This window comes from Acinetobacter sp. F-1 (genome assembly GCF_022869025.1).
Classification (GTDB): Bacteria; Pseudomonadota; Gammaproteobacteria; order Pseudomonadales; family Moraxellaceae; genus Acinetobacter; species Acinetobacter pseudolwoffii.
In genome coordinates this window covers 115,343-162,139 of the sequence record NZ_JAJKFX010000007.1, presented here as the reverse complement: position 1 = coordinate 162,139, position 46,797 = coordinate 115,343, and the positions used below count along the sequence as shown (strand labels likewise).

The window sequence follows — 46,797 nt, the reverse complement described above, 5'->3', positions numbered from 1 at the left end:
CACCCGCACTGGTCTTTTTGTTGAGAAATATGGTTCCAATCGGAGTAATACTAGGAAAACCTTTGCAATTGACTGTTGCAATAGAGCAATGCATGGCAGCCCGTTGTGCATCAGCGACCACTTGGCGTATCTGATGCCATTCATTATCAGAAATCATGTCTTGATTCTCTTATTATTTTTTATAAATTTTATAACAACTTACTTAGCTTGGCATTGTCTGAAAAAATTGAAGATAGGGCAATTTAATCAATCTAAAATGCTATTTACATCATAAAAAAAGAGCCACATGAGCTCTTTAAAAAATAGAAAACTCGGCGATTAACCATCATATTCCACATAGTCCCACAGGTTTAAACGGGTTTTAATTTCCTGACGGATCTCTGGCAACATCGGCAATAACGTCCCATCAATCCATAAACTGAGCGCCTGTGCAGAGAGCAATTGCTGTTGTTCATCGACTAGTTGTGCGCCTTTTAAGATCACGCAGGTTTCTTCAAGCGCTTCAGTTTCGACACCTTTGAATAATACCTGTAAATCATGACCGCTATCGTGAATCAACCACTCTAACTCGAGCTGTATATTTTCACTGGATTTTAGAACAACTTGACCCTGAATAATATCGGATTCAGACAGACAATCATGTTCTACCCGAATTTTGGCCAAATACCATTCTTGCTGAGATAAATCATGGAGAGTTTTTACAGGCGTCAGAATATCACTGAATTTAAACTGACGGCTTAAATCAAAAAATTGCATGGGAGTAGAGGGCGAAAAAATCGCAAAATATTGGAAAAGTTGAATTTTAAAGCAAGGCTAATCGCCTGTAAAACCCTTTAAGCGATGATAGCGCCAGATGACTTGACGCTACCATGCCCGGAAAATAGATTCTGTACGTTGTGTAACACCAAAGTCATTACAATGTCATTACATTAGCCATTCCCCGGGGAATTTTGTCACCAGATTCATCATAAAACGCTGAAATTTTGTGGTTTCAGGGTCATGTACATGCTGAATAGTACGGCCATCTTTTTGATGCTCTAACCAGATTATTTCATCTTTTTCATTTAGTTTGAGCTGATAGGCCACGCGCGGTAAAAATTGATTCATCGCATTAGAGATTTCCTTTTGAAAATCTTCCGATTTAACCACCAAACCGACTTCGGTGTTCAGATAAGCTGAACGCGGATCAAAATTAAATGAACCCACAAACACCATACCATCCAGATCAAAAAATTTGGCATGTAGACTCGAACTGTTTTTATTTTTGGCCGGGATGATGTCACCAGTCATAATTTCATACCAAGTCCGTTCTGGCCGGACTATATACGGTTTAAACTCCCAGAGTTCGATGCCATTTTTCAAGAGCTGCTGACGATATTGCTGATAATAAGCATGTACCACAGCTACATCATTGGCCTGAAAAGAATTGGTCAGGATTCTAATTTTGACACCCTGTTGTGCACGCATACTTAAATAATCTGTGCCTTTTTGTGTGGGAATAAAATACGAGGAGACCAGTTCCAGATGATTTTTCGGCTCGCCCATCAGTTCAAGCATATGGGTGTAAATATAATCGCCATTTTTTGCATGAGGACGTGCTTTTGCGGGTGTATCCGCGACAAAATAAGCCTGTGCCCAGTAAATGGGTTGTTTCTTTAAGTGCTCTGCAACTTGTTTTTCGGCAATGCCTACTCGGCGTTTTAATTCAGTTTCATCCACTTCTTCGCGCGCAAAATCAGCTCTTAGCCTTTTTAACATTTCCGGATGACCTGAATCATTCAGAATCTGCCGAACATCATAACTCAGCTTATCATTCCAGAAATTGATGAAGGTCTGATTGGCATTTTCGACGGGTTGACCTGCAAAGAAAATATCGACATCGGTAAACTGGAAATTTTCGCTGGCATCAAAGTATTCACTGCTGATATTACGGCCACCAGTGACAGCTGCGGTACCGTCTGCAATGATCAGTTTATTGTGCATGCGATGATTAATCTGTTTCATTCTAAAGCCATAATCCAGCGCACGTAAATGACGGAATTTATAAGGATTAAAAATCCGCACTTCAAAGTTTGGGTGTTGGCTTAAGGCCAGCAGTTTATCATCAAGCTGGGTGCCATTTTGGTCATCAATCTGCACTCGCACCTTGACACCACGATCTGCGGCTTTTAACAGCTGGGCCAGCATTATGTTGCCGATAAAATCATCCTTCCAGATGTAATATTGCAGATCCAGATGATATTGGGCTTTATTGATCAGGTGCAAACGTGCGGCCATACTCATAAAACCATCATAGAGCGGTAAAAAAGCGGTTTTTCCTTCATTCATCTGCTGTTTTGAAATTTGATTATCAATCCAGTGCGCAGGTCGAACCGGCGTGATTTCTGCTTGTTCAGCAGTATTTGCAGCCAGTTCGCAGCCAGAAAGAATCATGCTCAAAGTTAAAATGTTCAAACAAACAAAAGGTGAAGGGTTAGTCATTGATGTTCCATTAATTATAGGATTTTTTATTCCTTATCTTCTGATGTTAATAGTTGAATCTCCGAATAGAAAGAGGTTACTGTTAGTCATCTGTAAATCAGCAAAAAAGGATAGTTTTACATGAAATCACGTGCAGCGGTTGCGTTTGGTCCAGGTCAGCCCTTAAAGATCGTGGAAGTAGATGTTGCTCCACCTAAAGCAGGTGAAGTATTGGTAAAAATTAGCCATACCGGAGTGTGTCATACCGATGCATTCACGTTGTCTGGTGAAGATCCTGAAGGCGTATTTCCGGCGATTTTAGGCCATGAAGGCGCAGGTGTGGTGGTCGAAGTTGGTGAAGGTGTCACCAGTCTGAAACCGGGCGATCACGTAATTCCGCTTTATACTGCTGAATGTGGCGAATGCTTGTTCTGTCAATCTGGCAAAACCAACTTGTGTGTGGCTGTGCGTGCAACTCAAGGTAAGGGTGTCATGCCGGATGGAACCACACGTTTTTCTTATAATGGTGAGCCGATTTATCATTATATGGGCTGCTCAACCTTTTCTGAATATACAGTGGTTGCTGAAGTTTCCCTGGCAAAAATCAATCCTGAAGCCAATCATGAGCATGTGTGTCTGCTCGGCTGTGGCGTAACCACTGGTATTGGTGCGGTGCATAACACGGCCAAAGTCCAAGAAGGCGACAGTGTTGCAGTATTCGGTTTAGGCGGTATCGGTCTGGCTGTGGTACAAGGTGCACGTCAGGCCAAAGCAGGTCGTATTATTGTGGTAGATACCAATCCGGATAAATTTGAACTGGCAAAACAGTTTGGTGCCACAGATTTCTTAAATCCAAAAGAATTTGATCAGCCAATCCAGCAGGTAATTGTAGAAATGACGGGTTGGGGCGTAGACCATTCATTTGAATGTATCGGTAATGTTGATGTAATGCGTTCAGCGCTTGAATGTGCGCACCGTGGCTGGGGTCAGTCGGTGATTATTGGAGTCGCTGGAGCAGGTAAAGAAATTTCCACCCGTCCATTCCAGTTAGTCACAGGCCGTAAATGGATGGGGACTGCATTTGGTGGAGTGAAGGGTCGTTCACAATTACCAGGCATGGTAGAACAATCTATGAAAGGTGAAATTCAACTTGAACCTTTTGTGACGCATACCATGCCGCTTGAACAGATCAATGATGCTTTTGACCTGATGCATGAAGGCAAATCAATTCGTACCGTTATTCATTTTGAATAAGTGAGCGTTTGATTTTGAAAAGACTGGTTTAATACCGGTCTTTTTTATGCGCGTTTCACTTAATTCAGGATACATTAGTGCATGAAAGCGTCACAGAGAATCACTTAAACAACACAAGCCTGCTAATGTCATTACATTCGAGATGCTTATATTAAATAGAGCGTATCAAAATACGTGATTAAACCATTTTAAAAAATAAGGATAAGCGCTATGTCGAATGATAATTTTGATCGTGATGTAATAAAAAACTCTCCTAAAGATGTGCGTGATGATTTAAATGCCGATCCAATTACCGGTGAACCGGGCGCACACCCTGTTGGTACAGGTGTAGGCGCTGCAGGTGGCGCAGCGGCAGGTGTAGCCATTGGTGCAGCAGGTGGCCCTGTAGGTGCAGCTGTGGGTGGGGTTGTTGGTGCAGTGGTCGGCGGTCTGGCAGGTAAGGGTGTCGGCGAAGCAATGAACCCAACAGAAGAACAAGCTTATTGGCGTGATAATTCCATTAATACACCATACTATTCAGAGGCTCGTACCACCTATAGCGATCTGGATTATGACCGTGATTATGATACGGCGTATCGGGTCGGTTATGAAAACCGCGGCAGCTATGATGCCAATACCCGTTTTGAAGATGTTGAACCTGAGCTTAGAGTAAAATGGGAACAGATGAAGGGCCAATCGCGTTTAAACTGGGAACAGGCGAAATATGCGGTACGTGATGCCTGGAATCGCGTTACACACTAATTTTTAATCTGTGTATTGAAACAAGTTTGATTGGCAAGACCTATATTAAATTTACAGGTTTTGCCAATTTTATCGATATTCAACACTATTCAGTAAATTGATAAATAAAAGTAGAAAAGTTAATAAATATTTTTTTATATTTAATGCTTGTCAAATGCGCAGAGACCGCGTATTTTAATTTTAGATTCACATTTTATGAAAGACATAACATGTTAAAGCAACCTATCATTTCAAACGCATATTTTTATTTCTGGCAGTTTAGATAATTGCCTGAATGCGTTTGGGCAATGAACAGGTTGCCCACCAGTTTATACCTGATCGGCAACCCTGATCAGGTTTTTTTATGCTTATCATTTTTACAAAACTTTGGAGACAGCCATGACAAACTTTAACTATTCATATTTTAACAACTTTTATTGGTCTTACTTTAGTCAGCTCATGACACTCTCGACCTCGTTAATTAGACCCATAACGCTCAAATAAAAGTTTGGACTGATTGCCAGTCCCAGGATTAAAGTCATGAATACCTTAAATACATCACAACAACATCACGCTGAATCCATTTTAACTTTACCTCAGCAACTGAAACAGCAATTGCCCCTGTCTGCGCAATTGGCTCATCAAGTCGCTGAACAACGTCAAACCATTCAAAATATATTAGAAGGCAAGGATCATCGATTAATGGTGGTTACAGGCCCGTGTTCCATTCATGACGAAGCCTCGGCTTTAGAATATGCAGAAAAATTAAAACAGCTACAAGCTCAGGTGTCTGATCAAATTTTTCTGGTCATGCGTGCTTATATCGAAAAACCACGCACGACCGTGGGCTGGAAAGGTTTTCTTTACGATCCGAACCTCGATGGTTCTTCCAATATGCAATTGGGCCTGGAAAAATCCCGTGCTTTATACCTTAAAATTATTGAAATGGGCTTGCCAATTGCATCTGAAATTTTAAGCCCGATGGCAACTGCTTATTTTGATGATCTACTGGCGTGGGGTGCCATTGGTGCACGCACCAGTGAATCGCAAATTCACCGTGAAATCTCAAGTCACATGCCCTACAGCATCGGTTTCAAAAACGGCACTGACGGTTCAATCCAGATTGCTCTGGATGCAATCCAGTCTGCCTCTCATCCGCATCAATTCCTGGGCATGAGTCAGTCCGGTTTACCCTGTATTTTAAACTCTCAGGGCAATCCTAAAGCACATTTGATTTTACGTGGCTCAAACAGTGGGCCGAATTACCAGTGCTCAGAAATCGAGAAAATCAAAGCGAAATACTCAGCAGAATTGCCAGCACTGGTGATTGACTGTAGTCATGGCAACAGTGCGAAAAATCCAATGCTGCAAGCTAAAGTGCTGGAGCAAATCGTCGCAGAACGCCTGCAGACCAATGTTCGCGGCGTGATGCTGGAAAGTCATCTGGTGGATGGCAACCAGAAAATTTCTGCAGAGATGGTGTATGGTCAGTCAGTTACTGATGGATGTCTGGGCTGGGCAAAAACTGAACAGTTGTTGCTTGGCATTGCTCAGCATTTATCGCTTCGCTGTCTAAAACGCAGTGCATAAAGCTTTAAAAGCACTTTCTCTGAACAGGTTTGGTGAAAGTGCTTTTTATTTTAGAAGCTTAAAGTGCTTCCCAGTAAATTGACTTAACATGAAATACATCACACAAATAAGGTGATAAATTTTATAAAATAAATAAAATCTGTTTGTGTCCTCTTATAAATCCCTACACAATTAAAAGATAATATATCCATTTGAATATATAACCTTTTTTTCAATAATTTAATGTCATGGCAGGTTGTTTGGGGATCTTGATGTTTGCAACAGAGCTCTTAGAAGAAGCACGAAAATTCATGCACCACATGCTGACCAAAGTGGTCGAATATGGTGGTTCAGATTTATTTATTACCGCCGACTTTCCACCGAGTATTAAACATCAGGGTTTAATGAAGCCTTTTGGACAGCAAGAACTGACGGCTGAAAAAACCAAGCTGTTTGCCTATAGCCTGATGAATCAAAAGCAGCGCAAGGAATTTGAAACAGAACTGGAGTGCAACTTTGCTATCACTGTGCCGGGTGTTTCGCGTTTTCGGGTTAACGTGTTCCAGCAACAACTGAATGTTGGTATGGTGATTCGTACTATTACCGCAGAAATTCCAAATTTCCAGAAGCTCAAACTTCCTGATTCACTTAAACATGTGATTATGGAGAAACGTGGTCTGGTGCTGGTGGTCGGGGGAACCGGCTCAGGAAAGTCAACCTCGCTCGCGGCGATGATTGACTACCGCAATGAAAATTCAGCCGGGCATATTATTACCGTGGAAGATCCGGTGGAGTATGTACATAAACATAAAAAATCCATGATTACGCATCGTGAAGTCGGTGTGGACTGTCATTCCTGGCACAATGCGCTGAAAAATACCTTGCGTCAGGCACCCGATGTGATTCTGATCGGGGAAATTCGTGATACTGAAACCATGGAACATGCGATTGCTTTTGCCGAAACCGGGCATCTTTGTCTGGGAACTTTGCACTCCAACAATGCCAATCAGACTTTAGACCGGATTATTAACTTCTTCCCGGAAGAACGCCGCAATCAGTTATTGATGGATTTATCCTCGAATATGAAGGCGATTATTTCCCAGCGTCTGATTCGGACGCAGGATGGTAAAGGCCGTCGTGCAGCGATTGAAATCATGTTAAATACACCATTGATTTCCGACCTGATTTTGAAAGGTGAGTTTCATGAGCTGAAAGCGATTATGGCAAAATCCCGTGAATTGGGGATGCAAACCTTTGACCAGGCCTTATTTGAATTGTATAACCAGGGCGAAATTTCTTATGAGGAAGCGTTACGCAATGCCGACTCCACCAATGAATTACGCTTACAGATCAAGCTGAAAAGTAATCGTCAGGATAATGCAGCAGTCGGAGAAAGTACGCAGTTTTCTATGCTACAAGAACCAAAACCTGAAGAAAAATCAGCAGAAAATCAAAATGTAGCTGAATAAAGAGTGTCTTGAAGCACAATCAAAACAGGTAGATTTGAATTCTGCCTGTTTTGGGTTAGCTATTTTTGACTGCTTTAGCCTGAACCACCAGATGAAAATATCCCATACTACTTAGGGTCAAGACAGCACAAATCACAAAAGCAGTTTGATAACTATAAGCGGCAATGATAGCACCGATCAGGACTGAGCCAATGGCAATACCCAGATCATAGCAGGTATAAAAAGTCGAAGTTGCGTAGCCAATCCGGTGTTTTGGTGCACGTTGAATGGCTAAGGTTTGAATGCACGGTTGCACACTACCAAAACCGACTCCGACCAGAACCGCAGCCAGCATAAATCCCCATAAAGTCTGAATCTGGCTCAGTAAAAACAGACCTAGACTAAAAGCCAGCAGTGCCGGATAAATCACGTATTGTGGACCTTTGCGGTCATAAATTTTTCCAGTGATCGGACGCAGGCTCATCATGGAAATTGCAAATACCACAAAGAATAAACCGGCATAGGCCATTAAATCCTTACTGGCTGCAAATGGCGCGATAAAAGACATGATGCTGGCATAAGAAAAGGAAATCAGCATGGCAAGTCCTGCCACAGGCAGTGCTTTCTTTTCGACAAAATCAGTCAGCCCTAGTGATGTTTTCTTGTCGGTGTGGTCGATCATTTTTTCAGGCTCTTTGACCGGAATCAGTAAACAGAAGATAAAGCCGATAAAAACCAAAGCGATCAACAAGGTGCTGACCTGAAAATAAGACCAGTATTCAATTAAACTCAGACCAATTAAAGGCCCCAGGACAATTCCCAGATTGACAGACATGACAAAATAACCCATGCCTTCGCCTTTACGCTGTTCTGGAATAAACTGGTTGACCACCGGCACACAGGCTGTGGTCAGAATACTAAACCAGATGCCATGCAAGAAACGGATGATAAACAGAATCGTGAGCTGATCAGCGAGCAGGTAAGCTAAGGAAAAAAGACTGAAAAATATTTCTGAGACAATTAAAGTTTTGCGTATGCCAAATTTTTCGATAATTAAGCCACTAAAAGGACGTACTGCAATGGCAGAGACCATAAATAAGGTCATGGCCAGACCAGCTTGGGTCAGATTACCACCTAATTCTTTTAAGATATAAATCGGCAAAATTGTGGTTTGCGCAAAATAGAAAATAAATAAAAACAGGTTGTTGGCCAGACACAGTACAAATGACTTGGTCCATAACGGCGCTACAATGGCATTCATGATTATCCTAAAATGATGGGTGATGAGACGCTGGTCTTAGAATGGAAAATTATTGTTATAAATAAGTGTGGCATATTCAGGAGTGCAGCGCGCCCTGTTCAGTACTTTAGGAAATATACGTGAAAAATACAATAATATTTTAATATGAATATATGTAATTGAAGCCGATTGGGAAAGCTGAACAATATCTATGGCGTAAAAAAAATCAGCCCGCAGGCTGATTTTCTAAATATAAGCGGGTTTATAGGCCAGCTTCATATGCTGTATTGGAAAGCAGGTGTTCAACATCTGACATATTGTCTGGTTTGATTTTATAGATCCACCCTTTGCCATAGGGATCGTCATTAATAAAATCAGGATCATCTTCAAGATCAGGATTGATTTCAACGACAATACCAGAAACAGGTGCATGAATATCAGACGCAGTTTTGACCGATTCAACTACACCGGCTTGCTGACCCGCAGTGATGTGTGAATCAAGATCTGGTGCTTCTACATAGACCAAATCACCTAATGCATCCTGTGCATGGTCGGAAATACCGGTCACAACAAGATCACCCTCAATGCGTACCCATTCATGCGTACTTGCGTACTTTAATTCTGAAGGATGATTCATTGATAACTCCTTAAAAATCTTTAGATCATTTTTGACATGTTTTATACATTCTTTTTGGCCAAAACAAAAGGCTTATGACCCTTTATAAATAAGGATCTTTGCGCCAGTTGCTCGGGCTGCGACCACTCCAGCGTTTAAATGCCCGGCTAAAATTGGCGACATCACTATAACCAAGTTCATCAGCAATCTGTTCCAAGCTAAAGTCGGTCCGGGACAATAACGACGTCGCATGCCGGTAGCGTACTTCATCGACCAGCGTAGAAAAAGAGGTACCTTCAGCCGCCAGCTGACGTTTTAGGGTGCGGTCGGACATATGCAGACGATCTGCCACACTTTCAATACTCAGATAATGCTGCTCGGAATGGGTCAGAATATCACGGACCCGCATCGCAATCCGGTGGCGTTCCCCCAAGGCCGAGAGTTCAGTTTCACACTGGTTAATTGCAATCTGGCTGGCAATCGGGTCGGCATGTACCAACTTGTTCATCAGGTAGCTCTTATCAAAGCTCAAGATCAAATGCGGCTGTTCAAAGCGAAACTGATGATGTGGAAATTTGGCCATAAAGCGTTCAAAGCCTTCCGGTTTTTTGAAATCAAAATCGATTTCTCCAGCGGCATAATCAATTCCGGTAATGGCCTTGGCCATACTGATCATGCCAAAAATCAGTGCAATCGAGATTTCGGTGCGTAAGGGCTCTAACTGAATATCGGTTTGCAACTGGACTGTGGCTTTGGCACCAAAGGTCGAAAAGAATAGCTGTAAAAAGGGCATACGCAGCTGGATGAAACGGTTGGCCAGTACTAATGCATCGGTAATATCCTTGGCCGTCATGATTGCATAGCCAATAAAACCATGAATAGAAATCCGCATCTGGGTACCCAGATGATAACCAAGTGTCGGTTCACCGCTCAGCTTGAGGGCATGTTTGACCAGTTCATTGGCCACAGGTGTCGGGATGCGAAAATCAGGATCCGCCAGCTGCTCCGTACTCAGGCCAAAGGGCTTGAACAACGATTCGTCATTATATCCCCAGCGGGAAATGACATCGAGCAGCAAAAGAGCGTATACACCTGGAATTCCATGATCTTGGCGTGGAGCAATTGTTTTCATGCGCGATCCGTTGCACTCACTTAAATTTTTTTATTTATGGTCTGATATTGGCATGAAACTGCCATTTTTTTCATTAAAATTGTTGGACAAAGTTTTGGCTATTGCCACAATCATTGTGGCAGATTAGCCTGAATTTCGCCTAAAAATCAATTTAAACCGGAGAAAATCCTCGTTTAAATACCACAATTTTAGTGGTTGAACTAAAAATCATTTTATGATGCTGGTCAAATGCCTGCGTCTGGTAGCTAACGATCCCACGATCAGTTTTGCTTCTGGAGGGCTGAATATCCATGATTTCGACTTCGACGTGAATTTCATCCCCGGGGCGGGTCGGACAAGGCCAACGCAGATGCGACTCTGAACCAATGAGCCCATAAGCCACAGGAAAACATTCAGTCCACAAGCGCATAACCACTGCCGCAGTATGCCAGCCACTGGCGGCAATTCCCTGAAATACCGGATGGGCTGCAGCTTGCTGTTCATCAGTATGAAAGACTTGTGGGTCATAAGCCCGGGCAAAATTTTGAATTTCTTCCAGTCCCATATGATATTTACGGCTGCTAAAGCGGTCAGCGATGTTCAAATCTTCCAAATACAGCATTATTCACGATCCTTCGTTGCTTTGATCTGTTGTTGTATCAGTAATCCGCCCGTTTGACGCTGCCAAAGCTGGGCGTAGATTCCATTTAATGCTACCAGTTCATCATGGGTACCTTGCTCGGCAATTTTGCCTTGATCCATTACAATCAGGCGATCCATCTGGGCAATTGTCGATAAACGATGCGCAATGGCAATTACGGTTTTGCCTTGCATCAGATCATCGAGGCTGTTTTGAATGGCCGCTTCGACTTCAGAATCCAGCGCACTGGTGGCTTCATCCAGAATCAAAATGGGTGCATCTTTTAGAAATACCCGTGCGATTGCAACACGTTGACGTTGACCACCAGAAAGTTTTACACCACGCTCACCGACATAAGCCTCATAGCCTCTTTTGCCGCGTAAGTCGGTCAGATGAGGAATAAACTCTTCTGCTTTGGCTTTACGTACCGCTTCATACATCTCTTGATCGGTTGCATCAGGACGACCATATTTGATGTTCTCTGCAACGGTACGATGCAGCAGCGAAGTGTCTTGAGTCACTAAAGCAATGTTCTTACGCAAACTGTCCTGCGTCACATCTTCAATGTTCTGCCCATCGATTAAAATACGACCTTGGTCAAGATGATAAAAATGCAGCAATAACTGAATCAGGGTCGATTTACCTGCGCCTGAACGTCCCACAATCCCGATTTTTTCACCCGGGCGAATGGTCAGGTTAAACTGGTCAATGACATTTTTATCATTATAGGCAAAGCTGACATTGTCGAATTTAATTTCACCATGCTGAAGCTGTAGCTCTTTGGCATTGGGTTTATCTTCAATGGCAATCTTGCGGCCTAAAGTTTTCATACCATCCTGAATGGTCCCGACATTTTCAAACAGGGCAGAGGTCTGCCACATCATAAACTCGGCAATACTGTTCAGTTTGAGTATCATGGCCGTGGTGGCTGCAATAATGCCCAATTCGGCCTGTCCTTCCATCCATAGCCAGATGGCCGTACCCAACACACCGCCATAGAGAATAATGCTCAGAAATAAAATACTGATTTCATACTGAGCCCCCAGACGCATCTGTTTGTAAACCGTGACCATAAATTCCTGCATGGAGGTTTTAGCATACTGGCTTTCCCGGCCAGCATGGGCAAACAGCTTGACAGTCTGGATATTGGTATAGGCATCGGTGACACGGCCGGTCATGACGGCACGCGCATCGGCCTGTGACTTGGAAATCTTGCTTAAACGCGGAATAAAGTACCAGGCCGCACAGATAAATAGCAGTAGCCACACCATCAAAGGGATAACTAAATAGGGAGAAATATTGCCTAAAACGATATTGATGGTGACGAAATAAATCAGCACATAGGCCAGCATATCTCCCAAAATGACCCAGAATTCCCGGATGGCCAGCGCCGTTTGCATGACTTTGGCAGATAAACGTCCGGCAAAATCATTATGGAAAAAATCCAGACTTTGTTTCATCAGTAAATTATGAAAGCGCCAGCGTAACCGCATCGGAAAGTTGCTATACAAAATCTGGTGCTTGATCAGGGATTGGGCACTGGCAAAGAAAATATTGGCCAGCAGGATAATGCTCAGCAAGGTTAGGTTGCTGGCATGTTGTTCCAGAAAAGTATCTGGCTGGCTTTTGCTGAGCCAATTTACCAGATCGCCAATTTTTGAGTAGAGTAAGGCTTCAAAGCTGGCAGCACCGGCCGTACACAGCACCAGAATCAGCAAATAACGGCGCACACCGTAGGCTGCCTGCCAGACAAATGGAAAAAACTTGGTCGGTAAAGGTTGATTCAGGTTTTTGGTGGGATAGGGATCAACCAGTCTTTCAAGCCATCGAAACATTATCGTACTCTTATCATGCATTTTGCTTTGTAGTGATTATAAAGGATTGAATTTTTTTAAGCCTAGGATTAGATGAAATAGCCACAAAATTATTATCCAAATCAGACTTTACTTTTCATGCCAGATACGTAATTCTAAATCCATAATTATATTAAAGTTTAAACCATTTTTCCTCATAAAAAGAATCAAAAACGAGAGAGCTTAAAGATGAGTATTTGGGTAGTGGCCAGCCGTAAACGAGGCTCAGGAAAAACCACGATTGCGATGTATATCAATGAGTTATTACGTGTGCAAGGCGCGACCTTGCTAATTGATGCCAATCTGGAACCGTATGGTTATGAATGGGCAAATCTGAAAAATAAACAATTTTCTTTCGAGCATCTGGATATCTTAAAACAAGATGGTCGTAGTCTGGATCATCGTCTGGAACTACTGAAACAGCAGTTCGCCTATATTATTGTTGATATTGACGGGCAGGATACATCTGCCTTGCGTTCAGTCCTGAAACATGCAGATAAGCTGATTATTCCCAGTTCCATCAATCCAGAAGATATTCAACTTGAAACCGAACTGGTGCAATTGGCGATTGGGATCGCACAATATAATACTCAATTAAAAATTTATACGGTATTGAATAAGATTCCTGAACAGCAGCAACTTGCAGAAATGAAACAGACACAGCACCTGCTCAAGCATATGCCCGGTGCACAGTTTCTGAACACGGTGATTTATGAGCATCAAAGCTATCATCATTTATTACTAAACGGCGAAAGGATCTGTGAAGAGCAGTTTGACTCAGAACATGATTTTTATAAAATGCTACAAGAACTGATGCAGCCGCAAGCGTCTGTAATCTCAGCCTGAGCATCTCAATATCCAATCTAATATTTGTTTAAGTTGTCGTTTTTTATATTTTTATTTAATTAGACCAATTAAAAAGCCTGAAACTGTAGCCAGTTTCAGGCTTTTATTTTATTTGAAGATTGTCGCAGCTTTTCAGGAAACGCTAAAAGATTCCTTGAGGTCGAAACCTGAAGGTGCCTGATACACTTTTAGGCCAAATTCAGGAATAATCGCCAACAGGTGATCCAGAATATCCGACTGGATATTTTCATACTCGACCCAGACCGTGGTATTGGTAAATGCATAAATTTCCAGAGGCAAACCTTCACTGGTCGGTTGTAACTGACGAACCATCAGCGAGTGATTTTTACTAATTCCCGGATGCTGTTGCAGATAAAACTCCACATAGGCACGGAAAGTCCCCAGATTGGTCAGACGGCGCTGGTTATATTGCGAATGATGGCTGAGCTGCAAGTTAAATTGCTGCAGTTCTTCAGTTTTGGTATTTAGATATTGATCCAGCAGAATAAATTCTTTCAGCTTGTTCTGTTCCTCAGCTGACATGAAATGCACGCTGCTCTGATCGACATGAATGGAACGTTTAATCCGGCGCGCACCGGCTTCCTGCATGCCACGCCAGTTTTTAAAGGTATCCGTCACCAGTTTATTGGTCGGAATGGTGGTGACTGTTTTATCAAAGTTCTGCACGGTAATAGTGTGTAATGACATATCAATGACATCGCCGTCCGCATTTAAAGATGGCATTTCAATCCAGTCACCAATACGCACCATGTCATAAGAGGAAATCTGTACCGAAGCCACCAGCGATAGGATGGTATTTTGGAACACCAGCATCAGTACCGCAGCCATGGCACCAAAACCGGCCAGCAAGGTAAAGACATCTTTCTTGAGGAAAGTCCCCAGAATCATCAAACCACAAACGATGAAGATGATCAGCTTGACCAGTTGCAAATAGCCTTTAATCGGCTTGTTACGCGATTTCGGATTGCGCTGATAAATCAGGTTAAAAATATTCAGCAATTCGCCAATCGCCAGGGCAATGGTCAGGAAGATAAAGGCCTGCGCACCCATCTGGATAAAGGTCTCGACCTTGTCTGATAAATGCGGAACGGTGGTAATTCCATTCATAATCACAATGGCCGGCACAATATTGGCAATACGGCGGATCACGCTATGCTCAGCAATGATTTCATTATGTGCAAAAGGCATTTTGGAAATCAGTTTACGAATTCCGCGAACAACGACTTGTTTGGCAAATAAATTTGCAATAATTGCCAGTAAAATCACAATGCTCAATGAAGAGAGCATTTCTAGCCAGGGATATTGATCTGCCCACACTTGTATATTCTGGACAAGCTTAAACTGTTCCAACTTATCTTTTCTCACACTGTTAAAATTGTGAAAGAGTTTATAGCTTTAAGCTGAGTTTTTTAATTTTAATTAAACTTTTAATACATATCTTTGGAAAGTGTTTACCTGAAATAGCTTTTAGACTGTGATCTGATATAAAAAAACCGGCCTAAGCCGGTTTAGTATGATATCAAATACTAATAATAACTTACCACATCAGGTCATCCGGAATGACATAGGCTGCATACGGATCTTCTTCATCGGTAATTTGTTCATTTTTCTCTGAATTATTCACAATGATAAAGCCTTGCATCTTGGCATTAATACGATCTCCCAAAGCCTTAGGCAAGAACACATAACTGTCATTTTCACGTGCAATCACCAGACTGCCTGCCACCAGTGCATTATAGATCTGCTGGTTCAGGTAAACCTTCTTGATCTTGCTGTCATCAATAAACTGATACACCGCATCACCATCCGTATCGCGGATTTTGTGCTGGTTAATCATCTGGATGATCGCGGCTTTCAGTTCTTTTTCCTGTAAGGCCGCTTTTTTCTCTAACTCGATGGCTTGGTCTTTGGCCAGTTTCTGCTGCTTGTCTTGCTCAATCTTCGCCTTGATTTCAGCCTCGGTGCTATCACCGGTGCGTTTTTCATGCACAGCCTGTTTAGACAGTTTTTTGGCTTTTTTATTATCGACCAAACCTGCCTTTAACAATTGTGCCTGCAATGCATTTTTAACCATGAGAATGTCCAGAAATTAATCGTGTTGATGTCGATAACGTAAATAAATCACCCAGTAAATCAGACTGAGCATCAGGCTCAGCCCTGCCGGGATCAGGAATGCATTTAATTTTAAATAAGGATAAAGCCAGCTGGCAAGAATACCACCGCTTAAAAAACCGAGCAAAATAAGTAAATGTAAAACGACTCGGCGTGGTTCTACATCTAAGCCGCGTAAACGGTAACCCATGGCCAAGCCAAGGTCGGTCAGTACACCAGATAAATGCGTGGTGCGAATAATGGCACCTTTATAATGGCTGACCATGGCATTTTGCAGACCCATCGCGACACAGGCCCATAACAGGGCATAGCGCGGGAAATATGGCAATAATAACCAGCAGATCAGAATAAAAAAAGCCACCAGGCTTAAAGGGTAACCATAAAGTCGTCCCAAGCGAAAGTGACTATTTCCTAGAATCAGCCCGCTATACAGAGAACCAATGACATAGCAGAGTGTGACCAGAAGCAGATATAGCATCATGTCTGGCTGCCAGTCCAGCAGCGCCATGGCCAGCATACTGACATTACCGGTCATATGTGAAACAGACTGGTGTAATACCGTCACCAGACCCAGGACGTTAATCATGCCGGCATTCACCGCAAGAAAGAACGCCCCTAATTGTATCCAGGTAGGTAAACGCTGTAATGGCATAATAACATCATTGGCAAAAAATATTGATTATTCAATATAAAATCAATTTGATGCGCGGTCTACTGCTGTGGTAAATAAAACATCCGTAGACGAGTTTAAAGCAGTTTCAGTAGAATCCTGCAATACACTGATTACCATACCAATCGCGACCACTTGCATAGCGATATCCGAAGAAATACCGAACAGACCACAGGCCACAGGAATTAACAATAATGAACCACCGGCCACACCTGAAGCACCACATGCCGAGATGCTTGCTACTACGGAAAGAATCAGCATGGTGGTGAAATCTACGCTAATGCCCAAGGTATTTACCGTTGCCAGTGACAATACGGTAATGGTGACCGATGCCCCAGCCATATTGATCGCAGCACCGAGAGGAATTGCGATACTTGCGGTCGATTCTTTGACGCCTAGACGTTTTGCCAGATCCAGATTGACGGGAATGTTGGCGGCCGAACTACGGGTAAAGAAGGCGGTAATGCCACTTTCACGCAAGCAGGTAAAGACGAGTGGATAGGGGTTGTGACGCGTCACTAAAGCCACCAACATCGGGTTAATTACCAGTGCAACAAAAGCCATCGTACCTAATAGTACCGCAAGTAAATGTGCATAACTGGTCAGCGTATCCAGACCGGATTCAGCAAAAGTCACCGCAACCAGACCAAAAATACCCACAGGCGCAAAACTGATCACTAAACGAATCACATAATTAACCGCAAAGGCGGCATCATTCAAAAGGGTCTTGGTGGTATCCGATGCATGACGGAAGGCGATGCCCAATGCCACAGACCAGGCCAGAACGCCAATGAAATTTGCTTCAGCAATGGCAACGACCGGGTTGGCGACAAAGCTAAGCAGCAGATTCTTCAGGATTTCTACCAGACTGCCAGGTGGCTGTAAGTCCGCTTGCGCAGCAATATCCAGAAACAGCGTACTTGGAAATAACATACTCGAAACGACAGCACTGAGTGCAGCAAGGAACATACCTACCGCATACATCATCATAATCGGTTTAATGGCGGTGTTGGATTGCCCCACTTTAAAATTTGCGATAGAAGCTAAAACTAAAATGAAAACCAGAATCGGTGCAACAGATTTCAAGGCTTTAATAAACAGGTCACCCAATAGGCTTAATGAGGGAGTAGCTTCGGGAAATACCACAGCCACACCTACACCTAAAATAATGGCGATGATGATTCGAGAGACTAGGCTCATACGCATAAGGGCAGAAAACATAAGATTGCCTTGTGAAAATTACGAGGGCTAAATTTGGGAAAAAGTTGCGCTATTTTATACTTAATTTAAACAAGGCTTGAAATATATTTTTATATAAAAAACAAGTTATTGATATAATTGATTTATTCTAAAATTAATCAATATAAAAGAATGCTTTTATTTAAGAAAACAATCTAAAGATGATGAATAAATCATCTCTTTTAAAGTTATATTCATGAAATAAATATCAAAGTTAAATCGATAAATTCAAATTATATTTGAAAATTTAAAAAAGTTTGGCGTCATGACCGGTTTGAATCTCCGGCCATAAGTTTAACGATCTGCTGTCCTAAATCGTATAGTCTTTATGCTGCTCAAAGATTTCTGGAGCCAAGTCCCGAATTGCCTGAAAATGAGTCAGATAAATGTGGCCACTCAGATGAATCATCAGCTTCGAGGCTTGTAGCTTGTCCATCACCGGGCCTTTCACTTCGGCAAAATGCAGTCGAATGTTCAGTTTGGCCAATTCCGCATTTAAATCCTCCAGCATTTCCAAAGCGCTTAAATCAATGGCACTGATACTGGAGCAATTTAAAATCACATGTTGCAACTTGTCATTCAGGCTCATCTGATTGATCAGATAACCTTTGAAGCTATTGGCATTCAGAAAAGTCAGATTTTCATCAATCCGCAGTGACAGCACCCGATCGGAGGTACTGACTTGATGACGCTGAATATTACGAAAATGCTGTGTACCTTCGACCAGTCCGAGCACTGCAATATGCGGACGACTGATTCGCCATAACATCAGGATAAACGTCGATATGATCCCAATAATCAGACCAGTGGAAATATCAATCAGCACCACACCCAGAAAGGTAATCCACATGGCAATACCATCGGCTTTAGAATAACGCCAGGCATCAAAGAAAGGCCGAAAATCGACCAGTTTCCAGATGGAAACAATAATCGTGGCGGCCAGAATGGTCAGGGGCAGATCTTCAAAAAATCCGGTAAAGAATAGGCTGACGAAAATAATCAGAATGGAGGACAAAACTCCTGCCATGGGGGATTTGGCACCGGCATCGGCATTGACCACGGTACGCGACAGACTGCCAGTAACCGGAAAGGCTGAACTGACGCCTGCACTGATATTGGCAATCCCCAAGGCAATCAATTCCTGATTACTGTTTAAATGACTGCGTTGTTGCAAGGCTGTGGCTTGAGCAATTGACAGTGATTCCACAAAGCTGATCATGGCGATCATGCTGGCACCCGGTAACAAGGTCATGACCAGTTCCCAGTTCCAGTGCGGAAAAGACAAGGGCGGAAAACCGGACGGGATTGCACCCACTGTTTTAATGCCTTGGCCCTTTAAATTCAGAAATACAATCGCTGCAATCCCGAGACATACCAGAATGAGAGGCACAGCCCGTACCAGAAAATCTGTAGAGCCGATCCGGCTTTGTACTGCCTGAGATTTTAGCAACTTGGGCAGATAGATCAGTAAAGCCATCGACAACAGGCCAAATAACAGGCTTGGTAAATGCAGGAGCGGCAGATACTCCAGAAGACTTGTTGTAAATTCTGGAATGTTATTGGCTTTTAAGGGTAGGTCGACCAAGAACTTCAATTGTCCAAAAGCAATTAATAATGCCGAGGCAATAATAAAGCTCTGAATGACTGGATGACTGATCAGCTGAATTAAGAAACCGAAACGGAATAATCCCAAGAGCAGGGAAATAATACCGACCATGAGTGCTAATAAGGTCGCAGCTTCGATATAGACCGGTGAGCCGACTTCAAACAGTGGATTGAGCGTGGCAAAAGTCATCATTGAAATGATCGCCACCGGGCCAATCGATAAAGTCGGACTGCCACCGAGCAACGCATAAATGATCATCGGCAGGATGCTGGCATATAAGCCCATGATCGGTGGTAAACCGGCCAGCATGGCATAAGCCATCCCCTGAGGAACCAGCATCGCCACGACAATCAGTGCGGCCAGCACATCGGATTTAAATTTGACCGGCGTATAGTCGCTTAACCATGCCCAGGCAGGCAGTCTATGCAGAAGTTTAGACTTGGAATTTGGCATAAAAAGGTCTAAATCACAAATATAGATATATTATGCACAAATTCTGCTAAGAAATCTTAAGGGGTCGAATTTGTGATGATTTATGTTTTTAAAATAAATCAGCTAGGTCTGGCCTCCATTTTCTTGAAGCAGCTATAGCGATTTTCTACAAAGTCGTTATTTCTGCCAGATCAATGGGGTAGAGAAGTGTGTTTTGGCGTTAAATAGTGTTTAAAAATAAACTATTTAATTTGATTCGCACAATACAGCTGATAAAGCGTAGTCAATACCACAATCAAATTTTGATCTTTAATTGAATAATAGATCTGTTTACCATCCCGACGGGTATTCACTACATCACTTTTGCGCAGCATCATCAGTTGCTGGGAAAGTGTCGGTTGTTTAATGTCGGTAATATCTTCAATTTGTGAAACATTCAGTTCCGCTTGAGAGAGATGGCATAAAATAAGGAGACGGTCAGTATTGGCCAGAGATTTTAAAATGCCGACGACCTGTTCTGCTGAATCGCGCATAGTCGTGATTTCAAAATCGGTTTTCATCTCATATGTCCATTATAAAATTACAGCCCGCACATTATAAGGGGCTCGATGATTAATACATTGATATAATATTTAAATATTATCTGGTTTTAATCAGGTTAAATATTAGTTAAAGTTATATTTTAAACGTTGATAAATAATATAAAATCATCGAATTATTTAAAAAATATTTTGGTTTAAATTAATGCGATCAAGTGCAAATTCCATCAAACATCTACAAACGAAAAAAATGCTTGTATGATGTTTAAATGACTTAAACCAATAACATCAGGGATATCATCATGAGTACAGATTCAGCTTTTCCAACACCAAATAATTTAGGGATAGCGGTTTATAGTAATAATGCAGACGCAATTGGAAATACACCGCTAGTTCGTATTAATCGTGTAATTTCAGCTCCGGTGACTGTACTTGCCAAAATTGAAAGCCGTAATCCGGCCTTTTCAGTCAAATGTCGTATTGGTGCAGCATTAATTAACGATGCAGAAAAATCTGGAAAACTCAAACCCGGTATGCACATTGTTGAACCCACCAGTGGCAATACCGGTATTGCATTGGCCTTTGTGGCAGCCGCTAAAGGTTATGAACTGACGCTCACCATGCCTTCAAGCATGAGTATTGAGCGCCGTAAAGTAGTCAAAGCTTTAGGAGCCAATCTGGTCTTGACCGATCCGGCCAAAGGCATGAAAGGGGCGATTGAAGCAGCCGAGAGTCTGTTGAATGAGAACCCGGAGCAGTATTTCCTGCCACAACAGTTTGAAAATCCGGCCAATCCTAAAATTCATGAAGAAACCACCGGCCCAGAAATCTGGGAAGCAACGGCGGGCAATGTCGATATTCTGGTCGCAGGTGTCGGAACAGGCGGAACCATTACCGGTATTTCGCGTTACTTTGAGAAAGTTAAAAATAAGCCTCTATATTCGGTGGCGGTGGAACCTGCTGAATCTGCAATTATTGGTCAGGCCAAACGCGGCGAAACGCTGACACCGGGACCACACAAAATTCAAGGTATTGGTGCCAACTTTATTCCGGGCAACCTGGATTTAGATCTGGTCGATGAAGTGATTGCCATTAATAGCGCAGAGGCAATCGAGTGGGCACGCAAAACTGCAGCTCAGGAAGGTATTTTGGTCGGCATTTCAAGTGGTGCGGCCATGGCGGCAGCGGCACAACTGGCTGCACGCCCTGAAAATGCGGGTAAAAATATTGTGGTGATTTTGCCAGATGGCGGTGAACGCTACCTGTCTTCGGTTCTGTTTGAAGATATTTCTGCCGAATAAAATTGATGCATTCAATATTTTAAACACTGCTATAAAAGCCCGAAGTCATCTTCGGGCTTTTATTTGGTTCTTGGATGAGCATCCAATCGCAATACCGCTTTATCTTTCCTAAAATATTTAAATGAAAGACTTGACCTTGCCATGCTGGGAATGTTTAAGCTATAGCATCGGCAGCAAGTTGATGCATGGAGATGGGCATGGCAGAACAAGACAGCATCCGGTTATATGAACAGCAGGTGCAGATTGGCGGTATGACCTGTGCATCCTGCGTGGCTCGGGTCGAAAAAGCCTTGAAAAAAATTGAGGGCGTGGTTGAGGCATCTGTCAACCTGTCGACTGAAAAAGCTTTTATTAAAAGCCAGCAGCCGATTGCTGCCGCTGTGCTAGTTCAAGCAATTGAAAAAACTGGCTTTGATGTACCGACGCAACAGTTTGCTTTGAATATTGAAGGCATGACCTGTGCATCTTGTGTGGCTCGCGTAGAAAAAGCCCTAAAAAAAGTAGAAGGTGTACTGGATGCACACGTGAATCTGGCCACTGAAAAGGCGCATGTGAGTCTAATCAATTCTGTGCCATTGTCCAAGTTGACTCAGGCGGTGCAAAAAGCCGGTTTTGATCTTCAGGCTGACCGGATTGAACTGGCGATTGAAGGCATGACCTGCGCCTCCTGCGTCGCGCGTGTTGAAAAAGCTTTATTAAAAGTAGACGGCGTCAGTACAGCACAAGTCAATCTGGCGACTGAAACTGCTTCGATTCAGGCATCCCGTCAGCACATCCCAGCTTTGATTGCTGCTGTAGAAAAAGCCGGTTTTAAAGCCACAGAAAAAACCAATACACATCTCTCGGCAGATCGCCATGGGGCTTTTCAGGAAAAGAAAGCCACTGAAACCGCGCAACTGAAACAGGATCTTTGGCTTGCTCTTATTCTGGCAGTCCCTGTGTTTATTCTAGAAATGGGTTCACATCTGATCCCGGCTTTTCATCATTTTATTGCGCAGACGTTGGGAACCCAGAACAGCTGGTATCTGCAGTTTGTGCTGACCACTTTGGTGCTGATTATTCCGGGACGGCGTTTTTATCAGCATGGTATTCCGGCTTTATTGCGTTTGGCGCCGGATATGAATTCTCTGGTCGCGGTCGGAACAATCGCAGCTTATGGATTTTCCTGTATTGCGACCTTTTTTCCGCAGCTGTTACCCCAGTCCACCGTCCATGTATATTTTGAAGCGGCAGCTGTCATTGTTGCGCTGATTTTACTGGGGCGTTATCTGGAAGCCAAAGCCAAAGGTAAAACCTCAGAAGCGATTCAGTATCTGGTCGGCTTGCAACCGAAAACAGCACGGGTACAACAGCATGGCAACTGGGTTGATCTGGCAATTGCCGATGTACAACAGGGCATGCTGATTGAAATCCGCCCGGGTGAAAAAGTCGCCGTCGATGGTGAAGTGGTTGCCGGGCAAAGTTATATCGATGAAGCAATGATGAGTGGGGAGCCTTTACCCGTGGCCAAACAGGCCGGGGATCAGGTGGTGGGTGGTACAGTGAACCAGAATGGAACCTTGCAAATCAGGGCCACTGCGGTCGGACAGGATTCGGTGCTGGCGCAGATTATTCAGATGGTGGAACAGGCACAAGGCTCGAAACTACCGATTCAGGCGGTGGTGGATAAAGTGACTTTATGGTTTGTACCTGCCGTCATGGCACTGGCGGCCCTGACCTTCATGGTCTGGTTCCTGTTTGGGCCTGAACCCAATCTGACCTATGCATTGGTCAACGCCGTGGCGGTGCTGATTATTGCCTGTCCGTGTGCGATGGGGCTGGCAACGCCGACCTCAATTATGGTCGGAACTGGGCGTGCCGCTGAACTGGGCGTGCTGTTTCGTAAGGGTGAAGCTTTACAGTTATTACAACAAACCCAAGTCGTCGCACTTGATAAAACCGGAACCTTGACTGAAGGAAAACCGTTGCTGACGGACTTTGAAGTCACAGCAGATTTTAATCAGCAGACTGTATTGCAACTGGTGGCTTCGGTTGAAGCCAAGTCAGAACATCCGATTGCCCATGCCATTGTTCAGGCAGCTCATGAGCAACAACTGGAACTGAGTGAAGTCACAGATTTTGATTCGATCACCGGCGCAGGGGTCAAGGCACAGGTAGCTGGTCAGCAGCTGCATATTGGGGCTGAACGTCTGATGCAGGACTTGGGTCTAAATGTCGATCTGTTTCGGTCTACTGCACAAAAACTCGGTGATCAGGGCCGTAGTCCCTTATATGTGGCGATCAATCAAAAGCTGGCGGCTATTATTGCCGTCGCGGATCCGATTAAAGCAACTACCTATAGTGCGATTCAGGCCTTGCATGAGCAGGGTCTGAAAGTGGCGATGATCACCGGTGACAATCAGCATACCGCGCAGGCCATTGCCAAACAGCTGAAAATTGATCAGGTAATTGCGGAAGTTTTACCGCATGAGAAAGTGGATGCGGTACGTCAACTCCAGCAGCAATATGGCGTACTCACTTTTGTCGGAGACGGAATCAATGATGCCCCGGCACTGGCACAGGCTGATGTTGGCATGGCGATTGGTACAGGCACCGATGTCGCGATTGAGGCAGCCGATGTGGTGTTGATGTCAGGTAATTTACAGCATGTGGCCACCGGAATTGGTCTGAGTCAGGCCACCATGCGCAATATCCGGCAGAACCTGTTCTGGGCCTTTGTCTATAATATTGCTTTAATCCCGATCGCTGCCGGGGTGCTCTATCCATTCTGGGGTATCTTGTTATCGCCGATGTTTGCCGCAGGTGCGATGGCATTGTCTTCCGTGTTTGTTGTCACTAATGCTTTGAGATTAAAAGCCTACAAAGCGGTACAGTTCAAGGAGCAAGCAGGATGAATATTGGTCAGGCGGCAAAACGTTCCGGCATCTCTGCAAAAATGATTCGTTATTATGAAGACATCGGGTTGTTGCCTGCTGCGAAACGAAGCGATGCAGGTTATCGGGTTTATACTGATGCGGACATTAAAACCTTAAGTTTTATTCAACATGCACGCGAACTCGGCTTTTCTTCAGAGCAGATGAAAGAATTACTCGGCCTGTGGCTGAACAGCTCACGTCAGAGTAGCGAGGTGAAACAGCTGGCCGAAAAACATATCCAGTTTTTACAACAGAAAATTGCCGATATGCAGCATATGCTGGTGATATTACAGCAATCGGTGGAGCAGTGTGCCGGCAATGAACAGTCCGATTGCCAGATTTTAAAACAGATTGAACAGGGTGTCGTCCCTGAGCAGCACTGAGCTGATCTGCAGCTCAGGTTAAATATAATCTGCCCAATCACATTAATTTTTAAAGCGATCCTATGGAGCTAAATATGAAATTCCGTATTGAAAATATGACCTGTGGTGGCTGTGCACGCAGTGTGACTGCTACGATTAAAGATCTGGATGAAAATGCCACCGTTCATATAGATGTGGCGACTAAGCTGGTCGAAGTTGAATCGACAGTCACTGAGTCCGAGATTGTCGCGGCTTTAACCGAAGACGGATTTCCGCCAATTGCTGCTTGATATTTGTTAAGTCATTCAATTGAAATAAAATGCCGGATTCAATCCGGCATTTTTTATTATAGGGCTTAGACTGACGAGATTTTATCCGGGGTCATCAGCGCCTGATTAATATACAGTTTAATCAGACGTTCACGCGAACCAATCGCTTTTTGATAATTGGTTGAATTTAATAATAGTGAAGCTCCATAAGTCACGGTCCAGATATAAGACAAATAATCCCGAATCGACATGGCACTTTCTAAAGCCACCAGATAATCATGGGTCATGTCTTTAATCCGGATAATCCGTTCTTCGCGAATCCGATAAAGCTCCTGAAATAAATCTTTCAGGTTTTTTTCATTATTGGTTAAACGCTCTTCAATCACATGCAACAGGATGGTGCGATTGGAATTGAGCATGTGATAGAGCATATATTGCGAAACATAATTTTTAATATCGTTATTATATTTTTTTGATATTTCCAGGATTCTTTTTTCATTCAGAATAATTAGTTCTAAATATAACTGGTTCTTGCTTTTGAAATGCTTGTAGATCGTTCCTTTCGCGATGTCCAGTTCACTGGCAAGTTCACTCAGGGTAATGTCCTGATTATTGTCCAGTAGCAGGCTTTCAGCCATGCTCAGGATCTTCTCTTTACGAAGAAGGAAGTTCTGCTGTCTTACAGTCGTCATCTTCTTGGTCCATATTTTTCGAAAAAGAACCTTTCAAGAATATTCAATTTTACCCAAGATAGCTATAAAACTAAGGTCGTGATATTTATCTAATTTTGTATGTTTATGCAGCAACTGCTGACAATGAAAAATATATATGGTGTCAGTCTGGAAATATTGTCAAGAAAACTGAACCCTAGAGATCAACTTTGCTAAATAAAATTCCATTTTCAGCATAATTATTTTATTGTTTCAGCACATCAAGTGAAATCATTATTCGGTTTAAGACCGTCCTGGCAAAGGATTATAGTGGTGAATAAAGAATCATTTTAAGCCTGCTTGGTTCAGTAAATAACGGTGACATAAAGCTTGGGTTTTTAAATTTTATGTCGCTTATTTAGTTGAATGAGATTTACTGCTGGATTAATTCGAGATGATGATTTTCGATTGATATGCATTGATTGAAGTAAAATCATAAAAAAGATTTTCATTAATCAATGATTATAAAACGCTCAGCAACAGAATTGAGTATCACCAGTTAAGGAATGTAAGAATGCCTATTTATAATGCGCCGCTAAAAGACATGGAATTTATTTTAAATGATGTGTTTCAAGCTGAACAATTTTGGCAAGGTAATGAAAATCTTGCACATTTAGATATGGCAACTGCAAATGCAATTCTGGAAGAGATGGCCAAATTTTCCAAGAATGTCATTCTTGACCTGAATCGTCCTGCGGATGAAGAAGGTGGTGCTCAGTTTAAACATGGTGAAGTGACCACACCTACAGGCTTTAAAGATGCCTTTAAGCAGTTTGCTGAAGGTGGCTGGGTAGGTTTAGGTGCCAGTGAAGAATGGGGCGGGCAGAATATGCCAAAAATGCTGACCGTGCTGGCCGATGAAATGATCTGGAGTACTAATCCATCATTTATGCTTTACCCGCTGTTAACCGTAGGTGCAGGCATGGCGATCAATGATCGCGCTTCACAAGAACAGAAAGAAACTTATTTACCAAAATTCTATACAGGCGAATGGTCGGGCACCATGTGTCTGACTGAGCCACATTCAGGTACTGATCTTGGCATAATCAAAACCAAGGCTGAACCCAATGAAGATGGCAGCTATAACATCAGCGGTACCAAAATCTTTATTACCAGCGGTGAACATGACCTGAGTGAAAATATCATTCATCTGGTGTTGGCAAAAACACCAAATGCACCCGCCGGTTCACGTGGCATTTCCCTGTTTATTGTGCCGAAATTTCTGGTGAATGCAGATGGTTCACTCGGTGAACGTAATGCAGTATCTGCGGGTTCAATCGAACATAAGATGGGAATTAAAGGCTCAGCGACCTGCGTCATGAACTTTGATGGTGCCAAAGCTTATATGGTCGGTAACGAAAATGAAGGACTGGCCGGCATGTTCGTGATGATGAACTACGAACGTCTGTCGATGGGAATTCAGGGCATTGGCGCGGCAGAATTTGCTTATCAGAATGCGGCACAATATGCGACAGACCGTTTACAGGGACGTGCCTCGACCGGTGCGAAATCACCGGAAAAACCAGCCGATTCGATTCTGGTACATGGTGATGTGCGCCGGATGTTGCTGAATGTGCGCGCCAACAATGAAGCATCTCGTGCCTTTGCTGTCTATGTCGGTCAGCAGCTGGATATCACCAAATATTCGACCGATGCTGAAGCGGTGCGTAAAGCGACCGACCGTGTGGCTCTGTTAACCCCAATTGCCAAAGCATATCTGACTGATAAAGCATTAGATTCTGCACTGGAAGCGCAAATGTGCTTCGGTGGTCATGGTTATATCCGTGAATGGGGTATGGAACAATGTATTCGCGATCTGCGCATTTCACAAATTTATGAAGGCACCAATGGTGTGCAGGCAATTGACCTGATTGGCCGTAAAACCACCAAATGTAAAGGTGCTTATATTGCAGAGTATATCGCTGAAATCCGCGAGTTCGCCCAAGGTCTGGATGATTCATTGACGATTAAAACGGCGACATTAGAGACCTGTCAGCAACTGGAAGACATCACCAGCTTTATCGTCGAGCAGTCTCAACTGAATCCGGACTTTGCTAACTCGATTGCGGTCGATTATCTGCATGCGGTAGGTCTGCTCAGTTTTGTGTATATGTATGCGCGTATCAGCAAAGCTGCAGCAACGAAAGACGATAGCTATTTCCAGAACAAATTGGTACTGGCGAATTATTATGTCGCCAAAGTTCTCCCGGATTTGAGTGCCCGAATTCAACGTATTCAGGCAGGTGCAGAACTGGTCATGCAATTACCTGAAGACTATTTCACTGCACAGGCTTAAACCGGCAAGTATTGCGAAGGACAAACACTGCAGAGCTTCTGCTGTGCGGTGTTAAATAACAATGATGAAAAAGGATGAGATTAGAATGATTGTAATTGTAGAAGCTGTACGTACCGCAATGGGTGGTTTTCAAGGCTCACTTTCAAGCTGTACGGCGCCTGATTTGGGTGCTGTGGCGATCAAGGAAGCTGTAGCTCGTGCAGGTTTAACTGCAAACGATATTGATGAAGTCATTATGGGCTGTGTACTGCCGGCGGGTTTAAAACAGGGCCCGGCACGTCAGGCCATGCGTCAAGCCGGCTTACCGGATTCAACAGGTGCCACCACGATCAATAAAATCTGTGGCTCAGGCATGAAAGCGGTGATGCAGGCAGCAGATGCAATCAAAGCGGGTTCGGCTGAAATTGTGGTCGCAGGTGGCATGGAATCTATGTCTAATGCGCCATATTTGATGGACAAGGCACGTGCCGGTTTCCGTATGGGACATGGCAAAGTCACGGATCACATGTTCCAGGAAGGTCTGGAAGATGCAGAAACAGGTCTGTCGATGGGAATTCTGGCACAGGAAATGGCAGATAAAAAAGGCTATACACGCGAACAGCAGGACGATTATGCCATTGGCTCATTAAATAAAGCGGTGACGGCTGTTCAGCAAGGCTTCTTTAAAGATGAAATCGTAGCAGTCACTGTCAGCAACCGTAAAGGCGATGTGGTGGTTGAGCAGGATGAACAACCTTTAAATGCCAAAGCAGACAAAATTCCAAGCTTGCGTCCAGCCTTCAAAAAAGACGGAACCATTACCGCAGCAAATGCCAGTTCAATTTCAGACGGTGCTTCAGCACTGGTGGTCACCTCTAGTGAAATTGCTGCACAGCGTAACTTAAAACCGCTGGCTAATATTCTGGCCTATGCCAGCCATTCGCAGCATCCTTCGGAATTCACCATTGCACCTGTCGGTGCGATTGAAAAAGTGCTGAAAAAAACCGGTTGGGATGCCGCCGATGTGGACCTCTGGGAAATTAATGAGGCTTTTGCCATGGTGACGATGTTAGCCATCGATGGCTTTGAACTGGATACTGCAAAAGTCAACATCAACGGTGGCGCATGTGCGCTCGGTCATCCACTGGGGTCTTCTGGTTCCCGTATTATTGTGACCTTGATTCATGCCTTAAAACGTACTGGTGGCAAGAAAGGCATTGCCGCACTGTGTATCGGGGGCGGTGAAGCAACTGCGATTGCAGTGGAACTGGTTTAAGTCTAGCCAAAACCCAATGCTCGAATTAGCAAAATTAATTATTGATTGATTTAGACGCTAATGCTCTTGGTTCACCAGGAGCAGATGCCTCTTTATTTTATATTTTTGAGATTTTTTATGAACGGTTTAGAGCGCATTCGTTTGCTCCCATTACAAGATAAAGTCGTATCTGTCGAAAAAGCACTACAACTGATTCAAGATGGCGATGTAGTTGGTTTAAGTGGTTTTGGGGGTGCAGGTGAAGCGAAAACTGTGCCTTTGGCCTTGGCTGAATATGCACAGAAGTATCCAATCCATATTACCTTAGCGACAGGTGCAAGTCTGGGGAACCGGATTGATGGAAAACTCAATGAAGCACATGTCATAACTCGCCGTTATCCTTATCAGGCAGATCCTTCTTTACGTAAAGCGATTAATGCCGGTGAAGTGATGTATGTCGATCAGCATCTCTCTGAACTGGCCGATAATATCCGTCATAAAAACCTGCCAGCGATTAATGTGGCTGTAATTGCTGCAACTGCGATTACTGAAGACGGTCAGATTATTCCGACAGGCTCTTGCGGAAATTCTGCAAATTTCATCGAAATGGCAGATCGGGTCATTATTGAAATTGATATGACGATTAATCCCGTGCTGGAAGGCGTTCACGATATCTATGTACCTCAAGCACGTCCAAACCGCGGGCCAATTCCTCTGACTCAAGCCAGTGACAAAATTGGAACAATCGGGATTCATGTTGCACCTGAAAAAATTTCTGCGATTGTCATCAATGAGATTCCAGACACTTCCTTTGGCATGGACGAACCGGATCAAGAAACGCTGGCGATTGCCAGTCACCTGATTCATTTCTTTGAACAGGAAGTGGCAGCAGGGCGTTTACCTGAAAATCTGGGGCCGCTGCAATCCGGTGTGGGCTCCGTGGCCAATGCGGTCTTTGCCGGCTTCGAACATTCCAATTTCAATAATCTGGAAATGTATTCTGAAGTCTTGCAGGATTGCACTTTCCAGCTTATCGATTCAGGCAAGATGACCTTTGCTTCAGGTTGCTCCATGACCCTGACCGATGACTGTGCCGCACGAGTGATGAACAATTTTGATCGATACAAAGATAAAATTGTCTTGCGTCCACAGGAACTTTCCAATAATCCTGAACTGATTCGCCGTCTTGGGATTATTGCGATTAATACAGCACTTGAGTTTGATATTTACGGAAATGTGAATTCAACCCATGTTACTGGAACCAAGATGATGAACGGTATTGGAGGCTCGGGAGATTTTACCCGTCATGCGCATATTGCCATCTTTGTGACCAAATCCTATGCCAAAGGTGGTGCGATTTCTTCAGTCGTTCCCCTAGTCAGCCATACCGACCATACCGATCATGACGTTGATATTCTGGTGACTGAGCAAGGTTTAGCAGATCTGCGTGGTTTGGCACCGCGTGAACGTGCCCGCAAGATTATCGATATCTGTGCTCATCCAGATTACCGCGAAAGTTTAAATCATTATTTTGAGCGTGCCTGTGCGCGTGGTGGTCAGACACCGCATTTATTGAATGAAGCTTTGTCTTGGCATGCCCAATTTGAAGAAACCGGTTCAATGAAAACCGCTTAATACGTTTAATCGCATTGATCATCAAATAGAGCCCGTCGTATACGGGCTTTATTCATTTTATTACATTCAGTTTTTTGTCGTTTAGAGATCATTTGGATGATTTAAAAACTTTTTCCAGTACATGCCGATGTATAAATCGAAGCTTGTCTTTTACCGCTTCGGTCAGCTTGAATGGGTAGGCATCTTCCAGACCCATACAACGGTTCAAGGCATTTAAATTAAAGGTTAAGGTAACCCAGTTTGCAAGAATATGTTCAACGTCCTGTCCGCCAATTGGACATTCTTTAAAATCCATGCTGGCCAGATAGCCACCATTGCCAATAACGCGGATTCCAGCATAGTAAGCAGTTTCCAGTGTTTCCATCATATGCAGATAATGCGCCCAGGTTTCTGCCCAGTCTTCCCAGGGATGTGCGGTGGCATAAGCACTAATATAGTTTTCCTGCCAGTTGATCGGGGCGCCGTCATTATAATAAGTTTGCAGCGCCTCACTGTAATTTTGCCGCTCATCGCCAAAATAATGACGAAACTCTTCAATCAGTTCCGGATGTAAGTGTTGCATCAGTGCAAAATAGTAATGTCCGCTTTCATGGCGAAAATGACCCAATAAAGTCCGGTAATTTTCTCCCATATTCACGCGTGTTGTTTCACGATACACCACATCCGCTTCAATCGCATTTAAAGTAATCACACCATTGGCATGACCAATCAAAACCGGCTGATCATCTTCAGGTAGTAAAAAATCAAAACGCAGGCCAAATGGATCATCTTCAGATTTTTTGGGGCGTGGCATCATGTTCATACGCTGCGCCAAATAAAGGAAGCGGCGTTTGGCCTCTTCCAGTCGAAACCAGTAAATCAGGTTCTCTGAATTTTCCAGATCAGGAATCACATGAGTGAGTTGACAGGACTCACAAAAATCTTCATCTTCATTACTGGGAATCATCCAGTTACATACCTGATAGTGCGTATAGTTATGACAGGGTTTATAACTGGCATGCTGATAACTTTTGGAGACTGGAATCCATTGATCAGCACTCTGCTTTTTAAATGCGCACAATTCTTTTTCCGAAGCGACATAGCCGATTGGTGACATACAATGATCACAGACTGATTTGTAAAAAAATAGCTGTTGCTGGCAGACGGCGCATTCAAAATGTTTCATCTAAACTCCCTGTAGGGAAGCAAACTGTCTAGAATGCTTACCTAAATTTCATCCTATTGTAATAACATCATAAAAATTTTAATAAAAACTCTATATGGCTGAATTGTAAATGGAGGATGCTTGGCATTATATTGTGAGCTAAATAACTCGTTATTTTTAATAGAAAAAGATTGCTTAGAGAAATAAAAATTGACAGATGATCTGTTTTTGCAACAAAGCCAGGTTAAGGTGAAATTTAAAATAATATGAAAATTAGAAAAGCTACTGTTCAGGATACATTTGCTATCGTAGAAGTCATTGCACCATTTGTAGAGGCTGTCACTACGGCAGAAGAGGGACGCTTACGTTTTAAAGCTGAAGCGATTCAAACCATTTTTGAACGGCCAGATATTTATTATTATGTGGCTGAAATTGACCGCAGAATAGTCGGTGTTGTGGCTTATATAGCGCCGGCACATTTCATGCATTTTTTCTTGAATAAGGCTTATCAAGGTCAAGGTTACGGTCGCCAAATGTGGCGCTTTTTAGAAAATCAGATTCGTAGCCAAGGTCATCAATCTATTGCTGTAAAATCCAGTTTATATGCTTTGGATATTTATAAACGCTTCGGTTTTGTTGAAATGGGCGAATACACTGAGGAAAATGGCATTCGTTTTATTCCCATGCGAAAAGACTATTTAGCTGAAATTTAAACTATCTAAAAACAATCCAAACTTTCCGCTATTCACCTTCACTCCATTTTTAATTAGTCATGCCTTTTACTTAGGCATAGAATTGGTTCACTTTTGTTATATATGCAAATCATTTTATGGCAATCAGTTGGATCTTTTTCACCTTAATGGCTGCATTTATGCAGGCATGGCGCAATGCATTTCAAAAACAGCTGAGCACTACGGTCGATGTTTGGGGGGTCACGCTGGCACGGTTTATCTTTGCCTTACCTTTTGCCATGGTCTATCTATACAGCCTGTATCACTTCAAGCCCGTTGAAAATATTATCCATTTTACTCCCAGGTTTTGGGTCTATATTGTGATTGCCGGTTCGAGCCAGATTTTAGCAACTGCATTGATGGTGAAGCTGTTTCAACAAAAAAATTATGCGATTGGGGTCGGTTTGGCTAAAAGTGAAGCCATTCTTGCCGCCGTCATTGGTGTCGTGTTTTTAGCCGATCATTTATCGGTACTGGCCTGGATCGGTGTGGTACTCGGTGCTTATGCTGTATTCCTGCTGAGTAAAGGCCAGCAGATCAGTGGATTTTCTGCCCAGACCTTAGCGATTGGAATCGGCAGCGGCTTAAGTTTTGCGATTACCTCACTCTTGGTCAGGGAGGCGAGTCTGGAGCTAAGCACATTGCCAACTGTCCATCGTGCTGCATGGGTACTGCTGATGGTCATCAGTTTTCAATGCATCAGTATGCTGATCTATCTGAGTCTATTTAGCCGCCAGACTTTAGTGGCCATGTGGCAACGCTTGAGATTAACCTTTAAAGTCAGCGTGTGCAGCTTTATGGCATCGCTGGGCTGGTTTACTGCCATGAGCATGATGAGTGTGCCCATTGTCAAAACACTAGGTCAAATCGAGATTTTATTTAGTATGCTGATTTCTGCATATTTCTTTAAGGAGAAACTGGCACGTGCCGAACATTGGGGGTTGGGCTTGGTGGTGATCGCTGCGATTTTGGTCATTTGGGCTTAATGCTGACTCCATCTTGATAAAAAAAAGCCACTGATGATGATCAGTGGCTTTTTTCTTTTTTTGAGCAGTTTAAGCTGCAATAAATGCCTGAACTGCCTGATTGAACGCTTCAGGTTGCTCGACATTGGAAATATGCGATGCATTGATTTCAAACAGTTGGCTATTGGCAATGCTGGCTTGCATCGACTGACCATCAGCAACAGTCGTTACAGGATCTTGCTGACCTGCCACAATCAATACAGGAACTGAAATTGTCTTTAACTGTTCACGTAAATCCGCTTTAGCCAAAGCTTCACAGCAACTCGCATAACCTTCCGGGCTGCCAGCTCCAAGGTCGTTTGAAAGTTCTGCAACAATTGCTGCGTTGCTTTGAATAAAGGGTTCGGTAAACCAGCGTGATGCTGCGGTCGATGCAATCGGTGCCAAGCCTTGCTCACGCACCAGTGCAGCACGTTCCAGCCAGGCCTGTTCCTGACCGATTTTGGCTGCCGTATTACACACAATCACTTGGTTAAAGCGTTCTGGGCGGTTAATTGCCAGCCATTGGCCAGTCAGACCCCCCATGGAAATGCCACAGAAAGTAGCTTTCTGGATATTTAAATGATCCAGTAGATTCACTACATCTTGACCCAGTTGATCCAGGGTATATGGCCCTTGTGGTGCGCTCGAGCCACCGTGACCACGGGTGTCATAACACACCACGAAATAATCTTTCTGGAAAAATTCAATTTGTGGCTGCCACATGCTGAATTTGGTGCCCAATGAATTGGAGAACACGATTGCAGGTTTAGAGGTATCCCCAAAAGTCTGGTAATTAATTTGTGCATCGTTAGATGTAAATGTTGGCATTAAAATCCCTCCCGACCTCCCTTTAAAAAAGGGAGGGGAAATTTTTATTAAGTGATCGTGCTTTTAGACGCGTTCGATAATCAAAGCAATACCTTGACCGACACCAATACACATTGAACATAGTGCATATTGACCGCCAGTTTGTTCCAGCTGGTTCAAGGCAGTGGTCACCAGACGTGCACCAGAGGCGCCGAGTGGATGACCCAATGCAATTGCGCCACCGTTCGGATTGACTTTTTCCGAGCCGTCTTCAATGCCTAGATCACGGGTACATGCCAGTGCTTGGGCCGCAAAAGCTTCATTCAGCTCGATCACATCCATCTGCTCTAGCGTTAAGCCGGTTTGAGCAAGTAGCTTTTTGATGGCAGGTGCCGGACCAAAGCCCATGATGCGCGGCTCAACACCCACAACAGTTGAGCCAATAATTTTGGCACGTGGTTTTAAACCATATTGCGCAATCGCTTCATCAGATGCAATCAGTAGGGCGGCAGCACCATCGTTAATGCCTGAAGCATTACCGGCTGTGACCGTGCCGTCTGCTTTGACCACAGGTTTCAGTTTCGCCAAAGCTTCTGCAGTGGTAGACGCACGTGGATGTTCATCTTTATCTACGACCACCGGATCGCCTTTACGTTGTGGAATCACCACCGGAATGATTTCTTTATCAAAGAAACCCTTGGCTTGTGCTGCTGCTGTACGTTGCTGGCTGCTCAGGGCAAATTTATCCTGATCTTCACGGTTAATCCCGAACTGTTCAGCAACATTTTCAGCCGTTTGCGGCATGGTTTCTACGCCGTACATGTCTTTGAGTTTCGGGTTAATGAAACGCCAGCCCATGGTGGTATCTTCGATTTTCTGACTACGGCCATAGGCGGTTTCTGATTTACCCATGACAAAGGGTGCACGAGACATTGACTCGACACCACCGGCAATAATCAGATGGGCTTCACCCGCTTTAATCGCACGTGCAGCCATGGAGATAGTATCTAGCGATGAACCACATAGGCGGTTGACTGTAGTTGCAGGCACTTGATAAGGCACACCTGCAAGCAGCGCTGACATGCGGCCAACGTTACGGTTATCTTCACCGGCCTGGTTGGCACAGCCATAGATCACATCATCGACCTGTTCCCAGTTCACCGATGGATTACGTTCTATTAAGGCTTTGATTGGAAGTGCACCGAGATCATCAGTACGAACAGGAGCGAGGCCACCGGCATAACGGCCGAATGGGGTACGGATGGCATCGATAATATAGGCGTTTTTCATGTTTTTACTTTCCAAATCTTTGAATCCCTCCCAACCTCCCTTTACTAAAGGGAGGCGTTTTTCCCTGAATTTAAAGGGTGAAAGTCCCTCCTTTAATAAAGGAGGGATTTAGGGAGGATTTATAAATTAGTTTTAAGTCGCATCAATCAGTTTGGCACCAGTTAATGACTGCAATTCTTCAAATGACAGACCTTCAACTTTCTCAATCACTTTCATACCTTCAGACGTGACATCAATCACGCAAAGGTCGGTATAAATACGATCAACACATTTCAGGCCAGTAGCCGGATACGTCAGTTCAGCCACGATTTTTGGCTCGCCTTTTTTAGTCACGTGGTCGGTGGTGATGAAAACTTTCTTGGCACCCACAGCCAAATCCATTGCACCGCCCACAGCCGGAATCGCATCCGGTGCGCCAGTATGCCAGTTGGCCAGATCACCATTTTCAGCAATCTGGAAGGCACCCAATACCGCGATGTCTAAATGACCGCCACGCATCATCGCGAAGGAATCACCATGATGGAAGAATGAACCCCCTTCCAGTAAGGTTACGAATTCTTTACCAGCATTGATCAGCTCTGGATCACGGTCTTCTTCAGCAGGAGGAGGACCAAAAGCCAACAGGCCATTTTCAGAATGCAGGAATACATCTTTATCTGAAGGCAGGTAGCTGGAAATTTTGGTTGGCAAGCCGATGCCCAGGTTGACATAAGCACCATCAGGAATGTCTTGTGCCACACGTTCAGCGATCTGGTCACGGGTCAGTTTGGTATAGCTCATTATTTATCTCCGATGCCAATTATTGTGCAGGTTTAACTTGAACAACGTGTTGAACAAAAATTCCAGGGGTAATGATGTGCTCTGGATCCAGTGCACCGAGTTCCACGACTTCAGACACCTGAGCAATGGTGATATCTGCGGCCATCGCCATGATCGGGCCAAAGTTACGGGCAGATTTGCGATATACCAGATTGCCCCAACGGTCGCCTTTAGAGGCTTTGATCAAAGCAAAATCTGCTTTAATTGGATTTTCTAAAACGAAGTCTTTGCCTTCGTAATTTAAAGTCGGTTTGCCTTCAGCCAGCAAGGTACCAAAACCGGTAGGCGTGTAGATTGGACCTAAGCCCATACCTGCGGCCTGAATACGGCAAGCCAGATTACCTTGCGGCACCAGTTCCAGTTCGATCTTACCTGCACGGTAAAGTTCATCGAATACCCAGGAATCCGACTGACGCGGGAAAGAGCAAATGATTTTACGTACAGCCCCGGCTTTCAGCAGTTTCGCCAAACCGTAGTCGCCATTGCCGGCATTATTATTGACGATAATTAAGTCTTTGATACCCAATTCGATCAGACCATCAATCAGTTCAGCAGGCTGACCCGCTGTACCGAAACCACCAATCATGATGGTTGAACCATCTTTGATCTGGGAGAGTGCTTCTTTCAATGATAATGAACTTTTATCTATCATAATCTGGTCCTTTCATATCCTAAACTTATGGATGTCTTTAAACTCATTTTGAATCTGATGCTGCAAGCGAAACAGCGTTACGGTCTTTTTGTGACAATACAAAGTGCGCCACCAAACCAATACAAATCCCCCAAAAGACTGAGCTCAGTCCAAGGAACTGCATACCAGATGCAGTCGCCAAAAATGTGATCAGGGCAGCATCACGTTGTGATTCTTTGCCCATTGCAACGGAAATATTGGTGGCAATTGCACCGAGCAATGCCAGTCCGGCCAGAGCCGCAATTAATTCTTTAGGCATCAGGCTAAAGAGCATGACGATGCTGCCGGCAAATAAACCGCCTAAAATATAGAAAATCCCATTCGCGATACCGGCGATATAACGTTTTTCTTTCAGCTCATGTGCGTCTTTACCCAAACATAAAGCAGCCGTGATTGAGGCCAGTACAATGGTAATACCGCCTACACAGGCCACCGCAAGCGAAGCAATACTGGTCACACTAATAATAGGTTTGGCCGGCATGTCATAACCGCTGAGCTTGATAATGCTCATGCCTGGTAAAAACTGGCCAGAAAGACTGACTAAAATCAACGGTAGTGCCAGATTCAAGGTAGAGTTCCAGGTCCATTCCGGGGCAATAAATTGTGGAATCGCCAAGCTAAAATCAGCGTTCACCGGGTTAATTTTACCCAGTAACAGACTTAAAACCACACCTGCCACCAATACCCAAACCATGGCATAGCGTGGGCTGAAACGCTTGGCCAGTAAAAATACTGCCAGCATGCCAAACACAATGTAGGGCATGGTATCGGTTGCCGTAAACAGACCTAAACCAAACTGCAATAAAATCCCGGCCATCATTCCGGCAGCGACTTCCTGAGGAATCCAGGACAGCAGTTTGTCGAAATAACCGGTGATCCCAATTAAAAAAATCACCACGGCAGAGGTGATGTAGGCAGCGACCGCTTCATTGAGTGAAATATCAGGAAAAAGCGTGACTAATAAAGCCGTTCCAGGTGCAGACCAGGCAGTCACCACCGGTATTTTGTATTTAATCGATAAGAAAATACCGGCAAGTGCAGCACCAATAGAAATGCCCCAAATCCAAGAAATCATCATGTCTGGGGAAACTTGGGCTTGTTGAGCAGCCTGGAAAAAAATGATTAGTGGACCTGAATAGGAAATCAGCACTGCTAAAAATCCTGCAACAGTCGCTGAAATTGACCAATCATTTTTTAAACTGTGAAACAGGTTATTCATTGGTGATGTGCCTCCTTGCGTCAAACCATGATCCTGTTAAAAAAAAGTCATGATCAGGATTTAGCCCTGATCACCACCACCGACCGGTACGACGGTACCAGTCATATACGATGATTCATCCGAAGCCAGGAATACAATGGCATTCACCTGTTCCTGAATCGTACCGTAGCGACCCATAAAAGTACGGTCAATGGTCTGATCAACCACTTGCTGCATCCAGTCTTTTTCTGATTCAGTCAGCGGATTGGCATTGCGTGGCACTTTACGCGGTGGTGCTTCGGTACCGCCAGTTGCAATCGCATTGACACGAATTCCATCTTTGGCATGTTCAAAGGCGAGGGAAGCGGTCAAACCGTTCACACCACCTTTAGATGCTGAATATGGAACACGGTTAATACCACGTGTGGCAATAGAAGATACGTTTACAATTGTACCTTTCTGATTTTTAATCATTTCTGGAAGAACTGCACGGCAGCACCACAGCGTTGGGAACAGTGAGCGGTTCACCTCCTTGATAATTTCCTCTTCAGAAAATTCTTCAAAAGGTTTCATCCAAATCGCGCCGCCAACATTGTTGATCAGGACATCGACACGGCCATAAGTTTGCAGCGCTTTGGCGACAACAGATTCTGCGCCGGCAAAGGTTTCCAGATTGGCTTTGACAGTAATCGCATCACCGCCAGTGGCTTCAATTTCAGCCAGAACTTCCTCTACAAAAGGGGAAAGATCCGCCATGACGACTTGTGCGCCTTCGTTTGCCACTTGCAGCGCCACACCGCGCCCGATGCCTTGGGCAGCACCGGTCACGATCACGACTTTATTTTCAAATCTTTTTGCACGGTTCATTCTATTCTCCGGTTCAGTCTGAACTTAGTTTGCAGAGAATTTTTCAAACAGGAAGTTTGCAGGTTTAACGCCTTCAGCATCTAACCAGCCGCGAACTGCTTCAACCATTGGCACAGGACCACACAGATAAATATCCACATCACCCGCATTTAGCCATTCTTTTTCGATATGACCGGTCACATAGCCTTTACGCTCATGATTAGATTCTGGATTCGCAATCACAGTACGGTATTCGAACCAAGGGAATTTATCCTGCAGCTCATTTAGTTTTTCAATCGCCACCAGGTCAAAATCATTGGTCACACCAAACACCAGACGCACTGGATGTTCTGAACCTTTTTCTTCTAAGACTTGCAGCATCGACATAAACGGCGCGATCCCTGTACCACCCGCCAGCATCAGCACCGGCCGTGTCACATTACGCAGGTAGAAGCTACCAAATGGACCCGTGAAAGTCATTTTGTCGCCAGCTTTGGCATTGACGCTTAAAAATTCACTCATTTTACCGTTTGGCACGTTACGTACCACAAACCCGGTTAAACGGTTACCTGGTTTTGAACTGAATGAATAAGAACGGGTTTCAGTCGTTCCCGGAATACCGACATTGACATATTGACCGGCAAGGAAGTGAATGTCTGCCTGACCTTCGTCTAACTGAATATCAAAAGTAATAGTCGAGTCAGATAAGTTCTCTACGCGTGCCAAAGTACCTTGGAAAGCGTGAATTTCAGTTTTGCAGACTTCTGAAGACGCCTGAATCTGGAACACTGCATCTGAAGTTGGTTTACATTGGCAAGCCAGAATAAAGCCTTCAGCGGCTTCTTCAGGCGTTAAAGCATCTTCAATATAAGTTTCTTCAGGCATGTCAAATGAACCTGATTCACAAAACGCACGACACGTTCCACAAGCACCATCACGGCAGTCCAAAGGAATATTGATCTTTTGACGGTAAGCTGCATCCGACAGTGTTTCACCATCTGAAACAGAAATAAAACGTGTAACGCCATCTTCAAATTGAAGTGCAACATTGTGGTTTGACATGGCTGAATATCCTATATAAATCTTTGTAACTGAGCCTTTCAGCCAATTTTCCATCTGACCGAAAGGCATAACCTAGCTGTAAAAACAGTCTTAGAGGTGATAAATGTCGATAACCTGGTTGATGTAATCGTTTTTCAGTACCACGTATTTGCTTAAAATTTGTGGTTTATCGCCTGAGAAATCGATTTCATAACGAGACATACCGAAATAGCTGTAACTTGTTTTGTAACGGAAGCTCAAAGTATTCCAGTTAAAACGTACAGTCACTTTGTCGCCATCACGTTCAACAATTTCAATATTGCTGAGGTTATGGCAGGTACGTGTGTCCGGCATGGTTGCAGATGAACGTTCAGTCTTGATCCGGAACACGCGGTCTTCTAAACCTTGACGATCTGGATAGTAAATCAACGAGATTTCAGACTGCGGATCTGTGGTCAGTTTGTCATCATCATCCCAAGCTGGCATCCAGAAAGACGCAGTAGGGGCATAACAAGTTAACCAGTCATCCCATTGTTCATCATCTAAAAAGCGGGCTTCTTGATACAGGAACTGCGCAATATTTTCTAAAGTGATGTCGCTCATGCGTTTTCTCCTTCAGTTGATGCTGCAATTTCTTTCTCAGTCGCAATACCTTTTTTGATCAATTCTAACCAGTACTGGTGCTGAGACAGGTATAGACCTTCATCTTCAGTTTTAATACCAGACAGTTTTGGTTTTAAACCGATTTCATTGGCAGCATCATCAGGACCTTGAATCCAGTGTTTAGAACCACGGCACATATCGTTCCATTCCAGCGCGATACCGGCATAACCTGCCTGACAAGCACGGAATTCTTCAAGATCGTCTGGTGTCGCCATACCTGAAGCGTTAAAGAAATCTTCATACTGACGGATACGACGGGTACGTGCTTCAGGCTCTTCGCCTACAGGTGCGATACAGTAGATCGTCACTTCAGTTTTATCGACAGAAATCGGGCGCAGGACACGGATTTGTGAACCGAACTGATCCATGAAGTAAACGTTTGGATAGATACACAGGTTACGTGAACGTTCGATCATCCACTTCGCCATGGCTTCGCCATATTGCGCAGTGTATTCATCTTTCTTGGCAAAGTTAGGACGGTCTTCCGGGTTAGCCCATTGAGTCCAAAGCAGCATGTGACCATGTTCAAAGCCGTAAGAACCACCGCCTTGTTTGCCCCATGCGCCTGCGCTCATGGCACGGATGTTGTCGCCAGCTTCTTTTTCTTTACGTTGCTGAGTCGTTGCAGCATAGTTCCAGTGTACAGCAGACACGTGATAACCATCAGCACCGTTTTCAGCAGTCAACTTCCAGTTACCTTCATAGGTATAAGTCGAAGAACCACGTAAAACTTCCAGACCTTGTTCAGACTGATCCACGATCATGTCAATGATTTTGGTCGCTTCGCCCAGGTATTCTTCCAGAGAAGGAACATCCGGATTCAAGCTGCCGAACAGGAAACCTTTATAGTTTTCAAAACGGGCAACCTTTTTCAGGTCATGTGAGCCGTCTTTGTTAAAGCAGTCTGAATAACCCGCTTCAGCCGGATCTTTGACTTTTAATAACTTACCGGAGTTATTGAAAGTCCAGCCATGGAATGGGCAAGTATAAGTTGCTTTATTGCCTTTCTTGTTACGGCACAATTGTGCACCGCGATGCGAACAAGCATTGATCATGGCATTCAGTTCACCTTGACGGTTACGTGCAATGATGATCGGCTGACGACCAATATAAGTAGTATAGAAGTCGTTATTGTTTGGAATCTGGCTTTCATGTGCTAGATAAACCCAGTTACCTTCAAAGATGTATTTCATCTCAAGGTCAAACAGGGCCTGGTCTGTAAATACTGAACGGTGTAGTTTAAATTCACCAGATTCATAATCATCAACCAGTAATTCGTCAATGCGGTCTAAATGGCTGGTGTTAATTACGGGAATACGAGGCATGTCCTTTCTCCGACTTTCCAAGGGGGAAGTCAGCGGGATATATCTCAAGGCATATCCCGCTTCTTAATGTATTAAGCGCTAGCGCGGCGACGATCAACTTCAGTAGAAGGTACGTTTTGTTTCTCTTTCACAAGTTCAATATCAAATTGAATGTGTTTGAAAGGACCGTTTAGACCACGTTTTGCAATTTCAGCTTCATCAGTCACGTCAACCGCAGTTGCAACCAAGCCTTCACGAGTCGCGAATGCAAAGTCATCCCACAGGTATTGGTCGCCTTCAATGTTGAATTGAGTAGTCAGTTTGCGGTAACCCGGTGCAGATACGAAGTAATGTACGTGCGATGGACGGTTACCGTGACGGCCTAATTTGTCCAGTACAAACTGGGTGGTACCTTCTGGAGGGCAGCCATAACCCACTGGCATTGTAGTCAATGCAGTATATTGACCATCGGCAGCGGTAATGATGCTGCGACGCAAGTTAAAGTCAGACTGTGACTTGTCAAAGAATGAGTAGTTACCCAGGCTGTTTGCATGCCAGATTTCAACTTTGGCACCTTCAACACGGTTGCCGTCAGTATCCGTCACTGTACCTTCAATGATCAGCGTCGGGATTTTGCCTTCTTCAGAACCATCATCCATACGCGCAAAGCTTACAGTTTCAGGTGCGCCAGCGACATAAAGTGGACCTTCAATCGTACGTGGCGTACCGCCAGTAATACCTGCTTTAGCATCTGCTTCATCAGCACGTAAGTCTAGGTAATGCTCCAGACCCAAACCTGCAGCCAATAAACCTAATTCGTTCGCTTGACCGGCATCAGTAAAGTATTCCAGGCCTTTCCACAGTTCTGACTGGGAAATATCAAGATCTTCGATAGCCTGGAAAAGGTCGCCCAATAAACGCACAACAACTTGTTGTACACGTTCATCTACAGGACCTGTCGCTGTATCAACGTTCATTTGCTTAACTAATGCATCAATTTCTTGGCGATTCATACTATTGCTCCTAAAGTATGTCTTTCATCTTTTAGTGGCGCACTTTTTTAGCTTTCATTGGCTGGCTAAATCTGGCTGGCCACAATCCTTGTTGAGGTACCCTCTGTTTTCGATTCGGAAGGGGAATCCGGTGACTCCCAATCCGCTCATTTAATCAACTGTCGTCATCTCGAACTGAAGATGGGTGACGGTTTAATGCCATCACTTCAATATTCATATAAGGATAGAGCGGCAAGCCTTGTAACAGGTTGTGCAACTCTTCATTGCTTTCAACATCAAAAATACTGATGTTTGAGTACTGGCCCGTGATGCGCCAGATATGACGCCATTTGCCTTGACGCTGCAATTCCTGCGAATAGGCTTTTTCAACAGCCTTAATTTCGTTTGCCTGTTCAACTGGCAGGTCACGTGGAATGTTTACATCCATACGTACGTGGAAAAGCATGGGTTTCTCCTGATTACTGACGACGCAAGTTGTCAATCTTGTTTTCATCCAACTCAATCCCCAGACCTGGTCCTTTCGGAATCTCAAGTTCAAAGTTTTGATAGTTGAGTGGGGTTTTTAAAATATCTTCAGTCAGCAGCAAAGGACCAAACAGCTCGGTACCGAACGCCAGACTTTCAAAAGTAGAGAACACATGTGCCGAAGCAATCGTGCCCACCGGGCCTTCCAGCATTGTGCCGCCGTACAGGTCAATACCTGCAAGTTTGGCAATCTTGCCTACTTCACAACCTTCAATCAGACCACCTGACTGGGCAACTTTGACTGCAAAAACAGATGAACCGTTTTGTTTGGCAATCTCATACGCTGAGTGCGGGCCCATTAACGATTCGTCTGCCATGATGGCAATATCAAAACGTCGGGTCAGACGGCGCATGGCATCCAGGTTATCAATTGCACATGGCTGTTCGATCAGATCAACACCGCCATCTTGCAATAACTGAATGCCTTTAATCGCTTCCAGTTCTGACCAAGCACGGTTGACATCGACACGAATCGAAATGTCTTTGCCCAGGGCTTTTTTAATCGCCAGCACATGCTCAACATCTTCTTCAACTGGACGGGAACCAATTTTGAGTTTGAAAATGTTATGGCGTTTTGCTGCAATCATTTTTTCTGCTTCAGCAATATCCTTTTCTGTATTGCCTGAAGCCAAGACCCAAAGCACTGGAATACTGTCACGTAAGCGGCCACCTAAGACTTCACTGAGCGGCTGCTGCATGCGCTGTGCCTGAATATCTAGCAGGGCAGTCTGAATCGCGCATTTGGCAAAACGGTTACCATTAATATTCTTTTTGATCGCTTGTAATGTTTGTGCAACATTTAAACCGGATAATGTCTTTAAAAGGGGGGCGAAATAAGTTTCAATATTGACTTTAACGCTTTCCGGGCTTTCATCACCATAACCTAAGCCGCCGATCGTCGTTGCCTCACCCCAACCGATATAACCATCTTCAGTGGTGATTTTAACTAAGACCAGGGTCTGGGTTTGCATCGTCGCCACAGCCATCTTGTGAGGGCGAATGGTCGGGATTTCTACCAGCAAGGTTTCAACTGACTTATACATAATACGGATTCACATTCTTGCTTTAATGCTTCGATTTGATATACCTTAAAAGAATAATGTTGATTGGTCTAAGATCGATTTAGCATTTTTTTATACTTTAAAGGTATTCTAGATCATGGAACTTAGACATTTACGCTATTTTGTTGCAGTGGTAGAAGAGCAAAGTTTTACTAAAGCGGCAGAAAAACTATTTATTGCTCAGCCTCCTTTAAGCAGACAGATCCAAAACCTTGAAGCAGAGCTGGATATTCAGTTATTTGAGCGTGGTAGCCGTCCATTGAAGACCACAGAAGCAGGTCAGTTCTTCTATCAGCACGCTGTTAAACTTTTGTCTAATGCGGAAGAAATTAAGTCGATGACCAAGCGCATCGGCATTGCAGATCGCACCATTACCATCGGTTTTGTTGGTTCTTTATTGTTCGGTTTGCTGTCGCGTATTCTGTTTTTGTTTAAACAGCAGCATCCTTATCTCAAAATCGAGATGATGGAAATGAATACTTATGAACAGATTCAGGCCCTCAAAGAAGGCCGTATAGATGTCGGTTTTGGCCGCTTAAGAATCTCGGATCCGGCCATAAAGCGGGTGTTGTTGCGTGAAGAGCGTCTAGTGGTGGCAGCGCATGCCAGTCATGTATTGGCTCAACGTGAGAGCCTACATTTATCTGAACTGGTCGATCAGCAGTTGTTTTTATATCCGAATACGGGAAAGGCTAATTTTGCCACCCAGGTGCGCGGCATATTTTCTGAGTATGGATTAGAGCCTAAAAATCTGCGGATTGTACGCGAATTGCAGCTGGCACTCGGTTTTGTAGCGGCGGGAGAGGGTGTTTGTATCGCGCCGGAAAGTGCACAAAATATTAAATTGGCCCATCTCAACTTTATACCTTTAGCAGATGCATTTGCTGTGAGTCCTGTATTTATGGCCATGCGTAATATGGATGAAAGTGAATATATCCGCTACCTATTTGATGCTGTCTATCAAGTCTATGATCTTGAAGCATTAAAGTATGATCGTTCGGTGTTTTAAGTCCAATCAATCATTTCAAGAGGCACAGCAATCAGCAGCTCTTGGCAAGTTTATTAGCCTATATTAAAAAATATTCCACCATTCAATAATATATTTTTTAATTAATTTAAATGTTTAGCCTGAATCAGACTTTATAGGTATAAAGGCATGCCTATTCAGTTTTGGACATTATTCTGCATCTTCTTCATTGTGGCTTTCATAAATTGAACTTCACAATCTGGAGGTGGAGATGTCTACAAATAAAGTGAATATAAATACGCTGATTGATGAAGCAAAGTTCACGCCCTTTCATTGGGGCGTGCTGATCTGGTGTTTGCTGATCATTATTTTTGATGGCTATGATCTGGTGATCTATGGGGTCGCCTTGCCTCTGTTGATGCAAGAATGGTCATTAACTACAGTGCAAGCCGGGATGCTGGCCAGTACCGCATTATTTGGCATGATGTTTGGTGCCATGACTTTTGGAACCTTGTCCGATAAGTTAGGTCGTAAAAAAACCATCATGATGTGCGTGGCTATTTTTAGTGGATTCACATTCATCGGTGCTTTT

At 43.9% G+C, this 46,797-nt stretch carries 43 protein-coding genes and 1 pseudogene (1 of these 44 running past the window's edge); 16 read left to right on the top strand and 28 right to left on the bottom strand.

Annotated features, from left to right (window positions below):
* The 3 genes and pseudogenes from LOZ91_RS08785 to LOZ91_RS08775 form a co-directional block, all read right to left on the bottom strand.
* Positions 1-157, bottom strand: a pseudogene (locus LOZ91_RS08785) (pyridoxamine 5'-phosphate oxidase family protein); the annotation flags it as partial.
* Positions 158-318: 161 nt separating this feature from the next.
* Positions 319-756 (bottom strand): hypothetical protein, encoded by a 438-nt coding sequence (locus LOZ91_RS08780; protein WP_005097007.1) that lies wholly within the window; start codon positions 754-756, stop codon positions 319-321.
* A 168-nt stretch (positions 757-924) separates the two neighbouring features.
* The gene (locus LOZ91_RS08775; RefSeq protein ID WP_100328581.1) at positions 925-2,481 is read right to left on the bottom strand and encodes a phospholipase D family protein; all 1,557 of its coding nucleotides are present in this window, start codon (positions 2,479-2,481) and stop codon (positions 925-927) included.
* A 120-nt stretch (positions 2,482-2,601) separates the two neighbouring features.
* On the opposite strand from LOZ91_RS08775, the gene LOZ91_RS08770 reads away from it, so the two are divergent.
* From LOZ91_RS08770 to LOZ91_RS08755, 4 genes are all read left to right on the top strand, one after another.
* The gene (locus LOZ91_RS08770) at positions 2,602-3,714 is read left to right on the top strand and encodes an S-(hydroxymethyl)glutathione dehydrogenase/class III alcohol dehydrogenase (protein ID WP_159515735.1); all 1,113 of its coding nucleotides are present in this window, start codon (positions 2,602-2,604) and stop codon (positions 3,712-3,714) included.
* Positions 3,715-3,924: 210 nt separating this feature from the next.
* Positions 3,925-4,455: a hypothetical protein gene (locus LOZ91_RS08765; protein WP_005097004.1), complete on the top strand. Its 531-nt coding sequence runs from the start codon at positions 3,925-3,927 to the stop codon at positions 4,453-4,455.
* Positions 4,456-4,974: 519 nt separating this feature from the next.
* On the top strand, positions 4,975-6,024 hold the full coding sequence (locus LOZ91_RS08760) for a 3-deoxy-7-phosphoheptulonate synthase (protein WP_244783048.1): 1,050 nt from the start codon (positions 4,975-4,977) through the stop codon (positions 6,022-6,024).
* Positions 6,025-6,275: 251 nt separating this feature from the next.
* Positions 6,276-7,472 carry a PilT/PilU family type 4a pilus ATPase gene (locus LOZ91_RS08755; protein WP_180049338.1) on the top strand — a complete coding sequence of 399 codons (1,197 nt, stop codon included), beginning with the start codon at positions 6,276-6,278 and terminating at the stop codon, positions 7,470-7,472.
* Between the two features lie 55 nt (positions 7,473-7,527).
* Here LOZ91_RS08755 and LOZ91_RS08750 read toward each other — a convergent pair whose 3' ends face one another.
* From LOZ91_RS08750 to LOZ91_RS08730, 5 genes are all read right to left on the bottom strand, one after another.
* Positions 7,528-8,712 carry an MFS transporter gene (locus LOZ91_RS08750; RefSeq protein WP_074382740.1) on the bottom strand — a complete coding sequence of 395 codons (1,185 nt, stop codon included), beginning with the start codon at positions 8,710-8,712 and terminating at the stop codon, positions 7,528-7,530.
* 241 nt (positions 8,713-8,953) lie between these two features.
* On the bottom strand, positions 8,954-9,328 hold the full coding sequence (gcvH, locus tag LOZ91_RS08745) for a glycine cleavage system protein GcvH (RefSeq protein WP_005097000.1): 375 nt from the start codon (positions 9,326-9,328) through the stop codon (positions 8,954-8,956).
* A gap of 82 nt (positions 9,329-9,410) precedes the next feature.
* A complete protein-coding gene (locus tag LOZ91_RS08740) occupies positions 9,411-10,439 on the bottom strand; it encodes an AraC family transcriptional regulator (protein WP_100354802.1) in 1,029 nt (342 codons plus the stop codon).
* Between the two features lie 151 nt (positions 10,440-10,590).
* Positions 10,591-11,040: a MaoC/PaaZ C-terminal domain-containing protein gene (locus LOZ91_RS08735; protein ID WP_005096996.1), complete on the bottom strand. Its 450-nt coding sequence runs from the start codon at positions 11,038-11,040 to the stop codon at positions 10,591-10,593.
* On the bottom strand, positions 11,040-12,893 hold the full coding sequence (locus LOZ91_RS08730) for an ABC transporter ATP-binding protein (protein WP_005096995.1): 1,854 nt from the start codon (positions 12,891-12,893) through the stop codon (positions 11,040-11,042). Before LOZ91_RS08730 ends, LOZ91_RS08735 begins: the two co-directional genes overlap by 1 nt.
* A gap of 207 nt (positions 12,894-13,100) precedes the next feature.
* Here LOZ91_RS08730 and LOZ91_RS08725 point away from each other — a divergent pair, with 207 nt between their 5' ends.
* A complete protein-coding gene (locus LOZ91_RS08725; protein ID WP_244783047.1) occupies positions 13,101-13,757 on the top strand; it encodes a hypothetical protein in 657 nt (218 codons plus the stop codon).
* 132 nt (positions 13,758-13,889) lie between these two features.
* Here the strand turns inward: LOZ91_RS08725 and LOZ91_RS08720 are convergent, their stop codons facing one another.
* The 6 genes from LOZ91_RS08720 to LOZ91_RS08695 form a co-directional block, all read right to left on the bottom strand.
* Positions 13,890-15,128: a mechanosensitive ion channel domain-containing protein gene (locus tag LOZ91_RS08720; protein ID WP_005096993.1), complete on the bottom strand. Its 1,239-nt coding sequence runs from the start codon at positions 15,126-15,128 to the stop codon at positions 13,890-13,892.
* A 187-nt stretch (positions 15,129-15,315) separates the two neighbouring features.
* Positions 15,316-15,852, bottom strand: a complete 537-nt coding sequence (locus tag LOZ91_RS08715; protein WP_005096992.1) for a DUF2058 domain-containing protein — start codon at positions 15,850-15,852, stop codon at positions 15,316-15,318.
* 15 nt (positions 15,853-15,867) lie between these two features.
* A complete protein-coding gene (locus LOZ91_RS08710; protein WP_005170772.1) occupies positions 15,868-16,542 on the bottom strand; it encodes a YoaK family protein in 675 nt (224 codons plus the stop codon).
* Between the two features lie 42 nt (positions 16,543-16,584).
* Positions 16,585-17,781 carry a serine/threonine transporter SstT gene (sstT, locus tag LOZ91_RS08705; protein WP_159515738.1) on the bottom strand — a complete coding sequence of 399 codons (1,197 nt, stop codon included), beginning with the start codon at positions 17,779-17,781 and terminating at the stop codon, positions 16,585-16,587.
* Positions 17,782-18,109: 328 nt separating this feature from the next.
* The gene (gene sulP / locus LOZ91_RS08700) at positions 18,110-19,858 is read right to left on the bottom strand and encodes a sulfate permease (RefSeq protein ID WP_244783046.1); all 1,749 of its coding nucleotides are present in this window, start codon (positions 19,856-19,858) and stop codon (positions 18,110-18,112) included.
* Positions 19,859-20,079: 221 nt separating this feature from the next.
* On the bottom strand, positions 20,080-20,397 hold the full coding sequence (locus tag LOZ91_RS08695; RefSeq protein WP_005170781.1) for a metalloregulator ArsR/SmtB family transcription factor: 318 nt from the start codon (positions 20,395-20,397) through the stop codon (positions 20,080-20,082).
* Between the two features lie 281 nt (positions 20,398-20,678).
* On the opposite strand from LOZ91_RS08695, the gene cysK reads away from it, so the two are divergent.
* The 4 genes from cysK (at position 20,679) to LOZ91_RS08675 (ending at position 25,244) form a co-directional block, all read left to right on the top strand.
* Entirely contained in the window at positions 20,679-21,677 is a 999-nt protein-coding gene (cysK, locus tag LOZ91_RS08690) for a cysteine synthase A (RefSeq protein ID WP_005170784.1), read from the top strand.
* Positions 21,678-21,868: 191 nt separating this feature from the next.
* A complete protein-coding gene (locus tag LOZ91_RS08685; protein ID WP_244783044.1) occupies positions 21,869-24,571 on the top strand; it encodes a heavy metal translocating P-type ATPase in 2,703 nt (900 codons plus the stop codon).
* The gene (gene cueR, locus LOZ91_RS08680) at positions 24,568-24,975 is read left to right on the top strand and encodes a Cu(I)-responsive transcriptional regulator (protein WP_005096982.1); all 408 of its coding nucleotides are present in this window, start codon (positions 24,568-24,570) and stop codon (positions 24,973-24,975) included. The genes LOZ91_RS08685 and cueR overlap by 4 nt, the downstream gene beginning before the upstream one ends.
* A 74-nt stretch (positions 24,976-25,049) precedes the next feature.
* Complete coding sequence (locus tag LOZ91_RS08675; RefSeq protein WP_005096981.1) at positions 25,050-25,244, top strand: heavy-metal-associated domain-containing protein; 195 nt, start codon at positions 25,050-25,052, stop codon at positions 25,242-25,244.
* Between the two features lie 65 nt (positions 25,245-25,309).
* Here LOZ91_RS08675 and LOZ91_RS08670 read toward each other — a convergent pair whose 3' ends face one another.
* Positions 25,310-25,915, bottom strand: coding sequence for a TetR/AcrR family transcriptional regulator (locus tag LOZ91_RS08670; RefSeq protein ID WP_005096979.1), 606 nt, complete (start codon positions 25,913-25,915; stop codon positions 25,310-25,312).
* Positions 25,916-26,447: 532 nt separating this feature from the next.
* On the opposite strand from LOZ91_RS08670, the gene LOZ91_RS08665 reads away from it, so the two are divergent.
* The 3 genes from LOZ91_RS08665 (at position 26,448) to LOZ91_RS08655 (ending at position 31,098) form a co-directional block, all read left to right on the top strand.
* The gene (locus LOZ91_RS08665; RefSeq protein ID WP_005096978.1) at positions 26,448-28,229 is read left to right on the top strand and encodes an acyl-CoA dehydrogenase C-terminal domain-containing protein; all 1,782 of its coding nucleotides are present in this window, start codon (positions 26,448-26,450) and stop codon (positions 28,227-28,229) included.
* A gap of 79 nt (positions 28,230-28,308) precedes the next feature.
* Positions 28,309-29,484: a thiolase family protein gene (locus LOZ91_RS08660; RefSeq protein ID WP_180076350.1), complete on the top strand. Its 1,176-nt coding sequence runs from the start codon at positions 28,309-28,311 to the stop codon at positions 29,482-29,484.
* A 117-nt stretch (positions 29,485-29,601) separates the two neighbouring features.
* Positions 29,602-31,098, top strand: a complete 1,497-nt coding sequence (locus LOZ91_RS08655) for a succinate CoA transferase (RefSeq protein WP_074382747.1) — start codon at positions 29,602-29,604, stop codon at positions 31,096-31,098.
* Positions 31,099-31,186: 88 nt separating this feature from the next.
* On the opposite strand, the gene LOZ91_RS08650 is transcribed toward LOZ91_RS08655, so the two are convergent.
* A complete protein-coding gene (locus LOZ91_RS08650; protein ID WP_005096974.1) occupies positions 31,187-32,263 on the bottom strand; it encodes a putative zinc-binding metallopeptidase in 1,077 nt (358 codons plus the stop codon).
* A gap of 245 nt (positions 32,264-32,508) precedes the next feature.
* On the opposite strand from LOZ91_RS08650, the gene LOZ91_RS08645 reads away from it, so the two are divergent.
* Both LOZ91_RS08645 and LOZ91_RS08640 read left to right on the top strand, forming a co-directional pair.
* Complete coding sequence (locus LOZ91_RS08645; RefSeq protein ID WP_244783042.1) at positions 32,509-32,955, top strand: GNAT family N-acetyltransferase; 447 nt, start codon at positions 32,509-32,511, stop codon at positions 32,953-32,955.
* A gap of 116 nt (positions 32,956-33,071) precedes the next feature.
* Positions 33,072-33,959: a DMT family transporter gene (locus LOZ91_RS08640; RefSeq protein WP_100328590.1), complete on the top strand. Its 888-nt coding sequence runs from the start codon at positions 33,072-33,074 to the stop codon at positions 33,957-33,959.
* A 69-nt stretch (positions 33,960-34,028) separates the two neighbouring features.
* Here the strand turns inward: LOZ91_RS08640 and pcaD are convergent, their stop codons facing one another.
* The 12 genes from pcaD to LOZ91_RS08580 form a co-directional block, all read right to left on the bottom strand.
* Positions 34,029-34,808: a 3-oxoadipate enol-lactonase gene (gene pcaD / locus LOZ91_RS08635; RefSeq protein WP_100328591.1), complete on the bottom strand. Its 780-nt coding sequence runs from the start codon at positions 34,806-34,808 to the stop codon at positions 34,029-34,031.
* A 63-nt stretch (positions 34,809-34,871) separates the two neighbouring features.
* Entirely contained in the window at positions 34,872-36,077 is a 1,206-nt protein-coding gene (gene pcaF, locus LOZ91_RS08630) for a 3-oxoadipyl-CoA thiolase (protein WP_005096966.1), read from the bottom strand.
* A gap of 132 nt (positions 36,078-36,209) precedes the next feature.
* Positions 36,210-36,857, bottom strand: coding sequence for a 3-oxoacid CoA-transferase subunit B (locus LOZ91_RS08625; protein ID WP_244783041.1), 648 nt, complete (start codon positions 36,855-36,857; stop codon positions 36,210-36,212).
* Positions 36,858-36,876: 19 nt separating this feature from the next.
* Entirely contained in the window at positions 36,877-37,548 is a 672-nt protein-coding gene (locus LOZ91_RS08620; protein ID WP_005096964.1) for a 3-oxoacid CoA-transferase subunit A, read from the bottom strand.
* A 43-nt stretch (positions 37,549-37,591) separates the two neighbouring features.
* Positions 37,592-38,806 carry a benzoate/H(+) symporter BenE gene (gene benE / locus LOZ91_RS08615; RefSeq protein ID WP_180001386.1) on the bottom strand — a complete coding sequence of 405 codons (1,215 nt, stop codon included), beginning with the start codon at positions 38,804-38,806 and terminating at the stop codon, positions 37,592-37,594.
* Between the two features lie 60 nt (positions 38,807-38,866).
* Entirely contained in the window at positions 38,867-39,652 is a 786-nt protein-coding gene (gene benD / locus LOZ91_RS08610; protein ID WP_179999712.1) for a benzoate diol dehydrogenase BenD, read from the bottom strand.
* A 24-nt stretch (positions 39,653-39,676) separates the two neighbouring features.
* Positions 39,677-40,693 carry a benzoate 1,2-dioxygenase electron transfer component BenC gene (gene benC / locus LOZ91_RS08605; protein ID WP_100357616.1) on the bottom strand — a complete coding sequence of 339 codons (1,017 nt, stop codon included), beginning with the start codon at positions 40,691-40,693 and terminating at the stop codon, positions 39,677-39,679.
* A 90-nt stretch (positions 40,694-40,783) separates the two neighbouring features.
* A complete protein-coding gene (benB, locus tag LOZ91_RS08600) occupies positions 40,784-41,275 on the bottom strand; it encodes a benzoate 1,2-dioxygenase small subunit (protein ID WP_005096959.1) in 492 nt (163 codons plus the stop codon).
* Positions 41,272-42,660, bottom strand: a complete 1,389-nt coding sequence (gene benA, locus LOZ91_RS08595) for a benzoate 1,2-dioxygenase large subunit (RefSeq protein WP_005096958.1) — start codon at positions 42,658-42,660, stop codon at positions 41,272-41,274. Before benA ends, benB begins: the two co-directional genes overlap by 4 nt.
* A gap of 71 nt (positions 42,661-42,731) precedes the next feature.
* Positions 42,732-43,652 carry a catechol 1,2-dioxygenase gene (catA, locus tag LOZ91_RS08590; protein WP_004731099.1) on the bottom strand — a complete coding sequence of 307 codons (921 nt, stop codon included), beginning with the start codon at positions 43,650-43,652 and terminating at the stop codon, positions 42,732-42,734.
* Between the two features lie 154 nt (positions 43,653-43,806).
* Entirely contained in the window at positions 43,807-44,097 is a 291-nt protein-coding gene (gene catC, locus LOZ91_RS08585; RefSeq protein ID WP_004647036.1) for a muconolactone Delta-isomerase, read from the bottom strand.
* 13 nt (positions 44,098-44,110) lie between these two features.
* On the bottom strand, positions 44,111-45,220 hold the full coding sequence (locus tag LOZ91_RS08580) for a muconate/chloromuconate family cycloisomerase (RefSeq protein WP_244783039.1): 1,110 nt from the start codon (positions 45,218-45,220) through the stop codon (positions 44,111-44,113).
* Positions 45,221-45,335: 115 nt separating this feature from the next.
* On the opposite strand from LOZ91_RS08580, the gene LOZ91_RS08575 reads away from it, so the two are divergent.
* Complete coding sequence (locus LOZ91_RS08575) at positions 45,336-46,247, top strand: LysR family transcriptional regulator (protein ID WP_005096953.1); 912 nt, start codon at positions 45,336-45,338, stop codon at positions 46,245-46,247.
* A 229-nt stretch (positions 46,248-46,476) separates the two neighbouring features.
* Positions 46,477-46,797: the beginning of an aromatic acid/H+ symport family MFS transporter gene (locus tag LOZ91_RS08570; RefSeq protein ID WP_244783038.1), read on the top strand. Its footprint extends 1,050 nt past the window's final position; only the first 321 of its 1,371 coding nucleotides appear in the window; it begins with the start codon at positions 46,477-46,479; its stop codon lies off the right edge, out of view.

Excerpts from the sequence above, each read along its gene's own strand:
- cysK (WP_005170784.1), top strand. The coding sequence starts at position 20,679 with ATGAGTACAGATTCAGCTTTTCCAACACCAAATAATTTAGGGATAGCG.
- LOZ91_RS08780 (WP_005097007.1), bottom strand. The coding sequence starts at position 756 with ATGCAATTTTTTGATTTAAGCCGTCAGTTTAAATTCAGTGATATTCTG.
- LOZ91_RS08715 (WP_005096992.1), bottom strand. The coding sequence starts at position 15,852 with ATGGTTAAAAATGCATTGCAGGCACAATTGTTAAAGGCAGGTTTGGTC.
- LOZ91_RS08725 (WP_244783047.1), top strand. The coding sequence starts at position 13,101 with ATGAGTATTTGGGTAGTGGCCAGCCGTAAACGAGGCTCAGGAAAAACC.
- benA (WP_005096958.1), bottom strand. The coding sequence starts at position 42,660 with ATGCCTCGTATTCCCGTAATTAACACCAGCCATTTAGACCGCATTGAC.
- LOZ91_RS08730 (WP_005096995.1), bottom strand. The coding sequence starts at position 12,893 with ATGTTTCGATGGCTTGAAAGACTGGTTGATCCCTATCCCACCAAAAAC.
- LOZ91_RS08750 (WP_074382740.1), bottom strand. The coding sequence starts at position 8,712 with ATGAATGCCATTGTAGCGCCGTTATGGACCAAGTCATTTGTACTGTGT.
- LOZ91_RS08640 (WP_100328590.1), top strand. The coding sequence starts at position 33,072 with ATGGCAATCAGTTGGATCTTTTTCACCTTAATGGCTGCATTTATGCAG.
- LOZ91_RS08755 (WP_180049338.1), top strand. The coding sequence starts at position 6,276 with ATGTTTGCAACAGAGCTCTTAGAAGAAGCACGAAAATTCATGCACCAC.
- pcaD (WP_100328591.1), bottom strand. The coding sequence starts at position 34,808 with ATGCCAACATTTACATCTAACGATGCACAAATTAATTACCAGACTTTT.
- gcvH (WP_005097000.1), bottom strand. The coding sequence starts at position 9,328 with ATGAATCATCCTTCAGAATTAAAGTACGCAAGTACGCATGAATGGGTA.
- LOZ91_RS08735 (WP_005096996.1), bottom strand. The coding sequence starts at position 11,040 with ATGCTGTATTTGGAAGATTTGAACATCGCTGACCGCTTTAGCAGCCGT.
- benE (WP_180001386.1), bottom strand. The coding sequence starts at position 38,806 with ATGAATAACCTGTTTCACAGTTTAAAAAATGATTGGTCAATTTCAGCG.
- pcaF (WP_005096966.1), bottom strand. The coding sequence starts at position 36,077 with ATGAAAAACGCCTATATTATCGATGCCATCCGTACCCCATTCGGCCGT.
- LOZ91_RS08645 (WP_244783042.1), top strand. The coding sequence starts at position 32,509 with ATGAAAATTAGAAAAGCTACTGTTCAGGATACATTTGCTATCGTAGAA.
- LOZ91_RS08650 (WP_005096974.1), bottom strand. The coding sequence starts at position 32,263 with ATGAAACATTTTGAATGCGCCGTCTGCCAGCAACAGCTATTTTTTTAC.
- LOZ91_RS08655 (WP_074382747.1), top strand. The coding sequence starts at position 29,602 with ATGAACGGTTTAGAGCGCATTCGTTTGCTCCCATTACAAGATAAAGTC.
- LOZ91_RS08580 (WP_244783039.1), bottom strand. The coding sequence starts at position 45,220 with ATGTATAAGTCAGTTGAAACCTTGCTGGTAGAAATCCCGACCATTCGC.
- benC (WP_100357616.1), bottom strand. The coding sequence starts at position 40,693 with ATGTCAAACCACAATGTTGCACTTCAATTTGAAGATGGCGTTACACGT.
- LOZ91_RS08665 (WP_005096978.1), top strand. The coding sequence starts at position 26,448 with ATGCCTATTTATAATGCGCCGCTAAAAGACATGGAATTTATTTTAAAT.
- LOZ91_RS08740 (WP_100354802.1), bottom strand. The coding sequence starts at position 10,439 with ATGAAAACAATTGCTCCACGCCAAGATCATGGAATTCCAGGTGTATAC.
- benB (WP_005096959.1), bottom strand. The coding sequence starts at position 41,275 with ATGAGCGACATCACTTTAGAAAATATTGCGCAGTTCCTGTATCAAGAA.
- LOZ91_RS08670 (WP_005096979.1), bottom strand. The coding sequence starts at position 25,915 with ATGACGACTGTAAGACAGCAGAACTTCCTTCTTCGTAAAGAGAAGATC.
- catA (WP_004731099.1), bottom strand. The coding sequence starts at position 43,652 with ATGAATCGCCAAGAAATTGATGCATTAGTTAAGCAAATGAACGTTGAT.
- LOZ91_RS08775 (WP_100328581.1), bottom strand. The coding sequence starts at position 2,481 with ATGACTAACCCTTCACCTTTTGTTTGTTTGAACATTTTAACTTTGAGC.
- LOZ91_RS08625 (WP_244783041.1), bottom strand. The coding sequence starts at position 36,857 with ATGAGCTATACCAAACTGACCCGTGACCAGATCGCTGAACGTGTGGCA.
- LOZ91_RS08685 (WP_244783044.1), top strand. The coding sequence starts at position 21,869 with ATGGGCATGGCAGAACAAGACAGCATCCGGTTATATGAACAGCAGGTG.
- benD (WP_179999712.1), bottom strand. The coding sequence starts at position 39,652 with ATGAACCGTGCAAAAAGATTTGAAAATAAAGTCGTGATCGTGACCGGT.
- sstT (WP_159515738.1), bottom strand. The coding sequence starts at position 17,781 with ATGTTTTCTGCCCTTATGCGTATGAGCCTAGTCTCTCGAATCATCATC.
- LOZ91_RS08575 (WP_005096953.1), top strand. The coding sequence starts at position 45,336 with ATGGAACTTAGACATTTACGCTATTTTGTTGCAGTGGTAGAAGAGCAA.
- cueR (WP_005096982.1), top strand. The coding sequence starts at position 24,568 with ATGAATATTGGTCAGGCGGCAAAACGTTCCGGCATCTCTGCAAAAATG.
- catC (WP_004647036.1), bottom strand. The coding sequence starts at position 44,097 with ATGCTTTTCCACGTACGTATGGATGTAAACATTCCACGTGACCTGCCA.
- LOZ91_RS08675 (WP_005096981.1), top strand. The coding sequence starts at position 25,050 with ATGAAATTCCGTATTGAAAATATGACCTGTGGTGGCTGTGCACGCAGT.
- LOZ91_RS08770 (WP_159515735.1), top strand. The coding sequence starts at position 2,602 with ATGAAATCACGTGCAGCGGTTGCGTTTGGTCCAGGTCAGCCCTTAAAG.
- LOZ91_RS08760 (WP_244783048.1), top strand. The coding sequence starts at position 4,975 with ATGAATACCTTAAATACATCACAACAACATCACGCTGAATCCATTTTA.
- LOZ91_RS08710 (WP_005170772.1), bottom strand. The coding sequence starts at position 16,542 with ATGCCATTACAGCGTTTACCTACCTGGATACAATTAGGGGCGTTCTTT.
- LOZ91_RS08695 (WP_005170781.1), bottom strand. The coding sequence starts at position 20,397 with ATGAAAACCGATTTTGAAATCACGACTATGCGCGATTCAGCAGAACAG.
- sulP (WP_244783046.1), bottom strand. The coding sequence starts at position 19,858 with ATGCCAAATTCCAAGTCTAAACTTCTGCATAGACTGCCTGCCTGGGCA.
- LOZ91_RS08620 (WP_005096964.1), bottom strand. The coding sequence starts at position 37,548 with ATGATAGATAAAAGTTCATTATCATTGAAAGAAGCACTCTCCCAGATC.
- LOZ91_RS08765 (WP_005097004.1), top strand. The coding sequence starts at position 3,925 with ATGTCGAATGATAATTTTGATCGTGATGTAATAAAAAACTCTCCTAAA.